Raw genomic sequence first — 56,138 nt, forward strand, 5'->3', positions numbered from 1 at the left:
CCTCATCGACCAACCTGCCGAACGACGCTGGTCCTGGTGGGGTCGGGTCATCTTCTACGTCACCGATGTTGACGCACTTTACGAACGCGCGCTCGCGGCGGGGTACCAGCCGGCGACTGTGCCCCGCGATGCCGAATGGGGTGAGCGCTTTTTCCACCTAGCTGACCCCGACGGGCACGAACTCAGCTTCGCTCGACCTTTGCTTCCGGCTTCCGTCCAATAGCGGATCGAAGCGGCCTGCATTCCAACCGTCGCTGCCAGAGGGTATTGTTCCGACAGACGGCCATCGCCCTGACGTCAGCTTCGGCTCGGCCTATGGCGCGGTCTCTCGAGCAAGATCAAAGGATGACAACGAACGGTCGCACCGTCACCGTATTCGGCGGAACCGGCTTTCTCGGCCGCCGCATCGTTCAGCATCTGCGCGATCACGAGTTTCCCGTCCGGATCGCGTCAAGGCATCCAGATCGCGGGCGCAGTCAGTTTGGCCCGCATGATTCCCAACTTCTGTTCGTCCGGGCCGATATTCAGGACGAACGGTCTGTCGCAAATGCGCTTGCCGGCGCACATATCATCCGACCCGCCGTCGCGTCCCCACGAACCAACTGCTGTTAGACGTCGAAGAACACCGTTTCGTTGTCGCCCTGCAGATGGACGTCGAAGGTGTAGACGTTGCCTGCACCGGCCTTGCGCTTCGCGATCAAGGTCGCGCGGCGATCGGCCGGCACCAGCGCGAGCGTTGAATCGCCCGCGTTGGCCGCTTCGTCGTCAAAGTAGATGCGGGTGTAGAGATGCAGCAGCAGGCCGCGCGCGAACACCGCGAGCACAATATGCGGCGCCTGCTGCTTGCCGTCGGCATCGGGCACCGAGCCCGGCTTGATGGTGTCGAACGAATAGCCACCGCTCTTGTCGGTGCCGACGCGGCCAAAACCCTTGAACGAGGAGTTAGGCAGCGCGCGCGCATCCTGCGGATCGGAGAAGCGGCCTTGCGCGTCGGCCTGCCAGATCTCCAGCATGCAGTCGGGGATCACGGCGCCGTCGCCGTCATAGACCTTGCCCTCGACGCGGATGCGCTCACCCGAGACGTCTGGTGTCAGCAGGTTGTTGGAGAAGGCATCGTTCCATTCGTATTCGCCGTTCGGCGCCAGGCCGTATTTGAAATAGGGGCCGACGGTCTGCGAGGGCGTGATTCCATCAGGACGCGGGTTCGACACTTACCTGGTCTCCATCGGCGTGGCATTGCGCCCGCGCAGCACGATATCGAAGCGATAGCACAGCGCCCATTCCGGCTGGGTGTTCTCGAGATCGAACGACGAGATCATCCGCGCCCGCGCCTTCTCGTCGGTCACCGAGTTGAAGATCGGATCGAACGGGAACAGCGGATCGCCGGGGAAGTACATCTGCGTCACCAGGCGCGAAACGAAGGAGTGGCCGAACACCGAGAAGTGGATATGCGCTGGCCGCCACGCATTGTGGTGATTGCCCCAGGGATAGGCACCGGGCTTGATGGTGATGAACTTGTAGTAGCCGGATGCATCTGACTGCGTGCGGCCTGCGCCCGTAAAATTTGGATCGAGCGGCGCCGGATGCTGGTCGACGACATGGATGTAGCGGCCGCAGGCATTGGCCTGCCACAGCTCGATGAGCGTGTCGGGCACGCTGCGGCCGTCCTCGTCGCGCACATGACCATGCACGATGATGCGTTCGCCGAGCGGCTCGCCCTTGGCCTGGATGGTGAGATCGTTGTCGTGCGCGCGCACGGTCTCATGACCATAGACCGGACCGGTCAATTCCGAGAGCGTATGCCGCGTCGGGATCAGCGGCTTGGCCGGCGCGCGCTTGATCGCGCTTCGATACGCCGGAGACAGACGCGCGGGATGAACGCGGTTCGAACCGACCGGATAGATCAACGCCATGGGCTTTCTCCAGACAGGTTCGGTGTCATCAAACGCGCCGCTCATACGGCCAACATCAGGCCGGTGCCTTAAAATCGTAGGAGATGCGCCCGGCCGGCAGATAAAACAGGGCGATCACCGCGCCGCCTCTGACCTCGGGATAATGCCGGCTACCGGGATCCGGCGCCGTCCATCCTGGTCCTTGCCAGCCCTGCAATCCCTTGAGCTGCGCCCCCTTGTCGAGCGGAACGACGAGGTTGAGCTCGCCATAAGGATGGCCGTGATATTGCCCGCGCAGCACGTCGTGAGCGTCCTCGTCCTTGAAGCGGCGCGGATCGGTACTGTTCATGTAGACTGCGGTAATGCTGAACTGGAACGTTTCGGGAACCGGCTCAAGGATGCGGCTGCGCCGATAGTTCGGGCCGTCTACCTCCTGGTTGGCCGCCCACCCCTCCGCGACTCCCATTTTGATGAGACGAGCGAGATCCTGGTAGAGCGGGCTGTCCTCTCCATAAGTCTCGTTGAGCCACCGCTCCATCGCCGCGCTCGGCGTCATGTCCTTGACCTCGCGCAGAAACGGAATGCTGCGTTCGATCAGCTGTTCCCGGCTTCCCATGACTTTCTCCTGTTCTATTCCTCGAAACCCTTGAAGGAGGCGAAGGCCTCCAAGTCTGCGCGCGGCATCAGCCGCGTCCTCGCCGGCTCCCTGGGGTGCCCCATGGAGATGCCGCAGGCCACCATCTGCTCCGTGGGGATCGACAGAAGTGGACGCAATATCCGGTGGTACCTGGCGAAGGTTTCCTGCGGACAGGATTGCAGCCCGCGCCCCACCGCGGCCAGCATCACATTCTGGATGAACATGCCGAGATCGAGCCAGCTTCCCATCGCCAGCCGACGATCGATGGTGACGATCAATCCAACCGGTGCGCCGAAGAACGCATAGTTCTTCGCGGTCTGCCGGCTCCGCGCCGCACCGTCGCTTTGCGCGATACCGAGCGAGCCATAGAACAATCGCCCGAACTCCTGGCGACGGCCGAGATAGGGCTCGGGGAAAGCGGTGGCGTAGTATTGATATTCGGAGACGTGCTCGCTCGGCTCGTTCTCATGCGCATGCAGAAGCGCAGCCGACACCTCGGTTTTGGCGGCGCCGGCGAGCACGTAGACGTGCCAGGGCTGGATGTTCGCGCCGCTCGGCGCGAACCGCGCCACGCGCAGGATCTGCTCGATGATCGATCGGGAGACCGGACTGCCGGAGAACTCGCGGCACGACAGCCGGCCGGCGATCACCTCGTCGATCGGATTGCGCGCGGCCCCGCACGCCATATCCCGGTCGATCACGACTTCTTCACGAGCGAGCATGCGCCGTCCTCCATCGGTCTGAAGGCCTCTTCACCCGGGATCGTGGCCAGCAGCTGGTAGTAGTCGAACTGGTATTTCGACTCCTCCGGCGACTTGACGCGAAACAAATACATGTCGCGGACCAGCCGGCCATCGGGACGGATCCTGCCGTTGCGGGTCATGAAATCGTTGACCGGCAATTCGCGCATCTTGGCCGCGACCGTCGGCCCATCAAGCGTGCCGGCGGCTTCAACCGCCTTGAGATAGTGCATGACCGCACCATAGGTGCCGGCATGGATCATGGTAGGCACCTTCTTCGTCTTCTCGATGAAGCGCTTCGACCACCCGCGCGTCTCGTCGTTGAGGTCCCAGTAGAAGGCGGAGCTCAGCATCAAGCCTTGCGCGCTCTGCAGCCCGAGGCTGTGAACGTCGGCGATGAAGACGATCAGGCCGGCAAGCTTTTGCCCGCGCGTCACGCCGAACTCACCGGCCTGCTTCACGGCGTTGATGAAGTCGCCGCCGGCGTCGGCGAGCGCGATCACGTCGGCCCTGGAGGCCTGCGCCTGCAGCAGGAAGGACGAGAAATCGGACGTGTTGATCGGGTGTTTCACGGCGCCGACCACCTTGCCGCCGGTGGCGTCGATTACCTTGCGGCTGTCGGCCTCGAGCTGCGCACCGAGCGAATAGTCGGCCGACAGGAAGAACCAGGACTTGGCGCCGAGACGCGAAATCGCCCGCGTCGTCCCTTGCGACAGCGCGTAGGTATCGTAGGTCCAATGGATACCGGTCGGCGAGCATTCGTCACCGGTCAGCCGGGACGTGGCGGCGCCGGTGGCAAGAAACAGCTTCTTCTTGTCACGTGTGATGCCTTGCACCGCCAGGGCGACCGCGGAATTGGGGACGTCGAGGATGACCTCGACATTCTCGTTCTCCAGCCATCGGCGTGCGATCGCCGAGCCGATGTCGGCCTTGTTCTGGTGATCTCCCGCCACGATCTCGATCATGCGCCCGAGCACCTTGCCGTTGAAATCGTCCACCGCCATCTGTGCCGCGACGGCCGAGCCCTGGCCGCCATTGTCCGCATAGAGCGACGACATGTCGGTCAGCACGCCGAGCCTGACCGGCCCGTTTTGAGCCATCGCCGACGTCGCCGTCGCGAGGGTCAGCGCCAGTCCGAACAACGCACCCGCGACACTCAGAGCCGATCTTACCCAGGCCTTCATCGTTGTTCTCCTCCCAACCCGGCGGCGGCAATGTTGGCCAGAACGCCACGGCACGGAAGTGAAAGTCTCGCAGGATGATCCTGAACCGCCTTCAGATCGCTAACGGCGGCGACGCGCTCTCGGGCAATCCGTTGCATCCGCCGGGTGTCTGGCCTTAACTGCGCGCGATCGCAAGAATCTGCCGAGGCGCGCGATCCGCTGCAGACGGGGCTCTCATCGTGTCCGTTTCCTTCAACACATTGGACCTGAATCTGCTCAAGGTGTTCGACGCCGTGATGGAAGAGCGCAGCGTACTGCGAGCCAGCCAAAAGGTCGCGCTGAGCCAGTCCGCCGTCAGCCACTCGCTGGCGCGGCTGCGCGAAATGCTGCACGACGAGCTGTTCGTGCGCACGGCGACCGGCATGCAGCCGACGGCGCGCGCATTGACGATGGCCCCGCAGGTTCGCCAGGCGCTGCGATCGCTGGAGGCCGCGGTCGAACTGCCAACCTTTGCCCCGGCGGTCTCGACCAAGCCATTCACGTTGGCCGCCAACGACTTTACGACGATGGTACTGGCGCCGCCACTCCTGAAGATCCTGAGCCGTGAAGCTCCGGCGATCGACCTCACCATCAAGCCGGTGACCCGGATCGATCTTGCCGAGCAAATCGACCTCGGCCGCATCGACGTCGCGATCGGCGTGTTCTCGTCTCCGCCGAGCCGCTTCCGGACGGCGCTGCTGTTCGAATATGACGACGTGCTGATCGTTGGCAAAAAGCGCAAGCTTGGCCGGCTCGACAAGGCAAAGCTCGCGACCTTGCCGCTGGTCGTCGTGTCCTTTGGCGGCGAGCAGGAGGGCGCGATCGGCGGCTTCATCTCCGAGCGCGGGCTCGCCAGGCGCTCGGAAATGTACGACCGCCCCGCGCTCGAACGGGCGCTGTCCGACAGCGACAAGCCGCCGCGGATCGCGGTCTCGCTGCCGCATTTCCTTGCCCTGCCGGCGCTGCTGGTCGATTCCGAGCTGGCGGCCATCGTTCCGCGGCCGCTGGCGCGTGCGCTCGAGCAGGCGCATGCGATCACGACCTGTGAACTGCCCTACACCACGACGCCCGTGGAGGTTCGGCTGCTCTGGCACGAACGTGTCGAGCACGAACCTTCGCACGAATGGCTTCACGAGGTGCTCCGGCGCGCCACCGAAGAACTCAGGCACGGCCGCTAACGGCCGGCGGCGGTCCAACTGCGATCATCGGCCCGCATCTGCTTGCGCGGCCATGGCCCCGGACATCGGCACCCAGCGTTCGCCGTCGAAACGCTGCGGCCGCAGCGATGTGATCAGACGATAGTCGTCCGGGCTGGTGTTGACGGTAATGCCGGGAATCAGACCCGGAAGCGTCAGGTTCTTCAGCGCGGTGGCGTGTTTCATGAGGTTCTGCCGGGAAAGATCATCGCCGCAGGCCTCGATGACCTTGGCCATGAGGATAGCGACGTTCCATCCGGTGAAGTTGAGCTGATCCTCAATGTCGCCCTCGGGATAGTACGTCCTCATGAAGGCCAGCCACTCCAGATAAGCGGGGTCATTGGCCCATTCCGGATCGCCGACCGACTTGGTCGGCGTCGCCGAGATCGCACCCTTGGCGTTTTCGAGCCCGGCCGGCTTGAGGATCGTCGCAACGAAGTTGCTGCCGATCGGCAGGAACTGCTGCGCATGCCAGCCGAGCTCGCCCACCTTGCGGATCGCCTGCGAGGTGAACTTGCCGGTCGATGCATTGAGAAAGACGTTGGCATTGGTGCTGGCAAGCGCGACCACCTGTGAATCGACCGTCGGCGACGTGACCTCGTATGGCGAGGCTGCGACAATCTCGGCCTTGGGATCGAGCCGGGCCAGTTCGGCCTTGAAGCTGCGCAGATATTCGCGGCCGTAGTCGTCGTTCTGGTACAACACGGCGACCCGCGAGGCGGGCGTGTGCTCGGCCACCAGCCGCGCATAGATCGCAGCCTCTGTGCTGAACAACGTCATCCCCGAAATGGTGTAGGGACTGGTCTTCGGGTCGGCGAAGCGCTCGCTGGCCGCAAACACGAACAGCTGGGGGATCTTCTTGGCGTTGAGATACTTCTGGACTGCGGCGTTCTGCGCGGTTCCCATGCTGCCGAAGATCGCGACCGCATCATCATTCTCGATCAGCCTGCGTGTCTGTTCCACGGCTTTTGTCGGGCTGTAGCCATCGTCGAGCGAGATCAGCTTGACCTTGTGGCCATTGATGCCGCCGCGCTCGTTGATCATCTGGAAATAGCGCGCCTGCACCTTGCCGACGGCGCTCAAGGCCGAAGCCGGCCCGCTATAGGGCATGGTCTGCCCAATGATCAGATCGGTCTGGGCCGCCTCTGCCGAGTCGCCGGCACCGAGCAAAGCTGCAAACAAAAATATCGCGCGAAGTCCGCGCATACGCCCCTCCCCTGTTTTCTTATCTGGAATATTCTTCCTAGGAAGATAAATGTCAACCCGCGACATGGGCGGCAAATGGCCGCTCCGCGGCGCGATACGCAGGACCTGGAGCAATGCCGGCAAGTTGCGGGGCGACACGTCAGTTCGACGGTGTTAGATTGCTGCGACGCATGATGCCGGCGCCATTGGCGCAGGAAGGGGATTGGAAGGAATGAAGAAGAGCAGCGTGTCGCGCCGCGCCGAACCTACGATCAGGCAGCCGCCTACGCTCGATAGCGCTCTTTATGACGACATCGAGGCCGCCTGGCTCGAGCAGCGCCCCGACCTCGACCTTGCCGCGGCGTGCACCTTGTTGCGGCTGGAGCGCGTCAATCAGCTTCATGAAATACGCCTGCAAGACATAGCGAAAGCCGTCGGCCTGCAAACCGGCGAGTTCTACGTCCTGCTGGCGCTCAGGCGCTCGGGGAAACCATACGAGTTGCGCCCAACCGACCTGTTTCGCGCCCTCCTCGTCACCTCGGGCGCCATGACCAAGCGCGTGGCGCGGCTCCAGGAAGGCGGCTTCGTCCTGCGCGTCTCGGCCAGCGATGACGGCCGTTCGGAACTGGTCCGCCTCACCGCCAAAGGTCTGGCGACCGCCGACCGCGGCATTGCCGAGGTGGCAAGGGTGGTCGAGGGTGTGACCGAGGCAAGCGGGCTGACCAAGGCGGAGTTCGCGATGCTCGACCGCTGCCTGCGCAAGCTGCTCGCCGTCAGAACCGTGAAAGTACCGAAGAAATCCGGCCGGCTCGCGGCGGCGGATTAGCGCTGCCGCCGGCAACATTACGCAACAGCCTGGTTACTCGTCTTCAGCAACGATTTGAGATCGCATGAACTGTCTTCGGCCTGGTCCGGCGTTGGCGAAATGCCGGCCGCGATCAGGCGTCGCGCCACCATCTGGTCGCCGGAATTGTTGATGCTGTCGACTGCGACGAGCTTGCCCTGCCGGTAGTTGAACACGGAGAACCGGCCGGCTTCGATTGCGCCGCGAATCACGATCCGGTCGCTGCGCACCGAGTGTCCGACGATCTGAAGCTTGAGATCGTGTTGATCGGACCAGAACCTCGGCACGCTGTCATAGGCCTCATGGCTTTCCGCGATCGCAAGTCCGACCGCCCGTCCCTGGTCTTGCGCGTGCTGAACCGACTCCAGCCTGATCCATCCCCCCACGAAGCGGCTGTAGTGATTGGCGCAGTCGCCGGCGGCGTAGATGGCCGGGCGTGCCGTCCGGCCGTGCTCATCCACCACAATGCCATTGGCGCAATCCAGCCCCGCGGCAACAGCGAACTCATCATTCGCGATGCCGCCAATGCCGACAACGACGAGGTCGGCGCCGAGACGGACGCCTCCATTCAGCTCGACCGCCGCGATCCGTCCACCATCGCCGATCATTGCCGAGACGGCCGTGCCGAACTTCACCGCAACGCCGGCTCGAAGGTGACGATCAAGCAGGAAGCACGACACCACCGGAGAGACCGCCCGCTCCAGCAACCGCGACGATGCCTCGATCACTGTCACTTTCTTGCCGAGCCTGGCTGCCGAGGACGCCACCTCGAGCCCGATGAAGCCGCCGCCGACGATCACGATCTCGCTGGCGTGGCCGAGCCGCGCCTTGAGGTCGACGGCATCGGCTATCGACCTAAGATAGCAGATTCCGTCGAGTTCGGCCCCGGGGACTGCGATCTTTCGCGCGCGCGAGCCGGTGGCGATGACGAGGCGCTCGAAGTCGAGCACCACGCCGTCGGCCAACGCGACCCGGCTGGCGCTACGATCGATCTCGACAACGCGGTGGCCGAGGCACAGCTCGATTCGCTTGCCCGCAAAAAGCGCCTCGTCATGCATGCGGAGCTCATGGGCGCCGATCTCGCCGAGCAGATAGTCCTTGGAAAGCGGCGGCCGTTGATATGGCAGTGTCCTTTCATCGGTGATCACGGTAACAGGTTCAGCATAGCCCGCATCGCGCGCGGTGAAGGCCGCCTGAATGCCGGCATAGGATGCGCCGATGACGACAAGGCCGCTCACGGATTGACGTCCGCGCTGCCGCGACATGCTGCTTCCGGTGCAGCGCCAGCACCGAGTTGCACATAGACGTCGCCGTCGCGGATCTCGACCTTGAACGCCTCGATATCCTTGTAGGCGCTTGACCGGCATTTACCGTCACGGACATCGAACATCGCGCCGTGCAGCGGGCATTCGATCACGTGGCGTTCGAGAAATCCCGTCGACAACAATGCAAACGCGTGCGAGCAGACGTCGTCCGTTGCAAAGATGTCGTCGTCGAACTTGTAGAGCGCGACACGGCGCTCGCCCACCTTGAAGCCCAACGGCTCACCTTCCGACAGTTTCGCGGCTGCGCAGAGATGGTGCCAGGTCATGAGATATCGTCTCCTGGGTCGATGCGGCGAAATCGGCGCGGACACTTAGCCCGCGCCCAAGGCGTCAAATCCGATCAGCGCGGAATCTGCCGCCAGTCCTCGGCTGTGGAGCCGAGCCGGCCGCCGACCGCACGGATATCCTTGTAGGACATGGCCTCGCTCTGACCGCTCTTCGGCGCCTTGCCGTTCATGAAGCCGTGCACTTCGTCGAGCAGCTGGCGACGCACCCTGACGATCGCCTGGTCCGCCGAGCAGAGATATTCCTGCGAACGGTCGACGATCGGGCCCATACTGACCATGACCACGAAATCCTCGATGACGATCTCATGGAAGCCGGTGCTGTTGCCGGCATCCATGATCTGGCGGTTCTGCCCCCAATTGTTGCTCTGATCGCCGGGCAGGCCGCCAGCCATCGGCCACTGGTTGGCGCGCTGCACCTTGCGCCACGAATCCACCGGCTTCTCGGGATTGTAGAAGATGTACCACTGGATCAGGTTCTCGTCGTCGATCGGCACCGCGATGATCGCGGTGCGATCCTGCTGCGGCCCGGAGAAGATTGGCGCGATCAAGCCATAGTAAGGCATCACGAACTCGGTGACGCGGGCGAGGCATGATCCGTCCGGTGCGGTTCGCAGCGCCGCGGCACGGAAGCCATAGGGCTTCTTATCGAATTCGTAGCCGACTTCGGTGTTGACGCGGGTGGCGCCGAAATCGGTCGAGGATGTCGCGGTCCAGCTCTGGTGCAGCAGCGAGACATGCGAGGAATCGATGGTGGCCTCGACGCCTTGCAGCCAGTTAGCCTTGAGCTCGATGCCGGCCGCGTAGACTTGCTCCGGCGGCAGATCCATCCATTCGAAATCGGGCGCGGGCGGCGCGGCGCCCTCCCCGAGCCAGACCCAGATCAGCCCAGCGCCTTCCCGCACGGGATAGGATTTTGCCCTGACGGTCCTGGCGAATTCTTTGGGGTTGTTCGGCTCGTTGGGAACGTCGAGCACCTCGCCATCGGCCTTGATCTTCCAGCCATGGAACAGGCAGGTCAGCGAGCAGTCGTCGATCCGCGCCAGTGCGAGCGAGGCGCCGCGGTGCGGACAGGCCTCGTCGAGGAAGCCGACGGTGCCGTCCTTTCCCCTGAACACCACGAAGTTGCGGCCGAACAGCTTGACGCGGACCGGCGCCTCCCCCTTGCGCACCCGCACCGAGAGCACGGCCGGCAGCCAATAATGCTGCCGCAGCATGCGTCCCATCGGTGCGTCACCCGTGACGCGGCACAGCAATTCGTTCTCTTCCCTGGTGACCATCGCGAACTCTCCCTGATTGACGCTTACGACGTCCTAGGCTTAATATCTTCCTAGGAAGATTATTGTCAAGTTATCTTCCAAAGAAGCCATATTGGAGGATCGCATGAGCAAGGGACGCCTCAAGGATCGGATAGCGCTGGTGACGGGAGGAAGCCGCGGGGTCGGAAAGGGAGTCGCCATCGGCCTCGCCGAGGCCGGCGCGACGGTGGTTGTCACGGCGCGGACGCGCAACAGCGGCGGGTCGGAATGGCCAGGCTCGCTCGATGAGACCATCGCCGCAATCAATGAGGTCGGCGGCCGAGGCATCGGCTTGCTGTGCGATCATTCTGACGATGGCTCGGTGAAGGAGGTCTTCGACGTTGTCCGGCGCGATCACGGGCGGCTCGACGTGCTTGTCAACAACGTGTTCGCGGCGCCGAACGTGATGCCGGTGAATGTCCCATTCTGGCAGGTCCAGGCCTCGCTGTGGGATACCATGCACCGGGTCGGCCTGCGCTCGCATTTCATCGCAAGCCAGTTCGCCGTGCCGCTGATGCTGCCACAACGGCGCGGTCTGATCGTCAACACGTCATCGGGCGGTGGCATCAGATACACCTTCAACGTTCCGTTCGGCGTGCAGAAGTCAGGCGTCGACCGGATGGCGCGTGACATGGCGCATGAGTTGCAGCCGTTCGGCATTGCCGCCGTCTCGATCTGGCCCGGCTACATCAAGAGCGAGAAGCTCGCGGCGCAGCCCGACCGCGTGCCGCTGGCGCTTGCCAAACTGATCGTCGAACGCGGCGAGACGCCGGTGTTCGCCGGGCGCGCGGTGGCTGCACTCGCCGGCGATCCTGACGTGATGACCAAGAGCGGTCAGATCCTGCTCGCCTCGGAGTTGGCGTCCGAATACGGCTTCACCGATATCGACGGCAAGGTCCCGCCGCCGCCGAGCCGCGATCCTGCGCCGCTCTCCGTGTTCAAGCCAAGCGCCATGACCTGAGCTCCGGCGAGGAGACACAAATGCGCATTCCAATCAGAATCTTCGGGCCCAATCGCCGAACGCGACTGGCACCTTCTGCCGCTCGCCGTCGGGACCGGCTTCGCCTGCGCGATTACGATCGCCAAGACCCTTTCGCTGGCGATGAGCGCGACGCCGCCATTTCCGGCACCGTTGTGTGCCGAGATGTCTTCATCCGCCACGGCGCTCAACAAGGTCGAGGTGATTGCGTCGCACGCCCTACCGAATGTCCCTGGCAAGCGGGTCACGGTGGTCCGTGTGAGTTATGGACCGGCGGCTTCACGCCGCCGCACCGGCATGGCGGCTCGGTGACAGCCTACATTACCAAGGGCGAGGTCAGCTCGCAGCTGAGCAGCGGCCCGCTGGAGACATTCGCGGTCGGGCAGTCGTTCTTTGAACCGCCGAGCACGACGCATCTCGTCTCCGCCAATGCAAGCAATACCGAGCCAGCCGAACTGATCGCCGTCTTCGTCGCCGACGAGGGAGCGGAATTGACAACGCTCCTCAACCAATAGCGGAATAATGACCGGATTAGGCGGCCTGCCCGGAAATCATGGGCCGCACCGGTTTCGTACCAGGAACGGCGTGAACGAGACACAACGAACGCGATCGAAATCGAACGAAACTGCAACAAAATCAAAGAAGACGGTCGATCTCCCGTCGCTCATAACGGTCTGGTTGCAGGTTCGAGCCCTGCCGGGCCCACCAATGAGATCGATAGCTTACTTCGTTCTCGTTGCCCGCAGCGCGACGACCGCACCAGAAACCGCACCAGATACGTGCTGTTTTCGTTCACACGAAAGTTCGCAACGGCGTCAGGCAAGCTCACCTGCTGATGAGTGGACGCGACAGTGCCATCCACGATCCTCGCCTTCGGCCGACGGAGAGGCACCGACAGAAGCAGTCTCTCCCGTTGGCGGTGAAGTCGGCTATCTCCGGCAAAGCGGAAGTCAGCCATAACGCCAATCAAGTCCGCTAAGGACCAGTAGCAGACATGCGGCGCGATGCGGTGACCAGATCAACATGGACGAGGTTGACGGCCCCCACACGCGCCGGCCGCAAACGCGGCCGGTCCTCAAGGACGCGCAATGAGCAACGGCTGCACGTTTGCGCCGCCTGCCATCAGGGGATTCGACGACTCGAAGCGCGCGGTCTCGGCGTCCATCCCATTGGCCACCGCCAGCAAGGACTTAGCCAGGCCTTCAATGGTTGCACCTCCGCCTCGCCCGATATTTTTCTCCGATCACACGAAAAATTGCGATGCCGGCTCAGCGAACGCCGGCAACGATCACGCGCGCTCCCGCATCGGCGAGACGCTTGCACTGCTCCTCAGGTGCGCCGACATCAGTCACCAGAGTCCAGCGCGGCGGCAGCGGCGCCCAGGCCATCTGTTCGGCGCGGCCGAGCTTGCTGGTGTCGGCGAGAACGATGACTTCCTTCGACTGCTGCATCATCAGCGACTTCAGTGCGACCTGTTCGAGATCCGCTTCGCACAGGCCACGGCCATTCACCACGCCGTCGGCGCTCATGACGGCGCGGTCCGCGGTCATGCGCCGCAGCGCCTCATTGGCGAGCGGCCCCATGGTGCTCATGCTGGTGGTGCGCAGCGCGCCGCCCAGCACCACAAGCTCTATGCTCGGAGCCTTGGCGAGGAAGGGCAGCAGCGCAAGATTGTTGGTGATGATGCGCAGCCGCCGCTGCTGCAGCAGCCGGCCGAAGGCTGCGACCGTCGAGCCGGCATCGAGAATCAGCGTGTCGCCATCCTCGATCAGATCGATCGCCGCGCGCGCGATCGCCTCCTTTTGTTTGCCCTGAACCGCGAGGCGCTGCTCGAGCGTCGTCTCGTTCGCGTGGGCGGTGAGAATGGCGCCGCCGTAGGTGCGGCGCACGGCATTGTTCTTGGAAAGATGCTGCAGGTCGCGCCGCACGGTGGAAGCGGAGACGTCGAAGCGCCGCGCGAGATCGTCGACATCGATCTCTCCCGCGTTCAGTGCTTCCAACAGACGAGCGTGACGCTCCTTGCTGCGCATCGACATCGAACCTCAGCCCCCCGGATTCATTGCCGCCAGCCGAGCTCGACCGTATCGGCTTCGCGGCACGGCCGATGGATACCACGATGCACCGGCCGTGCAATGTCAGCGCTTAGCGCGCATCTCGCTCCTCATCCTGAGGAGCCCGCGCACCCCGCTCAAGCCGCCTTCTTCGGCGCGAGATCAACCGCCTGCCGCAGCGCCTCGATCAGGCTGCGCTCGTCGGCGATGCCCTTGCCCGCGATGTCGAAGGCGGTCCCGTGATCGACCGAGGTGCGGATCACCGGCAGACCAACAGTGATGTTCACACCGGCTTCCAGCCCCAGCACCTTGATGGGTCCATGGCCCTGATCGTGATACATCGCGACCACCATGTCGTAGTCGCCGCGGCCGGCCAGGAAGAACAGCGTGTCGGCAGGCAGGGGGCCGCGCACGTCCCAGCCCTTACGCTGACAGGCTTCCACGGCCGGCTCGATCTTCGCGGCTTCCTCGCCGCGACCGAACAACCCGTTCTCGCCGGCATGCGGATTGATGGCGCAGACGCCGATCTTCGGATTGGCGACGCCGGCGCGCACCAGCACGTCATGTCCGCGTGCGATGACACGCTCGACGAGGCCGGGCTCGATCTTCTCGATCGCATCGAGCAGGCCGATATGCGTGGTCACGTGAATGACGCGGAGTTTCGGCGACACCAGCATCATCGATACTTCCGGCGTGCCGGTCAGATGCGCCAGGAGCTCGGTATGGCCGGGATATTTGTGGCCGGCCGCATGCAGCGCTTCCTTGGAAAGGGGTGCGGTGCAGATGCCTTGCGCGAGCCCTGCCTGCACCACCTGCACGGCTTTCTCGATGTATCGATATGCCGCCTCACCTGCCGTCGCCGACACCTTGCCGAACGGCAGATCGTCCGGCACCAGCTTCAGGTCAACGCACTGCACGGCCTTCGACTCAAAATTCGCCTGCTTCGCGTCGCTCAACGCATCGACCTCAAGCGGAACGCCGACGATCTGACCGGCCTTGCGCAGACGGTTGGAGTCGCCGATCACCAGCGCATTGCAGATCGTCCGCACCTGCGGCTGCGCCAGCGCCTTCATGATCACCTCGGGCCCGATACCGGCCGGATCTCCCATGGTGATCGCAATGGTCGGACGAGTCATATGAAACTTCCTCTGGTTCGGACGGCGCGAAGCCGCTCGCTGATGCGGATGAGGCTGTTCTCGTCACCGAACGCGCCCGCTTTGGTGGCGATCGGAACAGACAATCGGCCAAGAGTAAGGCCGAGCGACACGCCCGGCTCGATTTCGTCGGCAAGACGGATGCCGTTGACGCCGAAGCGCGACAGCATCGCCGCGGCGGTTTCGCCCCCGGTCGCAGCGAAGGCGCCGATCGCGGGTGCGACGGCCTCAAGAGCGTCGGCGAGCCCCTTGGCGAGTTGCGGGCCGAGCGACATGTCGGGGTGATCATCCATCATGATCTCGACCAGTGTATCGCCGCCGCCGGCAAGTCGTTTCATCACGTCCGCAGCGAGCGCCGCCCGGCCGGCACCATCGTTGAGCAGCGTCTCCGGCGCGACCGGGAAATGCGCCACGGTGCCGGTCACCTCCAGCTCGCGCGCGGCGGCGCGAGATGCGCCGGCGAGCGAGCCCACCACGATCAGGGTGCCGGATGTGCTCGTCGGAATGCGCAGCGGCTCGACGGCATGGCTGACTTCGAGGCCGGCCAGCGCGTGCGCGAGGCCGGCGCTGCCGATGAAGAAGGTTCCTGGCGATGCCTGCAGGCTCGCCTCCGCGATCAAACGCAGATCGTGTTCAGTCTCGGCGTCGCAGGCCGCGACCACGTCGCCCTCCCAAGCGAGCCTCGCGAACGTGGCTTTGAGATCGCCACCGCGCACGGCAGCGAGCTTGACCTTCTCACCGCGAATGCCCGCGGTCGCGAGAACGTCGACAAGATCGGCATTCGGGTAGGTGTGGTCGCGGTGCCAGACCTCGGCCTCCTCGAGGGGGCGGCCTCTGACCAGGATACGCCCGTCGATGGTGGTCCGGCCGGTGGCCGGAAAGGCCGGCGCAAACACGCCGAAGGCCGGCCCCGACCATGACTTGAGATGCGCAAGCACGGCGGCAGTCTCCGCTGCAGGTTGCCCTCGCAGCGTCGAGTCAATCTTCTTGAAAAGAATACGTCCGCCTTCGCAAAGGCGCGCCAGCACATCGGCATGGCGGGCTGCAGCGGCCTCGGCCGAAAGGCCTCGACTCGCGGCATCGTAGGCAAGGACGGGCAGCTGGTAGCCCGACGCGTCGGTCACCTCACCCCACGTCACCGCAGCCGCACGCCCCCTTCTGCCGAAGGCGATCGCACAGTCCGCGGCACCGGTGAGATCGTCAGCGACGATCAGCCAGCTTTGGCTTGACGCGTTTTCTTGACGCGAACCGGTATCCACTTCGCTCGAAAACGCTTTAGGGACCATCTTCAGCGACCTGCCTCAGTGACAACCGAACGCGCCGCGGGGGTCATCTTGCCGGCAGAAGCCACGATGTCCTCTTCTGCAGGCTCCTCGACGTCGCGACCAACAACGCGGGCTGCCCAGGCGGTGACGATCGGCACGAGGATTGCGGTAACCACGACGCAGGCCGCGACGAGGATAGTCGCAGGCCGCGCCGCGTCCGCATAGGCTGGATTCGCCGCGGCGACAATCGCCGGGACAGCCGCCGCATTACCGGCCGTCGAGGCCGCCGCAACACCCGCGACACCATTCCCGCCAGTGATGCGATCGGCGAGGAACAGCGGGATGCCGGTCACAACCACCACGGCCATTCCCATGCCGAGGCCGAGCAGGCCCGCCTGCCAGACCTTCGACAGATCGAGGCCGGCGCCGAGCGCGAAGGCGAAGAACGGGATCATCACAGGCACCGCGCGGCTCAGGAAGTCGCGCATCTCTCTGTCGAGATTGCCGATGATCATACCCACCACCAGAGGCAGGATAGCGCCCACGAGGGTCTGCCATGGAAATGCCGAGAGGCCGGCGACGCCCAAAGTGATCATGGTGAGGAAAGGACCGCTCTCCAGTGACATGACGGTATAGGCGCCGACGTCACGCGGACGTCCATATTGGCCCATCAACGCCATATAGAGACCGCCATTGGTGTCGTTCATGGCGGCGACGATCGCGAGCGTCGAGACACCCGCGAACATGCCAGCTGCGACCGGCGTCTCTCCCAAAATGCGGCCGAAGATCAGGCCGAGGACAACGGCCACGCCAACCTTCACGATCAGCAGGGTGCCGCCCTTCTTCACAATGTAGGGGGTCGCGCGGAAGTCGATGCTCGCGCCCATGCAAACGTAGAACACGGCGAGAATTGTCAGCGCGCCAGAGAACAGTGCGCCGGTGAAGGAGCCAAAAAACTTCGGGGTATCGGGAAAGAAGGTGGCAATAAGCGCCCCGACCAACAGAGGGACCACCATCATCCCGCCAGGCACGCTCTCGATCGCCCGCTTAATTGGAACCTGCATTTCTGTTGTCCTCCCGCACACCGCGCACTTCCGATCATTTTGCGCGTTTTGCTATAAAAATGAGCAAATACCTAGCCTATATGCTCATATCGCGCAGTATTCAAGTTTTATTGCGCATTTCGCGCAAAACTGACCCAGGAATTGGGTCATGAGAGGATGGGGCATGGTGCATTGTGCAGATGCTCGAAATGCTTACTTGGGGCAACACCCACCGAAGCCCCGACTGTCGCATGCTTCGGCCGCATGGGTGCCCGCCGGGCCCTCGCCTGCATGCGGGACACCGCCTCGGCCAGCGGAACGTCGGCCTGTAAGCCGTCGCGCTCGCGCAGGCTTACCCCGGACGTCCCTCATCTCACACCCGCCGACGATGGCCATCACCGCCATTTCACGCGCCACCGCGACGCGCCGCCAAAGGGTCGGCGCTGTCATAGGCAACGGGTCGGATCCCGGCATCCTCGAACGCCGCCAGCACCTGTGCGCCGTGTCCGGCCTGGTCTTTCGAGATCGGCGCAACCGTAACCTGGTCCGGCGACAGCCAGAACGGAAGCACGCCGCCATGTTGCTCGAACAGGATCGCAATCATGCGGCCGAGCGATCCGAAGATGGCGTGATGGATTATCAGCGGCCTGGCCCGGCTGCCGTCGGGGGAGAGGCGCGGTCGCATCATCCGAGAGCCGGACAACGCGCGCCGTAGCCCGTCGTATGGCTAGCCAGCGGTCTAGTTACAGGTTCGAGTCCTGCGAGGCCCACCAGCCGGCTATTTCTGCTTTGACTCAGCAGCGCTCTTTGACGCTCCCGCTCTTGCTTAGCCAATCGAACGGCGAGTACTTCCTGCGTCAATTCTGGCGCACCTATGGGTGTGCCTTCGGGAAATCGGTCTGAAGGCCAAGAAATAAGGCTATGGACCCACTTGGCGGGTGGACCGGGACGCGCTTGGTCAGCAACTAAAATGGACGTGTGGCGTTTTCCACATCGGGCGACTTTCTAGTTGCTAGGAGAGTCCGATGCTTCGGAAAATCCTAATCACACTAATCGCGGTTATGGCCGTGGCGTTCGCACCAACTGCTGCCTCTGCGCGCGGAGGCTTCGGCGGCGGCGGCTTTCATGGCGGATTTGGTGGCGGCGGCTGGCGCGGTGGCGGTTGGCGCGGAGGCGGGTTTGGAGCGGCCGCTGTTGGACTTGGGATAGGTCTCGGCTTGGCAGGTGCCTACGGCGCCTACGGTTACCCCTACGGATACGGTTACCCTTACGGATATGGTTACGACTACGGCTACCCATATGGCTACGGCTATCCGTACCGCGCCAGCTATGGCTACTGCGTCGCAACAGCCAGCCAGCAAGAATATACTTGCTATTAGCAGCGAGCCGGCGGCCTCGACTCGTTAAGATCGAACGGCTCGCGCGGGAGGCTGAAGCAGCCAACCGCACGAAAGCAGGCTGAGCGTCCTTCATTTGGATGAACACGGAGGCCTAAAGTTTTGAGGAGGGTGATATGGCCCCGCACTTCCGCCGAGTCGATAACGAGCTGGAGATATGGTTCGCTAGCGGCGACGACTATTCATTCGTCATCAGCAACGAGGCTGGAGCGGACCTGGATTGCATGGAGAGCCGGGCTTTGTTGCTTCATATCGCCCCAACTTTCTGAATATGCCCGCGGCTCATGTGTCCGGATCTCCCTTCAGTACGTTCGCTGAAGCCGAGCGGGCTTGCAATGCGTTCCTGGGTCGCCTCGTCATTAAGGGATGACTTACAGTTGTCCGCCCTCCACCGTTGCGCAGCGGCAGTGAGCACGCGATCAGCGGGCGAGGAACATGAACACGTCTTCCGGCGTTGCCATTGGCGCGAATAAACGGCGTAATGGAAGCACGTTCGAAGGGGCCAGCAGCAGAAGTTGCGGTCGACCGCGAGAGATCATGACGCATCACTCTGTGCGAAAATCGTCCAGATCAGCTACGGCTATTTCAGTCCATGCGACCGCTCGTAGATCAAGCTGAGACAAGCTTGGAAACCTGCGGCGAAACAGTACAATAAAATCTGAGCTGCTATTGGTGAGCTCTAAGTCTGGAGATTAGCAGCGGTTGCGCAGCTTACACCGATCACTCGTTCTTCAGCAGTTTCCAAGGTTCAACGGCGAGCCCCTCAGCGATTCGGGCAATGTTGTCGATCGAGACATTTCGTTCTGAACGCTCTACTCCGCTGAGATACGTCCGGTTCAGTCCGCTCTCATACGCAAGCGCTTCCTGGCTCAACCCACGCGCAGCCCGAAGGCGGCGCATGTTCTTCGCCAGCGTGTCGCGCAGGGGGCCTTTGTGCGTCCGTTTCGCAGAGACACATGGGCCAAACTGACGCCTTTAAGGCGACCGCTTTTAAGTTACAATCGGCGAAAGAAGTTGCTATTCTCATTGAAAATAATGGACGGCAGCGGCCAGGCATGGACTTTGAGACCGGTTCAGTAGAGGCGTTTTTGGATCTGGGATGCGGTGATGACACCCCGCTCGGCTCGCCGTCGTACAGCGCCGGCTACCGGCGCATCGAATCCGGCGAAGTGATCTGCACAGTTAGACTGCCCATTCCGATCGCCGAAGCGGCAATTCTCAGGCGGTCGAAGATCTCGATCATCCTGACCCCGGATGGACGTGTCGAAGTGTCGTCATGCGGTTCGGCAGCAAACGAACAGATTGATGATCTTGTCGCGCGAACGGTCACCCAGGCAAATCTTCGCATGGAGGAAGCAACCGCCTCGGACTTGGAATCCCTTCTGCATCGGTTTGAACGTTCAATCGGCCTCGTGAAGGAGGCAATCGCACGGCCACCAGCGGCCCCCTAAAGGCTTCTGCTTGGCCAGATGAATCCATTCGCCTATCGAGGCGAGGCGTGTGTTCTGGCGCGCTCTGTTGGGCAATGCGGACCTCAAAGCCCGGTATCTTGCGTGCCTGTTAGCGACTCGGAGCAGACCGTCGCTGCCCTGTGAGTTGCAGGCAGCAGGCCCACAAGCCGACGTCCAGCATCCAGTCTGCCCGTCCGAAACCAGCTCTATTGCCCATCCATCGTTCGCTGGGCCACGGGTCCTGCCGACCCGCGCGACCCGTGGTTCAGAACAGAGAGGTGCAACATGTCTTGGAAGTCAAATACGCTTCTCGAGGCCCGTAGCGAATTCGTGCAACTGGCGCTTGCCCCGAATGCCAACATTCAGAGCCTCTGTCGGAACTTCAATATCAGCCGGCAGACGGGCTATCGAACGCTGGAACGATATCGGATAGCCGGCGCGAGAGGGCTGGAGAGCCAGTCACGCCGGCCGCACCACACGCCCCATCGCTGTCCGCGCCCTATCGAAGCGGCCGTTCTAACCGTGCGCGCCGACCACCCAACCTGGGGCGGGCGAAAAATAGCGTTCCATCTTCGATCAATGGGCTGCGCCGGAGTGCCCGCGGCATCAACCATCACAGCGATCTTGGCCCGCCATAACCAATTGGGAGGCTCTCCCGACCCAGGCGGGTTTTTGGGTCTGCTCGGGCAGTTGCACAACTCCCTAAGTGAACAAGATCTGCCGGCTTCTCTTGAAGGTCATCCCGACCTCAAGATCCTACTCGAGAAGCTCGAAAACGGCCGCCCCGTTGAGCGGCGCCGCGCACTCTCAGTGGTCGCGTCACACAGTGGGCTTCGGACAAGCGTGGCTTGCCGCGTTCTCAAGCTGAGCCGCTCAAGCTACGCACGTTCGGTTCGCCTGTTCCAGGAGAGTGGAGCCGAACGGCTGTTCGCCCCTCGCATTAGCCCCCATCGCAAGTTCGACACCGTGCAAGTCAAACAGGCTTTGTTCAGCATCCTGCACCAGCCGCCAGCCAATTTCGGCATCAACCGTACAACCTGGAAAATGGCCGATCTCGTGCGTGCGATGCATGAGGCAGGGCAGCCAGCCTGCGAAGATGTAATCCGCGCGATCGTGAAAGGCGCCGGTTACCGCTGGCGCAAGGCGCGGATCGTGCTGACCTCCAATGATCCTGAATTCTCGCACAAGCTTGAACGTATTAGTTCCATTCTCGCCGATCTGAAAGCCGAGGAAGCCTTCTTCTCGATCGACGAATTCGGTCCTTTTGCGGTCAAGGCACAACCGGGACGGATGCTGGTCAGTCCCGGCGAACAACATTTTGTAGCGCAATGGCAGCAGTCGAAGGGCTCGATCATCGTCACGGCCGCCATTGAATTGTCGTCCAACCAGGTCACCCATTTCTACAGCCTGAGGAAGAACACTGACGAAATGATCCGCATGCTCGAGACACTCGTCGCCGCGTACCGCGATCGCACGAAGCTTTATCTCTCATGGGATGCCGCCTCCTGGCACGTCTCGAAGAAGCTGTTCGAACGGATCGATACCCATAACGCCAGTATTGGTAGCAACGGCCCGCAAATTGACACGGCGCCACTCCCGGCCCGTGCGCAGTTCCTGAATGTGATCGAATCTATCTTCAGCGGTATGGCTCGCGCCATCATTCACAACAGCAACTACGGATCGGTTGGCGAAGCGAAAGCCGCTATCGACCGGTACTTCTTTGAACGCAACGCTCACTTCAAGAACAACCCACGGCGCGCGGGCGGCAAGCTTTGGGGTAAGGAGCGGCTGCCGGCTGAGTTCTCTTCAAACAACTGCAAAGACCCTCGGTTCGGATAAACGCTCACGGTGCTCGCTTAGCCAAGGCGCTGCGAGATTTGCGAAAGTCCCGGCTGCGGTAGAACCAAGGGCAGCCGTTTCTGCGTGAAGACATGACCCGCAATTGGCTTTTTCATCGCCGATAGTCTCTTGTCCCGGCGGCGGCCCTCAGTCTCGTCGAATCCTACAGCGATGTGAACTAACCTGGACAGTCGAAACGGTGACTCTTCTTCGGCCGACCTCAAACGTGGCGAGAATGCCCAATGGGAGCATCCAAATCCGCTCCTGTCAAAGGTGGGCTCGTCCCAGGTCCAACCACTTCCGAATTATGTGCCAAAAGCGTGTCCAGCGCGAGAACTGGTTACGCGCCGTTGGCGCTTCTTTTGAAGTCCATCCCAGGCAGCACCGCAGGATACTGACGCAGGACCCTGACGGCTCACTTGAGGCTTGTTCAAAACGGCCTAGCAGAGTGGCCGAGATGCGCTGTGCTTCCCGAGACCACGGGCATGATTTCATGCTCGAGTCGAGGCCTCCGAGCACAGCATGAACACTCTTCGACACGATCGCGTTGCTCACTTCAATGCGCGTCACGGTGATTGGAAGCAACGAGGACCCCGATGCAGACGTTTCTTGTCAGCAAGACAAGGCGTTTGGCGGTCTTCTAGCTACGTTACAGTACGCTTTAGCTACAGCGCGTCTACCGCTGGTGACAAACCTTGGATGTGCAGACAATCATTTAGCCACTTCGTGGCGACAGTGCTTTTATCTTGCACTCCGCTCACGCTTCTTCTCTCTGCCGTGACAGGGTCCTGGCATCGACGCCACGCAGCGTCGCCGACCGCGAGAGTCCCGGTGCGCCGTGCAGGTTTCCGCGCTCAGCGATGGCATAATTTTCGCTGCAGCAAGGGTGCGCGCGGCTCTTGGAAGCTGACGAAATACCACGCCCGAAGAACAAAAATCCGAGCTCAACACGGCACGAATTTCCGATCGATCAGCCCCAAACACCGCCCCAGTATCCGTCGGATCGATCCCATTTTGACTCGCTGCGAAGCCCCTTCTCCGAGCACAAAACGCGCTTGCGCTTCCTCCCAAAGCGGCGCAAGACGCGCAAAAAAGGCTCCGCCTCCGAGGAGGCGGGGCCGACGATTGCGGCCGGTCAGTCGCCGCTGCGGCGCGACCAGATCAGGCTGAAACCTTCGTCGCCTTCGACCTTCACCAGCGAGGCGTAGATCGGTGCGGGAAAGCTCGGATCGTCGAGCTTGACCGAGAGATATTCGCGCTCGCTGTCGCGGACGGTCTTCTTCCAGGCGGCGCCGAACTCGGTGGCTCCTGCGAAGATGCGGTAGTCGGGAGCCTTGTCGTTGTCCTTCTCGGCTGCGACGAGCTTGGCCTTGATGTTGAGCGTCAGCGTCTTGATCGAGCCGGTGTAGCCGTTGTCGGAAGCGGTGAAGGTGCCGATGGTCGCCATGATAATTCTCCGTCTGTTTTACTCGAGCCGCGTCCATCGCAGCCTCGATGGCGATCCCTTGCCCGGGGAGCGATCGGCCCGCAGCCTTTAAGGCCCGCAGCGCCAGCGGAGGACGGCGATAAGCCTGCTTTTTTGTGCTTACCGCAAGGAATGCCGCCGCTTGGCGGCAGGGGAAAAAAGCAGGCGCAGCCGTTGCGGGAAGGCGATCGAGGCCCTTGCCGTCCCTCGGGCTTGATCAGCCCAATCGTGACTGCATTGGACGCGAGCCCATGACCGGAACTGACGGAGATTTCGTGGCGACCGACCTCCGCGCAGCATCGGAAGTCGGCTGGATCGATGGAAGACAAACCGCTGTCCGCGCGTCAATCGCAGGGAGGACGCAGCCGGATCAACGCAAGCGAACCCAACCTCATTTGCGCGTAAGGCACCGATCATACCGCCAGAATTGTCCACCCAAATGCGTTGTCGACAGGCGCCGTCAAGACACGATCCGAGCTTCCCGGCCCCGATCTGCGCTTCGCTGGTCAGGATCGAAGGCGTCGCGATGCAGCCCCCTGGCTGCGGCAATCGGCGTAGATCTGGACGGATCATACCCCCGACCGGAGGAAGGGCTTGCGTCGAAAGTCGCCGCTTTGCATCGATCGAACCGGCCGCGCGCCAGCAGGTGCGCGGCCGCAATTTTGGACCCCGCCGGGGCCGCCTGCGCGGCCCCGGCGCTGGTTTCACTCCGCAGCTTCCGCTCGGGGGTCGCTGCCCTGCGCCTCGCTTTGCACGTCAGTCTGCTCCTGCGGCACGGCCGTCCGCAGCAGCGGCGGCAGCCAGTCCGTCGCCGCCAACAGCTGCTCGGCTGCCTGCGCCATGTCGGCCTTCTTCATGTCCGACAAGCGTTCGGCCGCCTCCTCTCCGACGCCTTCGCGGACGGCTTCCAGAATGCCGGCCTTGGTGATGCGGCCGAGATAACTGCGCACTGTCGGGCGCCAGTAGGCGGTCATGTCGAGGGCCACGGCCTCGGCCAAACGGCGGGCCGCCGCCAGGGCGCGCGGCCTCCTGTCAAAGGGCAATTTGACCGCATTGACCGTGAGCGCCACGCAATGCGCGAACAAAGCCATGTGGCTGTCGCGGTCGAGTTCGGTCACGAATTCCCACAGTCTGGCGACGTCCTTGGGCATCTGTCTTGCCCAATTGGCATGTCGATCCGACCACGCCTTGCCGGCCGGGGTGTCCTCGATCCCGTCCGCGTGCGCGGCCAAATCGCACTTGACCGGCTGGATGCCGACCACATGCGCCGCCGCGCCGAGATAGAAGACTTGGGCGGCGAGCGCATGGGTGACCGCCACGATGGCGACATCAGGCTGCTCACTCAAATTGAGACGCAGCCCTAGGGTTCGGTGCGCGGTCAGGTCGCGAACGAGCGCGTCGGACAGCGGCTGGTTCTCGTCCTCCTCGTCGCTCGCGCCCGCGTCGTCTTCGCGATCCGGCGCGGCTTCCGCGCCTTCCCGGTTCTTCTCGTCCCGCGCCTCGGCATCGCCTTCCGGCCCGGCATCGGCTCGCGGTTTCTCGTCTTGGGGGCGGATAAAGCCCCGCTCGACCCGGACCGTGCCATCGTGATTCAGGGCCACGAACGCGCCACCGCGCGCGACGTCGGCGGGATCGTAGGCCTGTCGCTTTGCTTCCAGCCGATCGATCTCGGCCTCAAGCAGGCCGAACCGCGCGTCCACGTCGTCGGACAGTTCCTCGGCCGACTGATGCTGCTCCGTCAGCCGGTCGAACTCGCTCTGAACGGACTGGAGCGCGGCCTGATCTTCGGCCGAAAGCTCGACCGGATGCGGGTAGACGCGGCGCATGCCGTGGGCATGCGGGAAGTCGAGATGGGCTTCCGTCCACTTCCATCCCTCGGCCGCTCGCAGCGCATCCGCCTCGCGGCCGAGCCTTGCGGTCACCAAGAGATCGAGCAGCGCGACGTCTTCCAGATAGCCGCCGCGATCCTCGGTGAAGAGGTCACGCAGGACCGTGCCGCCGACTTCCGTGTAGGCCTCAAGCCCGACAAAGCGCGCGCGGCGATCCGAGGCGGCGACATGGGTTTCGGTGAGCAGACGGCGGATGGTGCTAGCATCCGGGTCGAAGGGCAGCCGCTCGTAGACGGCTTCCTGCCGGGCATGATCATAGGTGATGGCAAAGGCCATCAGCTGCTCAAGGGTCAAATCGCCATCGCGATAGAGCTGCATCAATTTGGGCGACACCGCACCCAGCCGCAGGCGCTGCCGCACCACATGCGCGGTTACGCCGAAGCGCGCCGCGATCTCCTCCGCACCGAAACCGCGTTCCTCTGCCTGCTTCCTGAACGCCTCGAACTGGTCGGCCGGATGCATGTTCTCCCGGGTGACGTTCTCGTCCAGGCTGATTTCGTGCGGATCGTTCGCGGTATCGACAATGCAGCGGATCGGCTCTGACTTCTTGATCTCCTTGCGCTGCACCCGCAGCAACTGGGCGAGCCGCCTGCCCTCGCCGATGGTCACGAGATAGAACCCGGTGGCTCCTCCCTCTCCGTCGAACTCGGGCTCGACCACCAAATTCTGCAGGATGCCCTTCGCGGCAATACTCGCCGCATAGGCCTCGATCGCCGCCTCGCCGTGCGGCGTCTTGCGGGCATTCTTAGGGGACTTCTTGAGCTTGCTAAGCGGAATGCGAACCTCTGTTCCGTTCGGTATTCCAATTGATTTGGCCGACATGATCATTCTTCCTTTTGCTTCCATGGGTGCAAGGCGCACTCCGCGCCTGCGCCCCTGCCCGTCGGCGAGACCGGGGGTAGCAAGTGCCAGGGCGACCCGAGCGGAGGGGTTTCGCCCGCCCGACGAGGGCCGCTTCGCGAGAAGCGGGTCTGCACAAGCGCGTGCTAATTCGTCCAGAGTCGGCAAATGGGCGAAGCGCGGAAGACCGGGGAGACCGCTCGGGTCGGCGCCGGCGTCAGCCGGCGCTTTACCCTGGCGCGCGCGAGGGGCAGCGCCCCTGAGGTCTCAAGCGTGAGCACGCTGGGCAACTCGGAAGAAGTGAAATCAAGGCAAGAGTGACAAAATCAAAGAGGCAGCCGACGACAGGGCAGTGATAGCGACGCGGGCATGCAATGACCGCGGGCACCGAGGCGACTGCAGTCGCGAGACCGGTTAATAAGGCACCCGAACGCGGGACAGCGATAGCGACGCCGGCATGCAATGACGGCGGGCCCGCGGACGAGAGCCTCCGGCGAGCGACACAATATATATTGTGCGAGGGATCGAAGCTAAACGGCCGAGACGCCATGCGGCTCGGTTGACAAGAGCCCGATGCGGCAATTGCCGCACACACCTGGATAAACCCGACGATGCTCACAAACGAAGAAATGAAAGCTCGGCTCGCGGGAGACGCTCGGTAGACGCTTTTCGTGCGTCTATAGGTCGCTGAAGTCCTCGTCTTAGTCCTAGCTCATCATCCCCGCGTGTCAGCGTTCCTGACCTACCGACTGCCGTCGCGCCTCTCGATACGGCGTCGGGGGCTCGTTGTCAGCTACCGCGCGATCTGAAGGCGGTTCAGGATCGATCTGCGAGAGTTTCACTTCCATCCCACGGCGTTTTGGTCATGATTGCCTATCGGGTTCGGCACGACAGGCGGTCAATGGTACGAGCGTGCGTGGCGCCGCTCTCGTTGATCCCCTCGGAACGGGCTTCAGAGCACTATCGGCGCCGGTAGCCAGGCAGCAGAAAGCCACCTTAGTCATGCACACGAAAGCGGTTCCAACGCAGACTCCCGTCGGGCGGAACTTTTTTCTGCCCGCGGGCTCAACTGTCAAATTGTCTACAACGGACCTCAACAACCTGATGCAGGCGCTTGATATCGATGTCATCGCGCTGACTGAGGTTCTCGTGCCGCACGGCCATCGGGTCGAAATGGGGATGATTGACGTACCCGGCATTCACTACAATTTGAGTGGTGTGGGACGCATATCGATCAATGGCGGACCAGAGATGCCGTTGAGCCCTCACTTGCTTATCATCGTCCCGCCAAACACTCCGTTCACGATCGAGGTTGACGGTGGAAGTGGCGGCCCACCGAAGCTCATGTCGAGAGACTGCTGGACACGCCAAGACGGTATCCTCCGCGTCGCCGTGCCGAACGAGCAACCCGAAATCGTCCAGATATGCGGATTTTTTAACGCATCCTTCGGTCAGTCCGTGAGGTTGTTCGGAGAACTCCGCGAACCGGTGATCGAGCAGTTCGAGCCTGCTGACCAGATCGATCTGAAGCTTCGCGAGGCCATGGAGGAGCTGCTACAGCAAGAGGTTGGCGCGGGAGCGATGACGGCGTCCTTGTTCAAGCAAATCATCGTCTCGCTGGTGCGACGATCCCTCAAGTCATCCCGGCGGTGGATTGAGCGATTTTCGATACTTACCGACAGGCAGGTCACTCGCGCTTTTGCAGATATGGTGGCGCGGCCAGGAGCCGCTCATACGGTTCAAAGCCTGGCGCATAGCGCGGGGTTGAGCCGTTCGGCGTTCATGGCGCGATTCTCGGACATTTTCGGACGATCCCCGATGGCCATCTTGCGCGACCTGAGAATGCGCCAGGCAGCGATCGATTTGACGACAACGACGATGTCGATCGACGTGGTTGCCCAAAATGCCGGGTACGAGAGCCGTTCAAGTTTCGTGCGCGCTTTTCGAAAGGCGTATGAACGAGATCCGAGCGACTATCGGCAGATAGCCAAAGAGGGCAACGCCCGGAAGGCAATCTGAGAACAAGGTGCCGGCGACGAAATTGACCCATGCTCCCCGCAACGGCGCATGGAGATGTCGCCGGCAACCTCCGCGAGACGGTCAATCAGTCGGTCGATCGTGCCGCGTCGAGCATGGCGCGCAGGAACTTTGCCGCGCAGGTCGCAAAAAGCATCCCGGATATCTCCTCCTGCGCGAGCTCCGGCAAGCGTGTCACGGAGAGTGCAGCCGCCGTCTCTACCGGCTGGCACCACAACTCCCCAGGTCGGCTTCAGATCCTCGACCAGCATCGCTGTGGCGTGAGGCGCGAGCGCCTGGGTCGGGGCGTTGGTATTGCCGCTGGTGATGTTCGGCATGATCGAGGCGTCGATCACCCGAAGGCCATCGACTCCGCGGACCCTGAGCCTTGCGTCGACCACCGCTAACCTGTCCTGTCCAGCTAGGCAGCCGCCAACTGCATTGCACCTTGCAACCTAGTCTCTTCTTCAACTGTCTGACACGAGATAGCGATGAGCGATCCTCCACCTGCCTCGATCCGTCGAGACGCTGCAGGTGGAGGACCGTCGCCGACTTCAAGCTGCTGTGCGCCTGCCCAATCCCGAAGGCGTCGCGACCGGCTCTTCGGGCGCGTTCAGCACCGACGTCGTGAGCAGGACGGCGGCTGCGAGGACCCAGTAGTACCAGGCGTCGAGCCCCGCGAACTTGAAGACAAACGGTGCGATGACAAACACCACCCCGACGACGCGATCGACCCAAAGGTGTAGCCAGTAAGGAATGATGCGGACGAGCCCGGTGGGATGGTCGGTCAGGGCGGCCAACAACAGCGCGGCTACACCGACGACAACCGAAAGCCACATTGCGACTGGTCCACTCTCACCGAGCCGCAGCACGAACGGCGCCGCGATCAAGGCGATCGCGACAGGATAATCGATCAGATAGGCGTGGATGGACTTGGTGATGAATCGGAACGACATCGGTGACTCCTGGGTGTTTGGCTGCTCGAGCGGGTTCTTTCAACAAGGAGAGTGCATCCACCCAAGAGGACCATTGCGGCCGTCCCAGGTGGTACGCACTGCTACAACCGTCACGGGTCAGCCGGTTGGACGAGTAGTACGGTAAGTCCGCACACCAACCATTGGAAATGCCCGGTCGTTATCGTTTCCATTCCCTCGTTCGGCGCCTTGGAAGCGGGTATGGCGACGGTAGTCCAAGCGCCTCGTTTCGGTGTTGGCTATCGAGGTCAGGAAGACTTTGGATCGCCCGGCTTTAACCAGCATCGGCGAGGTGGGCGGACGATTCCTTGCTGGTGCTAGCACGATCCAGCCGACGCGCAGGCCGCCAGATTGGCCTGCTTCCTCGCATTCCAATTCCTTCTCGTATTCTCAGCGCCCAGAGATCATGCCCCTGCGAGTTATTCGCTGTGGTGCAAGCCTGCGTTTGACGCACCGTCATTTTTGCGCCGTGTCGATGGCATCGATTCCATAGCCACAGGTGATTGGACCACCGAAATTCGCGGTCGTATTTTTTCTCGTCTGCAAAGGACTGCAGAAGATGACGACTGCGCACGAGAGGACAGATCATGAAGGCAATTGTCGTAACGGACCAGGCTGCGGGAAAGGCCGGGATGAAGCTGGTCGAGCGGCCCGCGCCGCAGGCAGCGATCAACGACGTCGTCGTTCAGATCCATGCGTCGGGATTCGTCCCGACTGAGCTGGAGTGGCCCTCGACCTGGACCGATCGCCTCGACCATGATCGAACACCGTCGATCCTCGGCCACGAACTGGCCGGAGTGGTCACCGGCGTCGGCTACGGCACGACGGGGTTGTCGGTGGGACAGCGAGTGTTCGGCCTCGCCGACTGGTATCGCGACGGCACCCTGGCGGAGTATGTAGCCATGGAAGCGCGCAACCTTGCGCCGCTGCCCGGCGACGTCGACTTCACGGTGGGCGCGAGTCTGCCAATCTCGGGCCTGACGGCTTGGCAGGGACTTTTCGAGCACGGTCGCTTTCAGGCAGGACAGAGCGTCCTCGCACACGGCGCGGCCGGCGCAGTCGGATCGATGGTGACGCAACTGGCACGATTGGCCGGCGCCCACGTCATCGGCACCGGACGCGCCGCCGATCGTCAGAAGGCACTCGACTTCGGTGCGCAGGAATACGTCGACCTCGAGAACGACGTCCTCGAAGATATCGGCAGAGTCGACCTGGTGTTCGATGTGATCGGCGGTGATATCGGCAAGCGTTCCGCGCGCCTGGTTCGAGCTGGAGGAACACTGGTGTCCATCGTCGGGCCGAGCGAGGCGCGACCGGACGATGGCCTTTCGGTCGACTTCGTTGTTGAGTCCGATCGCGCCCAACTGAGTGAGATCGTCCAGCGGGTGCGGGACGGACGACTCCGGGCGAACATCGGCAACATCGCTGGCCTCGACGATGCCGTTGCCGCTTTCAATTCGACCAACCGGGTCAGCGGCAAGACGATTATCCACGTTCGTCCCTGAGCGACGCGCGCCTCGGATGCCGCAGCAACCAGCGTCCTATCAGGCGCGCGGGTGTGCTGGAGCAGCCTGAGACTACTCATGTTCCGCAACGTGAGATGTCCAACGACCTTCGTCCCTGCAGCATCTCCGGCGCAGAGAGCGAAAGCGCTCGAGTATTTCAATCTGTCCCCTCACGCATAGGAATCACCATGACAAACAGAATCAGCACAACCAACGCCGTCATCGAATGTATCCTGAGCCGCAGCGCTGCCAAGTATTACGACCCTGCATCCACCCTGAGCGACGACGAGATCCGCGAACTGGTGCGCATTGGCACCGCCGCGCCGACATCGTTCCACTTGCAGAACTGGCGCTTCATTGCCGTGCGCTCGCCTGAAGCCAAGACCCGGTTGCGTCCGATCGCCTGGAACCAGCCCGCGATCACCGAAGCCGCCGTCACTTTCATCGTCTGCGGCCAGTTGGCCGACTCCAGCGTAGTACCAGAGCGTCTGGCACCGCTGGTGGAGGCCGGCATCATGCCGGCAAAGATGGTGCCGGAATGGGAAATCCCTGCTCGCGATCTGTACATGGAGTATCCGCAGCGCCAGCGCGACGAGGCGGTTCGCACCGGCACCTTCGGCGCAGCCGCGATGATCTATGCGGCCCGCTCGCTCGGCCTGGGTTCGACGCCGATGATCGGTTTCGATGCCGAAGCGGTACACCGCGAGTTCGGACTGGCCGAGGATGAAGTACCGGTCATGTTGTTGTCCGTAGGAGCCATGCGCCCGGGAAACTGGCCGCAGAAGCCGCGCCGTCCGGTGTCTGAAGTGTTGAATCTCATTTGATCAGTAGCGAAACCAGCAACTTGCGGAGACTATGATGCCTAGAACTGCAGCCTTGAAGCCGGAACAGGTGCCCGCCGAATCGAAACCGACCCTCGATGCGTTCACCAAGAACATCGGGTTCACCCCAAATATGATGGCGACCTTCGCGGCAAGCCCGATCGCGTTCAACTCATGGGCTACCCTGCTCGGCTCCTTGAGCAAGGCGCTCGACGTGAAGACGCGTGACAGCATCGGCCTCGCCGTCTCCGAGGTGAATGGCTGCGATTACTGTCTGACGGTTCACAGCTATACGGCCGATCACATGGCCAGGCTGCCCGCCAATGAAATCATTCTCGCGCGGATGGGCCATGCCAGCGACCCGAAGCGGGACGCCGCCATCCAGTTTGCGCGCAAGGTCATCGAGACACGCGGCAAGGTCAGCGACGCCGATCTGAAAGCCGTCCGCGAGGCCGGCTACACGGATGCGAACGTCATGGAGATCGTCGCACTGGTGGCAATGTACTCGCTGACGAATTTTTTCAATAACGTGTTCGATCCCGAGAAGGACTTTCCTGCCGTTACCCCGGCTGGATCGATCTGAACTCTATCCGGTCGCATCGACAATCTCTGAGGGTTCTCGGAGCGCTTCTGTGATGTGAGCGTAACGCCAGAGCTCGGATGCCCCCAAGGAAACAGCCTGGGGACGCATCCGGGCGGTGCGCAGCCTGATCGGCTTTTTCGAATCGCGCGAGCACGTCGGCTTCGACGGCTTTCTTCACGTGCAAACGTGGCCCGACCGTTGCCTCGCTCGTCCGGCGCTGCAACGTGGACTTGAAGTGACGGGACTGAGCGAGAGAAAAATATGAAGAGTATCCTACATATTGATTGCAGCCCGCGCGCGGAATCCCACAGCCGGCAGCTTTCGGCAGCGATCGTCGAGAAGCTCCTTGAAGTCGCGCCCGGCGCGAGCATCTGCCGACGGGATTTCGGCCCCGCTCCACTGCCGCATGCCGCTCCTGATTACGCCACGACCCTATCGTCGGCGGCAACTTTGGCCGCGCCCCTGAAGGGGTCGCTGGATCTTTCTGAAATGCTCATCCAGGAGATCGAGGCGGCGGATGCGATCGTCATTGGAACGCCCATGCACAACCTCACCGTTCCCTCGGTCCTCAAGGCGTGGATCGACCAGATCTTGCGCGCCGGCCGCACCTTTAAATCGACGCCGGCTGGGAAAGTGGGAAAGCTCCATGATCGCCCGGTGTTCATCGCCATCGCTTCCGGTGGCGTCTTCGCCGGCGACCGGGCCAACCAGCCCGATTTCCTCACGCCGTATCTTGCAACCGTGCTGGGCTCCATTGGCCTGAAAACCCTGCAATTTTTCTCCGTGCAGGCCACCGCGTTTCTTGAGGGAGATAGCGCCACATCAGCGCGGGCAAAGGCGCTCGCGGCGATCGACCTGACGGTCATGAGGAACGTTGCATGTCCCGCGACTGTCGAAGGTGAGCGATGAAGACAGTCTGATCGGCCGCACCGGGCTGATCGGCGCGAAGACTGTCGCCATTGTTCGCCAAGGCAGCCACGACATCATCGCGGCATCGCGCTAAGCTGGCGTCAACACCGTCACCGGAGAAAGGCTCAAAGAAGCCGTGCCTGGCGCGCCGGCGGTGGTCGACGCCGCCAGTGCGCCGTCATTCGACGACAAGGCGCAGAAGCTCTCGGACGAAGCACGCTCAGGGGTCCACTGAAGACCATCACGGCGCGAGCGCGGCGCGGATGTCTCAATCGCGTGATTGTGGAGGAGGACGCTTCAGCCTTAGAAGGTCCGTCACCTCGTGCCGATCGGCCGCGGATGAGACAGTAGCATTCAACCATTTTCCGTCAGGATATGTTCGGGCTTCATCGTAGATCTTGACCAACCGCGAGCTCCACCCGTAACGCCGCGCCTCAAACTTCTCTCGCTCTGCTGCCCCCAAGACCACTTCGACCGAAAACTGTTTGTATTCCGGCAGGAAAGTGCAGAATGCCTTCGACTTCTTGTAACGCAGGGACCAGCCGCGCTTCTTGCCACGATAGAGCCAATCCGGCACGAAAACAGCGGGGTAATATGCCTCGATCCAGTTGCGCAGCTCGGCCCAATGGGCGAACGCCTTCGGCCCGATCCAGTCGCGGACAAATCCGTCATTGGGCGGCGCTGATTTATCGGTGATCCTGTCGCCGATCCGAGGTGATTGTTCCATGCCGGTTTCCTTTATATCGCAACTCTATGTCGTAAGAATCGGAAGACTTGAGCCGCATGATCGGCCGTTCAGCAGCAAACGAGTCCGAACAGGCGGCATGGTCCGTCCCAAGCGGTCGCCGCGTCAGTGCTTGCGCATGAACGCGAGACATTCGGCAAGGCGATATTGACGATCGCGCTTGCGAGGGAGCCTGGACCAGGTCCAACCGAGACACAGAGCATTGCGCAGCGACGCTTCGACGCCGTTAAACTCATCATAGCTTTTCAATCTTCCAGCTTGCCGCACCAGCTCGCGGAATTCGACATTACCTCCGCGAAACTGCGGCACATACGGTCGCCTAATGACGCAGGACGGGATATCCATTCGCATAAATCCAGTCCGAGGCCTGGGCAGGCAGATGGCAACCCTGGCAATCGGAACGGTAGTCTGTCGAGGCGGTTTGGAGCGGCTTGTCCGCGTCGAACCACGACCATCCCCACCCGTCGCCCCACAACGGGTTGCCGAGATGCGTCCCCTTGCTGTCTCTCACCATGACGAACCAGCCCTTGAGCTTGTCGGCGTGGCTTACCGTGCCGGTGGTCATTTCGTTCGTCGATGCCGAGAAGACCTCTTTCACCAGAACGGCGCCGTCCGGGAAGTGCCCCATCTTCCGGTAGGCGTCGACCGCTCCCGGGGATGCGTAGACGGCGTGGATCTCCTTCGAGCCCTGGCCGCCGTCGGCGGCAATCGCCCAGCTGCCGAGCGATTGGTAGAGGGTTCGGTAGTCCGCCGGCACGCGCAGGTGCCCGGCGGCATCCGCAAGGTTGGCGGTTGGGCCAGCCGTAGCAGCTAGCCCGATCTGCGCGAGCGTCGCCACGGTGCCGGCAACCAGCAAGACGGCGACAGCCAGACCGACGGTCCTCGGCAATTTCATGGAGGTCTCCTTTTAAGCTCGCGCGCGGCACGCTGAATCAGCGGCCACGGCTTCGATCACTGTTTCCATCGCTGTGGAGCCAAACGCGTGTGCTCGGCCGGCCTGGTCACCCCAAAGATCGGACACCGCCGACGAAATTAGAAATTCCCTTTGGACATGCATTCGATAGGCGTGAGATATCGTCGTCCAAAGGGGCTGTGGGCCGGCCTTCGGTCCGCCCACCGACACGTCGAGGAGCGCACCGTACTCGACGTGTCGGGCGGCGCAGGAGGACACGAACGGCACTTGGCGATTACCCCGTTCATGTCGCCTCGCAACGCAGCCACGCGCGAGCCTCGATCCGTACCCTGGGCCGCACAACTCTTGTCGCACCTCCGGTTGGACAAGGACGACGCGACCGTCTTCGACCTCGTCGTGGACGACTGCGAACGCGCTTATGCCGAGGGGCATTTCAAGCCGGCTCATCACCCGATTGTCCCGGATGCAGCTTTCCACCCTCCGCCTTCCACGAGGACGTGGAGGCGGCCTGGCGCAGCGAAGCCAGGATTTGCGCCGGGTCCTCCCGTATCGTGAAGTCGGGCTCGACGAACGCGCTCCGAATACGGCCTTCTGCATCGATCACGTAGGTCGCCGGAATGGGCAACATCCAGACCGTTGACCCGTGCCGGGCCCCGAAGTCGAAGCCCAGCCCGGAGTAGTGTGCTTTGGTCTCGTCGGGCACCTGGAACAGCACGCCATACGACATGGCAACGTCGTAATCGACGTCAGAGAGCACCTTTAGGTCCAAGCCCAGGCTCCACTTGAGCTGCCGCGGGAAGTCCCTCGTCTCGGGTGTCACGACCGCAAGCGTCGCCCCGATGCTCTCGAACTCGTCCCTCGCGGCCTGGAGGGCGCAAAGCTCAGCGGTGCAGAAAGGACACCAGCCGCCTCGGAAGAAACTCAGGACGAGGGGTCCGTTGCGGCGCAGCTGTTCGGAGGAGTGCAGACGGCCATCGGCATCCGGCAGGAGGAAGTCTGGCGCGCGGTCTCCCGCCTTCAACGCGTGCGATGCCATGTCCGTTTCGCGGAGCCAGCCCACGAGGTGGTTGTATGCCTCCCAGTCCGCGGCGCTGAACGTTGTCAATAGCTCGATGCGAATCCGGTCGAGTGTCTTGTCAGTCCGGTCTTTCATTGGTGGGGATTCGTTGGACTGCGGAGCGATTGGCTGGAAGCGGGCGGTCGCCGGCATGCGTATCATGGTCATGCGGACGCCCTTGCCACCGTCACGACGGTTTCGTGCGGCACGCCCCGGCCAGGGACGTCGAACGACCAGTCGCGAAGCCGCGCGACCTTGACGAAAGCGTCCAGCGCCGGCGAGTAGCGGCGCCCCTGCACGGCCAGTAGCCGCACCTCCCGCAAGACCGGGTCGCCTTCGAGCGGAATGGTCTTGAGCGTCGGAAGGCACGGCATGTGCTCAGGCGCAAGCATCACGCCGAAGCCAGCGGCAGCCATGTGCTGGAGGTGCAAGTCGTGACCGCTGCAGTGGCCGAGGCGGGGCGGTTCCTCCGGAAAGTATGATCGCTGGATCTTCGGGGCGACGTCGCATTCGGCGCGTTCCAGCAACACGGTCTCACGGAGGTCGTCGATACCGATCGATGGACGGTTTGCGAGCCGGTGTGTCGGCGCGAGAACCGCGACGTAGCGCTCCTCGAACAGCGACCAGCCGTCGATGCGGTCTGGCACTTCCTGCATGTCCCCGACCATTGCGGCGTTGATCTCCCCCTCGAGCAGGAGGTCGACGAGCTTCTCCGCCACCCCCTCGCGCAGCTCGACGTGAAGTCCAGGAACAAACTTTGCGATCTCCGCGATCGGATCGAGAATGAGCGACGCCGAGATAGAGGGGGCGAGACCGATCTTCAGTGGCGCGACGTCCTTGCGTTGGAACTCCTGGGCCCTGCGGCGCACCGCCTCTGCCGAGGCCAGTGTGCGCTCCAGCATCGGAAGGACTTCCTTTCCAAGGTCGGTGAGCTGCGTCAGCTGGCGTTCGCGGTAGATCAACTGGCCGCCGAGCTCCTGCTCGAGCTTCTGTACCGCCTTGGTCAAGGCGGGCTGTGTGACATTGCACTGCTCGGCTGCGCGGGTGAAGTTGAGCGTGGACACCACAGCGAGGAAGTAGCGAACTTGATGAAGCTCCATGGGTCGTTTTCCGATTGTCCATACTGACGAGACGACGTGACGGACACGCCGCCGTCATGGACCTAGATGCAACCTGCATGCACACGTGGAAACGGCTCGGCCTATTGATTTGGACGCGCGGACACGCCTTCTGGAATCTCTGAGGGCCGGGCTGGTGCGCGGCACGGCTGGCGAGAACCGGGATCAGGTCTAGCGGGTTACCGAAGCGCGCGTAGTCGACGGAGGGGAACGAATGGCGGACACAGCGATTCGTCTGTCAGGAGCGACTTCAATGCTGATGACGAGGGAACGAAGGCCGGCGATAAGGACGTTGCGCGGCTGGGCGATCCATGTGCTTCAGGAAGCGAGTGCCATCCGCGAATGCGAGGAGCACGGCTGGATGCAGGATCGCGCCGTCGACCTCGCGGCGATCAAGCATCCGCGAACGACCTTTGTGCATGATCTCGCCAGCCGGCTGCGCTGCCGAAAATGCACGACTGCGAGCCGGCGTCTCTCCGCGACTCTGTTACAACTGGCTGGGCAGCCGCGCCATCCTCGGACCGAACACTGACCGATGTGCAATCTCTACTCGATCACGACCAACCAGGCCGCCATCAGCGCGCTGTTTCGCGTCGTCAACCGATATGTTGGCAATCTGGCGCCGATGCCGGGGGTTTTCCCTGACTACAAGGCTCCGATAGTGCGCAACGGGACCGAGGGCCGCGAGCTCACGGCGGCGCGGTGGGGAATGCCGTCATCGCAGCAGGCCCTGATGGAAGCAACCAGGAAGCGCGCGGCAAAGCTCGAGGCAAAAGGCAAGGCGGTCGATTTCAAGGAATTGCTGCGGATGGAGCCGGACGGCGGCACGACCAATATCCGCAACGTGAAGAGCAAGCATTGGACCAGATGGCTCGGCCCCGAAAGCCGCTGCGTGGTGCCGTTCAACTCCTTCAGCGAGTTCAACAAGGCCGAGGGTGGCGATATCTGGTTCGCGCTCGACGAGAGCCGTCCCCTTGCCTGCTTCGCCCGCATCTGGACCAGTTGGACGTCTGTTCGCAAGGTCAAGGAAGGCGAGACGACCAACGACCTCTACGCGTTCCTGACGACGGAGCCCAATGCGGAGGTCGGCGCCATTCACCCGAAGGCAATGCCGGTGATCCTGACATCGCCGGACGAGGTGGAGGCCTGGATGACGACCTCCAGACGAGGCACTGAAGTTGCAGCGGCCACTTACCGATGGAGCTCTCCAAATCGTCGCCCGCGGCGTCAAGGAAGATACAGCTGGGCTCGGGACGTGACCATCGAGATCGATGACGAACAGGCAATTGCGCCGGTCCGGCAGCGCAAGAACATCCACATCGACATGGACGCTATGCGTCCCGTCGAGCAGCGGGACAATCCAGGCCTCCGCGGCAAGCCGGTCGCCGTTGGAGGGTCCCGCGAACGCGGCGTCGTAACGGCGGCCAGCTATGAAGCCAGAAAGTTCGGAGTTCGTTCGGCCACGCCGTCCGTCACGGCAAAACGACAATGCCCCGATCTGATCTTCGTCAAGCCGCGCTTCGCGGTCTACAAGGCCATCTCGCAGCAGATCCGTGAAATCTTCGCGGAGCACACACCGATCGTCGAGCCCCTGTCACTCGACGAGGCGTACCTCGACGTGTTTCACGAGTGCATCATACGCTCGAGGCCGGCGCAGCCTTCATCGCAGGCTCCGATTCCGCGTCGGCCTTGAAGCCCTTCGCAGACAAATCACGACCGAGAGTTTCGGGAAGCAGAAGAGAAGCCAGAATGAAAGTAGCTGCGGCAGGAAGGGCCACGGCGACCATGCCGTTTAGCAGGCTTCCGCCGAAATGAGCAGCCGCAAGAGGTACGATCACTGGCGCAATGCTGCCAAGGCCGCGACCGCCCATATAGAATGTAGACACCGCCGTCGCGCGCAGGTTGACCGGATAGAGCTCCGAGATCCAGACGCCCGTCACGCCGAGCGCAACGTTGCCAATACCGAAACCGATATAGAGCCAGAACATCGGCCACTCGGTCTTCGAGCCGGCGTAGAGCTGACTTCCCCATACTGCCATGCCAACCAGGGATCCGACCCAAAACAATGCCGGCACGAGAGCACCGAACCGGCGGCCAGCCCTGTCGTTGAAAAAGCCGTTGGCGAGATAGCAGATGCCGCTGACCACGGAAAGAAGCACGGCCGTGGTGCGAACGACGTCGCCCGGCGTGTGCATGTCACGCAGCAACAGCGTCGGAATGAAGGAGACGACGCTGTAGTAGCAAAGCATGTAGCTCATCAGCCACACGCAGGCGGTGACGGTCTGCCGCGCCAGACCGTTGCGGAACATATCTGCAAGGGGAAGAGTGCGGGCAGCCTCCGCAACCTGACCGGCCTTGCGTTGAGCCTCGTACTCCAGCCAGATTTTCGATTCAGGCATGAAGAAGCGGATGAAAATGATCAGCAGGATCGGCACTCCGCCGCTCAGCAGGCCGATGCGCCAGCTCCACTCGTCGCTGAACGTCGCGATAAGCCAGATTCCGACGATCGACGCCGTGGACGATGCAATCACGGCGCAGCCCTGAAGCGCAGCCGCGCCCAGGCCTCGGCTGCCTTTCTTCCAGGCCTCGTTGAAAAGCACCATGCCGACGCCGTACTCGCCGCCAAGACCGATGCCGGTGATGAACCGCAGCACCGCGAGTGACCCGTAATTCCATGCGAATGCGGAAATAATCGCCGCGACCGAGAACAGCGCAATCGTGAGCTGAAGCGAGGTCTTTCGGCCAAGGCGATCACCGATGACGCCGAACAGGGCTCCGCCGATCGCCGATCCGAATAGTGTCAGGGCCTGCAAAGAGCCGATCTCGGTCAACGATAGCGACATTGAGCGCTGGATCGCGGGCAGGAGAAACGGAAAGATCAGGACATCGTAGAAGTCGAGAATGTATCCCAGCATCGCCGAGATCATGATCGAATAGCGTTGCCTGGCCGTGTAATCTTCCACGCCTGAGAGGGTTTTAGACATGCAATGCGTTTCCCGTTGAAAGAGCTAACAGTGGATGATCGTCGCCAAAACGCTTTCCGCGTCATTGGAAGCCGCAACTGCGGCTCCGGGCCCCGGTTCGATGGCGAGGCCTAGCGGCCGGGCGCCCTTAACTCCGGGTAGGCAAACTCGCCCTTGTCGAGGATATGGATATCGTCGAGCCACAGACTGCAGCCGCGAAGCGGGATATCGAGATGACACGGCGTGTCGTTCGTGCCGCCAAGCTCGGTGTTCGGTCCCGTCGAGAACAGAACGTTTCCATAAAAGGAAAGCGCGTTCATGATGTGCTCCGACGCGAGCTGCTGAGATGCAGCTATATGGTGCCAATCGGCGCGTTCATTCGATCCCCACCCGATATGCGAGATTGCCCAACCTCGCGGATCGCCGAAACTGTCGATATAGTTCCTGATGAGCGTCGCGTCGGTGCCCTCGCCCTTGAGATCGACGATGTAACCGTCCTTGATGGTCAGCGTGACCGGAGACTGGATGTAGCGCTTGAATGCACAGAGAATGTCGCCCGGCATCAGAACGACAGTTCCGTTGACGTCCCCATCCGTGGCTTGCGTGAAAGCGAATCCTGACGGGAAATGATCCCAGCGGCCCGGTTCATCGGTGTATCCATACTCGGAAATGACCGGATACTGCTTTAGGCCGTAGGTCACATCTGTTCCGCCCGGCGACGTGATGCGCATGGTTCTGGCTGACTGCAGCAGCGTTCGCGAGAGCTCGGTTCGCCGGCGGAGATCCTCGGTCGGGAACATCTTTTTGAGAATGTGGAACGGCTCCATTACGCGCAGAATGCGTGTGCCTGCCTCCTGAATTTCGAGTTGCTCGCGCGAGAACAGCAGACCCAGAAGATCAATCACCATATCCACGTGCTTGAGCGTGTCGATCGCCGGCCGGTTGCCGCTCAGCGCGTGTCTGCCCTGCTGGCCCGCAACCTTGCTCTGGCCGTACTTTGGAACATTGAGGTGGAAGGTTGTCGCGCCAAGGCTCCGCGCGGCCAGCATGAACGTCTGGGCATACTCCGACTGATCCTCGCCGCCGCTCAGGACAGCTACGACCTCGCCTTCCCTCACCTTGCAAAGTGCAAGTTCAGCCTTGAAGAGTTCGAGCATTTCAACATCGATGCGTTGCCGGGTCATCTTGAGTCATCTCCTTTGCCAGGCATGTATTCGCAGCGCTCCGACCGGGCTATCGAGCGGTCAGGCGAGGACGTCACTGACGATCGAAAGGAAACCTTCCGTGTCGTCGATGTGCATTTGGTGACCTGCGCTCTCCAGTCGCTTGATCTCGATGGACGGCAACAATCTTTGAATCTCTCTTTCATCTTCGGGACGGATGACGTCCCCTTTGCCCGCAACGAGCAGCCAAGTGCGGACGCTGAGGTTGGCGAGATCATTGTGAATGTCATCGTGATGAAAGCCCTTGTGACTTTCGATCAGGGCGCGCTCGTCGCAGGTGTGCATCCACTCGGCCCTGGCGCGAATGTGCCTTTCGGGCCAGCGCGGCGCGGACGGGCTTCGCAGCGCCGCGTCCGCCTCTCCAAGGCTTGCGCTATGAAGCAGCTTGAGAAGAGGCCCGATCGGACTTGGGTAGGCGCGACGTCCGGGGCCGGAGACCGGTGGATCGACCAGGATCAACTGCCTTATGGACGATGGCCGCCAGCGCGCGGCACGAATTCCGATCCGGGCGCCCATGGAGTGGCCGAGCAGGGTATACGCGCATATTTTCAGCGCCTCGGCGAACGAGACCAGATCCGAGGCGCAGGCATCCAGCGAATAATTGAGATGCGGTCCCCTTTCGGAAAGGCCACGTCCCCGGACATCGAGCACATAGACGTCGTGTCCGATGCACAAACGTTCCGCGATGAACGCCCACTGTGCCGCGGTCGTCGAGATGCCCGGAACGATGACGATGGCGGGCCCGGCTCCGCCGAACCGCAGGTAATGTTGGCGGATGCCGTTCGCACGCACATGAGCGCCGTAAAGCAGACCGGATACCGGGGCGACACTCATGTCGGTCGATCCTTGGTACGATCAACCGCAAGCGCGCGGAGCCGCTCGATGGCTGCCCGGGCCGGCATCACATCTGCATACTTGCTGGCAATATCGAACAGGTTGACAGCGTGCGAGGTCGGCGAACGATCGTAGACGGCATCGCTCGGCACGATCGATTTGAAGTTTAGCGCGCACGCATCGACGACCGACGCCCGGACGCAGCCGCTGGTCGTGCAACCGGTCACCACCAGCGAATCGATCCCGGCCCCGACGAGATACGTCGTCAGCGGGGTGCCGAAGAATGCGCTTGCCTGCGTCTTTGGCAGCAGAAGCTCCCCCGGCTCCGGCGCCACCTCACGAACAAAGTCGTAACCCTTGGGCGGAATTTGCATGATGCCCGGAATTTTGGCCGCGAATGCCCCCTGGTCATGGCTGACCTTGCAGGCGACATGCGGAAATATCACCGGCCATCCTCTCCCGCGAAACAACCGTATCAGTTCCGAAATCTGCGTTATGGCCTGCCAACCAGCCTCGCCGCAGCTGGTGGGGTACTGCTTGATCGCTTCGCGGATCGGCATCGGCCGGTCACCGACCGAGCGGTATTGCACGTCAATCACCAGCAGCGCGGGCCGCCTGCCGAATCCAGCCGCGCCACCCAGCCCTGCGATCGCATAGGTCTCGCGCTCTTCGAGCGGTATTACGTCGTCCCAGGGCTGCTCTTTGCCGATCATCGTTGTGCACCGGTGCTCGTGGAGGAGAGACGTCAATGAAGCGGAACGGCGGTCGCGTCGTACTGGTAGATCCAGTCGTAACGAGCGGCTGTGGCTTCCGGCGCCCACTGGGTCCTGATGTAGTCTCCCGCCGTTTCGGCCTTGCACAGCGCCGAGTTGTGGAAGATCGGCAGCATCCCGGCCGCGGACTTCACGACCCTGGTTGTGCGATCCAGGCGCAGGCTCTGGTATGTCTGGAAAGCTCTCGCGAGATCGTCGGGCTGCTGCTCGAAGCAGCGGGCGAGAACGGAGGCGTCCTCCAACGCCATGTTCACTCCCTGACCGAGATATGGCAGCATGGAGTGGCACGCATCTCCAAGAAGCGTGACCCGTCCTTGCGACCAACCGGCCAACGTGGGCCGCACGAACAGGCCCCACTTGTGAAGGCTTTCGACGTTGCTGACGAGCGCGATGATGTCGGGATGCCAGCCCAGGAAGTCCTTCAGGCACTCCTCGACAGATCCTTTCTCCGACCAGGATTCCAGGAGCCAGTCGTTGCGATCGACCTGACCCGAGAACGTCATCAATTCCGTGTTCTGCCAGCGGACCGGATATGCCGTGACATGCGCGGTCGGCCCGATCCATGTCGACACCACGAGCTCGCGCTGATGCGGCTCGAGCCGGTCGACCGGCACAAGACCACGCCAGGCGATTGCGTTGGTGTACTGGCTTTCGATTTGGCCGATAAGCCCGGTTCGGACCTTCGAATGCGAACCGTCGGCGCCGATCAGCGCCCGACCTTCGATCTCACGGCCATCTGCGAACTGCGCCCGAACTCCCTCGTCGCTCTGGCTGAACCCGACAACATGGGCGTTCAGATGGACGGCGTCCGCCTTCAATCGCCGCACACCGTCGACAAGGATATTCAATAGGTGCGCACGCAGCAGAAGGTAGGGTTGGTTACGGGCTGCGTCGGTGCGCTGGTCATACAGGGACCACGTTTCGCCGGTGTTCCAGAGCCGGATGGAACGTCGCTCGGCCGCAATGCAATTCTGTTCGACTTGCTCGGCGAGGCCGAGATCGCGAAGTACACGCACGCCGTTCATGGAGATCCAAAGGCCGGCGCCGACTTCACGCAGCTCGGACGCCTGCTCGAAAACGTCGCAATCGATGCCGCGTCGAAGCAGCGATAACGCCATCGCCAAACCACCGATGCCCGCGCCTGCGATAAGGACGCTCGTTCTTTTGACCTGATCAATGCTCATGATTTCTCCAGAAAGTAGCTGCGCCGCCTCGCGCGGTTTCAAGCGGCATCCTGCCGGCCCGCAAGGCTCTTCACGGCTTCGAAAATCTTGGTGTAACCGGTGCAGCGGCAAAGATTGCCCTCGAGATAGTGCCGGATCTCCGCGTCTGTCGGATGTGGCGTGGTCTTCAAGAGCGCCGTGACCGCCATGATGAACCCAGGCGTGCAAAAGCCGCACTGCAGGCCGCCATGAAGCACGAACGCCTGCTGGATCGGGGAAAGTCCGTCCGGCGGCGTGACACCCTCGATTGTGGTGACCTCGCGCCGCTCCACATCGACCGCGAGCGTCGTGCAGCTCGAGATCGGCTCGCCGTCGAGAAGGACCGTGCAAGCGCCGCACACTTCCATGTCGCAGGAACGTTTCGTTCCCTTCAGGCCCAAACGATCTCTGATTAGGTCGATCAAGAGCATATGGGGCGGGACGTCGACGGCGATCGTCTTGCCGTTCAACGAGAAGGAGATCGCCATCATTTCAGCCAGCTCCCGCCGGCGATGACCGCCTCATCGGCGTTACGCAGAAGAAGCACGCCTGCAAGATGACGCTTGTAATCGGATCCGCCATGCCGATCGGCGTTGACTTCGAGCTGATCCAACGCATCGGGAAGAGCAGTCTCAATCGCCCGACGGGCCTCTGCTACCGCTACGTTTCGGAGGGCACTTTCGACGGCCGGCAAAGGCTGTGGCCGCGAACCAAGCGCACCGGCCCGCACACGGGCACTCTTGATCGTGTTCCCGTCGGCGTTCAGCGACCAGGCCATCGCGACGTTCACGGAAGGCCTCTCACCATGCTTGAACCGACGATAGGTTACGGGTCCCGCTGGCCGCGGGAACACAATTAGTCTCAGCAGCTCGTCAGGTTCGCGCACCGTTTCCATTTCGCTCTGGATGAAATCATCCGCGTGAATTTCACGCGTGCCGCTGGATCCCTCGAGCACCAGCCGTGCGTTGAGGGCAGCGAGCATCGCCGGCGGATCGGCGTGAGGCTCCCCGAAGCAGAGATTGCCGCCGATTGTTCCGACGTTGCGAACCCTGATGTTTGCCACCTCGGCGCAGAGCGATGCGAGCGCCGGCACGTGCTCGCGGATGATCGGATCGCCGCTGATCTTCTTGTGCGTGCAGCGCGCGCCGATCTCGATCTCGTTCACGTCGTTGACGGCGATGCAATCGAGCCCAGGGATACCCTTGATGTCGATGAGGCGGTCTGCCCGGATGACGCGCATTTTCAGCGCGAGCAGCAACTCGGTCCCGCCGGCATAGAACATGCTGTCACCGGAATCGCCGACGGCACGCACGGCGTCGGCAATCGTCGAAGGTCGCTCGAATTGGAAGGGTGACGGCAGCATGATCAGGCCACGCCCAGCATCTCTTTGAGCCGCTTCTCGAACTCTTCGAAGTTCTGATCGACCCGCCGCTTGATGATGCCGAACCCCATGGTCGCAAGCCGGCCCTGCACGTCGACTTTCGCGTCCACGGCAAATGTGGAACCGGTCCCGTCCTGTGTGACGGTCACGTCGAGAACAACCGCCAGCCGCGTTCCTGTGATCTTGTCGCGGCCCGTAGCGCGGGTGCGCACGTGAGACGGCTCGGTGATCGATTCAACGATGATGTCAGCCGGCACTTCGAGCTTGAAAGGACCGATCTTCTGCTTGACGGTTGCTTTGTAGGCTGCAAGCCGCTGGATTTCCTCAACGCTTTCGCACCCGGGAATGCAGCTTGATATGCGTGGAACGTCGAGCAGCGTGCTCCAAAGCTGCGCCGGGGTCGCCGGCACCGCCATTGACATGTTGAATTCCATATTCAGTTCCTCGTCTGTAGCGCGCGCCACACTCTTTCGGGTGTCATTGGCAGATCGGTGATTCGGATGCCGTAGGCGGCGAACAGCGCATTGGCGATCGCCGGTGCGACTGGAAGGATCGCTCCCTCGCCCATTCCTTTGGCGCCGCCAGGCCCCGGCCCGTCGCCGTTTTCGACAAGTATCGTGTCGAACGAGGGCGGTACGTCGGAGATCCGCGGGATCGAATAATCGATCGGCGTCGCGTTGACGGGTTGCCCGTCCTCGAACTCGAGCGCCTCGTAGAGCGCGTGACCGAGCCCCATGACAGCAGCGCCCTCATCCTGACCTTCCGCAGCGAGGCGATTGATCACGCGACCGACGTCGGCGGCACTGGCGTACCGAGGCACGCGGATCTCGCCGGTTTCCTCATCGACCACGATCTCTGCGAGACCCGCGGATGTCTCCCAGAACAGAGGTGACTCCGCCAGGGAGCCGTTCTTCGAACGCGGCGTGATAGCGCCGCGGCCGACGACTTCTCCCGAATCGACACCCAGGCTGCGGTGAAATATCTGATGGAAAGTGAGAACGTCCGAACCAGTCGAAACGCCCCCCTCGACGAGTGACAAGCTGACGCGGGGAAGATCCCAGACCTCGGCAACCATGTCGAGAATCTGATCGGTTGCGTCGAGAGCTGCGCTCTCGACAGAGAGGCCCACGACGACGGTCGAGCGGCTCGCGCCGGTACCCCAGTCGTATGGGGCGACCGCTGTATCGGAGCGCAGGACGGTGACCGCAGACACCTTCTGCTTCAAGGTCTGCGCCGCGATTTGGGCCATCGCCGCGTGCGCACCCTGACCAACCTCGACGCTCGAGACCGAAACGAGGATCGACCCGTCGATCTTGAGACGCACGATCGCGTTGCTGATCGGCGTATTCGCCGGATCGGTTGCGGCAAGCGCCAATCCACGCGTCTTGCGGTTGGAAGGTTTCGCTTCCGGCGCGAACGACCGCGTGACCCGGCCGATCAACTCGCTCATGTCCATGTCGAGCGCGCGCAGATCGGGGCGGATGCGCTCACCACGGGAGGCCAGATTCAGCATGCGGAACTCGGTCGGGTCCAAGCCGATTGCCGCAGCCACATTGTCCATGTGCGATTCCTTGGCCCAAACCGCCTGCGGGCCACCGATTGAGCGGAATGCCGCGCCAGGGACGGTGTTCGTGTAAACCGCACATGCTTCGAGGCGCATGTTCGGCACCGCGTATGGTCCCATGATGCGGTTTGCCGATTTCGTGGCGACTGCTGAGCCCGTGTCCGAATACGCTCCGCCGTCGAGCAGGAGCCTTGCGCTCTTCGCGAGGATCCGTCCGTCGGCATCGACCGCGGTTCGAATCGTGATGTCTGCGCCGAGCCTTCGGCAGGTGAGCATCGAATCGGCCATGGATTGAGCGACCCGAACCGGGCGCCGCACCTTCCAGGACGCGGCGGCGACCAGCGGTTCGATCTTGACGGATGCCTTGCCGCCGAATCCCCCGCCAACGAACGGGACGATCACGCGGACCTTGGCCAGCGCCAGGCCAAACAGCCTGGACAGAACCTTCTGAACCGCGGTCGGCGTCTGCGCACCTGCCCAGACCGTCAGGGAGTCTCCCTGGAAGTCGGCGATGACCGTATGCGGCTCCATCGCGAAATGCGAGATCGCCGGAAAAGTGAAGTAGTCTTCGTGGACGTATGCCGCAACTGCCTCCGCTGCGTCGACATCTCCGACGTTGTTCCTGTATGTGTGGAATATGTTGCTGTTCGAGGTCGGCCTGGCGCCGCCCTTGAAGTAGAAGTCTTCCAGGTTTTCGTGATGCTCATGGATGAGCGGCGCATCCGCCATCATCGCTTCGCGGATGGTCGTTGCATGAGGGAGTTCGTCGTACGCGATGTCGACAAGCTCCGCGGCGGCTTCGGCGATCTCGATGGTCTCAGCGATCACCACGGCGACCGGCTCGCCCACATACCGGACTCGCTCGATTGCCACGATCGGCCGGTCCTTGAGCACAACACCCCAGCAACCGAACGAGGCGACATCCGCTCCGATGAGTACGTCGACGACGCCGGGTACGGACCTGGCCACGCTCGCGTCAATCGACGAGATGCGCGCGTGAGTAGCCGGCGAGCGAACCACAAAGCCGTGCAGCATCCCCGGGATCACGAGGTCGGTAACGTATTCAGCCCGCCCCGTAACCTTCTCGATGAGGTCGGGTCGTACGGCACTTATGCTGTCAGTCACCGACATGTTCGGGTCCGGGGTGCGAGGTCGCCCCGGTGGTCAGAAAGCCTGCGCGGCTCCTCCCAGGGGGCAATCCTCAACCCCTACCCCAATTATCACTCGTATGCAAGCACTACACTCGTATACAAGTGATAATTGCTCCGGCGCACCGGACGGATCAGGCTCCCAGTCACGCAGCATGGATTCTTGGGGTCAACGAATGTACACAAATGATCAACTGGGACTTCCGAGGCCGAGCCATCCAGCTTTGTTCAAGCCGACCCACCGCCAAGTGCCGCAAGAGGACGAAAATCGTGCAACCGAAAACCAAGACGGCTCCGACGGAGAAGCCGAAAGAGGCCGCACATTACAGGTTGGACGATGCACCAGGATTCCTGTTGCGCGTCGCGCTCCGTACCCACACATCGATCTTTGTCGCGAAAATGATCGACGAACTGACCCCACCCCAATTCTCGACGTTGGCAAAACTGAGGGAAGTCGGATCATGTTCTCAAAATCACCTGGGACGACTGATCCACTATGATTCAGCAACGATCACTGGCGTCATCAATCGCCTCAAATCGCGCGGGCTGATCAAGAGCTCCAAGGATCCTTTGGACCCACGACGACGGCAGATCGAATTAACGGACAAAGGGAGGCGGACTGCGGACGCTGCGATCGAGACCATTGGTGAGATTTCCGGCGAGACATTCGCCCCTTTGACGAGGGAAGAATTTCGGACTCTGACCGAGATCCTCAAGAAAATCATACGACGCTGAGCCCACGGCGCTGAGCCGGCCGACAAGCGGCTCCCCCTAATCGCTTCGACCGATGCCAAGCGAAAAAATGGCCCGGCGCGAGCCGGGCCAAGGCCAGGGAGGGAACGAAGGAAGTGGATCCTTCGAAAACGTCGAACGCGGATCTCGATCGAAGACAGCCCAACGAACGATCTCAGCGACAGAACTATCCGGTATGCCGCCCGGCATTTTGTGCTGAAGAAGGCGGAACTGCGCTAGTTTCCGGCATCTTCGCGTGACAAGGTCGGGATAAGCCGCATCGGCGGGCGCCATGCTGCATGGACCGGAGGCCAGTCGGTCCCTAGCCGATGACGACACGATCACAACAATTGATGGAGCCCATCACTGGCCATCTACCGAATGCCGGCTTTCGTCGCACGATCGATCGACGCCGTTTCCTGAGCGGCTATCCCGCGCGTCTGCGCAGGGCGCGGACAATCTTTGTCCTGAAGCGCGCGAGATCAAACAGCAATCTGGGTGCTCTCCTGATCCCAATCGCCTTACCCACGATCGCGAGGCGCAGAACGCGGACCAATCTAGCCAGGCCCAATTCCATGAAGGCCTGCCGGACATGTGGTTGGTCGGCGATCGAAAGCATATTGTTCGCTACGACGATGGACGATCTGAGCTCGGGTTTCTTCTGCAGAACAAAGTCTCGGCATGCCGCCGCGAACTCCTGCTCCTGAGCGCTCAAGGATATGCTGAAGACAGTTCGATTATGCTCCGCCATATTCAATCGCCCCCGAACGATCGCCCGGCGCGGCCTTCCGTCTTTCGAGCTCACAGCCTGTGCGGCCTGGCTTTCGCCTTCCAATCGGCAACACGTCCGTGCCGGCTTTCTGCGAAATTGTTCCTTGGTAGCATTGGGGGTCGCGGCATTTTCTGGCGAAAACCCTTGCGGACAACCGTGAAAGCGCGATCGGTGGAGTCGATTGACGCAGCAACCCGGCATTTTCTACCATCGGGGCGGTACCCGGTCAGTCGCCCTGAGACGCGTCTTGTCGCAGCAGCTTCCTGCGTTGAGCCTTCCGGCTGCTTTCCCCATCGCGGAGCCCGGCGATGAGCAGCCGTGACCGTCACCAAGATCCTCCGGGAAGGGACGAGGCTAACCCGCAGGATCAGATTCTTGCATCCTCGCATTACTTTTCGGTGACGAGCATTTCCCGGAGCGCTATCGTCACCCGGAATCCAGGCGCGCCCCTTATCTCCGCCTCCTGAGTTGCGGGAGCCGTAGCCAATAACGAGCGAATTCGATGAGCATGTTATCCACGTCCGAAATGGATCCTGGCTTTGCTAGAATGAATTTGCCCGAGCTTCGGATCAACTACGATCCGATTGATCCGGATCAGTTCGATCGGCCGATCACCTCATTCTGCATCGAAACCGGCGAAGACAACGACGAGCTTCCGCTCCACTCACACAAGAAAGGGCAACTCGTTGTCGCTTCACATGGATCGGTGATGTGTCGTGCCCCCGGCGGACTATGGATCGTTCCGCCACAGGGTGCCGTGTGGATACCGGCCGGCGTCATGCACAGCAATTGCGTCTCGGACAATGGCAAGGTCTACGTCGTCTTCATCGATCCGCAGGCGAGTACGCTTCCGAGCACGTGCTGCACATTCACGATATCATCGCTCGTCCGTGAACTGATCCATCGGCTCTCCGTCTTTCCTCCCCTGTATCCGGTCGACGGGCCGACCAGCCGGCTCGGACGCGTGCTGCTCGACGAATTGGTGCAGATGTCCACCGAACAGATGTACTTGCCCATCTCCACCGACAGCCGACTTCAGCATCTCGCGGCATCGCTGCTCAATGACCCCGGCGATCGCAGCACGATCGACGAACTAGCGACCAGATATGCGATGAGTGTCCGGACCTTCGCCCGCCTGGTGCTGAAGGAAACCGGGATGACGTTCGGACGCTGGCGACAGCGCCTTCACATCCTCGTCGCGCTGCAGAGGCTGTCTGCGGGATCTTCCGTTCAGGCCGTCTCGCTCGATCTGGGCTATGAGACCCCCAGCGCCTTCATAACCATGTTCAAGAAGGCAATGGGCAAGAGCCCGCGCCGCTTTCTTGCCGAGCGATCCAGTTTCGTAGGCCGTGAGCCCTTGGCTTGAAGACCTTCGCCCGGGAGCCCTGGCCCCAACATCGCCCGCTGGGGCCGCAGCTCGCGGCGTCTCCTATCGCGAGTTGAATGGGACGAGAGGGTATTGGAGCGCAGCTTCGGCGACCGACTGCGGCGCCACCACGCGAGGCTTCCCGTTCTGCCCTTGAAGGATGGTCACGTCGCTTCCCATATTCTGGCCATTGGCGTCGAACTTGATCTTGCCGCTGGACATCAGGATAGGCGTCATGTCCGTTCCTTTAAGCGCGGCGTGGATCGCAGCGGACTCGGAAGAACCGGCGCGGCTTACGGCGTCCGCAACAATCTGAACAGCTTCGAAGGCACACCCTGAATTCCCGTCGACCCAGTCATTTGGATAATCGGACGCAAATCGCTTCAAGATCGCCGCGGCGTCGGGCGCCTTCGGATTGTACCACAGGGTCGAGAGTATCGCGCCGTCACCGTACTTGCCCAACGCGTCATAGTACGCCTTGTCCTGCGCGCCATTCGAGTTGGGTGAGAAGATCATTTTGGGATTCCACCCCTGCTTGGTGCATTCCCGAATGATCATGATGGCATCGTTGACACGCGTGACGGAGACCAACGCGTCCGCGCCTGACGCTTTGGCTTTTGCAACCTCGACCGAGAGATCCTTGGCTCTTTCATCGTATGGAATATACTCGGCAATCCTGAGAGGCACTTCGACCTCCTTCCAGGCCTGATCGATGCTCGCCGCGGTCGACTGTCCCATCGTATTGTTGAGGTGCATGACGACGGCGCTTGTTGGAGCGTCCTTGATCGAGGACAGGATGGACTTCAGCTCCATGAGGGACTTCCTGACGATTGTCAGGGACGTCGGGTAATACCTGAACACCTCGGTGAATCCTTGAGAGGTCACCTGGGTCGCGCTCGCGATGTGAACGACCATAGGCACTTTTGCGGCTTCTGCGGCCTGAAGCGCGGAGATGGTTGCTCCGGAATCCCACGCGCCGATAAGTACCGTGCACCCCTGCCTGATCAGGTTCTCGGCGGCAATCCGTCCGTTTTCCGGCCGGCTTTGCGTGTCCGCATGGATGATTTGCAGCTCTATACCGAACTTCTCCTTTGCGAACTTCGCACCCACATCGATGCCGCGTACGCAAGCCTGCCCCGGAAACGCCAGGACGCCACTGCTCGGATTGATTGCGCCGACGCGGACCTTGGCCGGGGTGGTCGCTCTTGACCGCCACGATGCGAACCCGACGGCGGCGCCAATTCCGCTACCGATCAAGGACCGGCGGGTCAAACCGCTTTCGCTGTGCTTTCTCATGTAGTTCCCCCTTTGGTTGGCTGCAAGAATAATGATGCGGTCTGATAGCGCTCACAGAACAGTCAGGCGCTATCGCGCCAGGGACGTGTACTCGCGCCCCGGCGCTTCACGAGATCCGCCGCCCGCGTGATTTGGCTCAGGGTCTGATTTCTGCCTTGACGAGGTTTTCTTCGCTCTCGTCATAAAGCGTATCGATTAGTGATCGATACCTCTCCATGATCTGCTTCCGACGCTTCTTCCGAGTCGGCGTCATCGTGCCGTTCTCGGGAGAAAGCTCTTCCGGCAATATCCGGAACGCCTTGATCTGCTCGGCCCTGGCGAGCCTGCCATTCGCCTTGCCGATCTCTGCTTCGATCATCCGCACCACGATTTCGGAGTTCGCCAGTTCCGAGTACCGATCGATCCGAAGACCGTGCGATCTGGCCCAATCCATCGTCGCGGTCGCGTTCACCTCGATCAGCGCGGTGAGGTACTTCTTTCCTTCACCAAGCACAGCCGCCTCAGAGATAAACGGGCTGCGCCTGAGCTCGTTTTCGATCTGCGTCGGGCTGATGGATTTTCCATTGGAAGTGTTGATGATCTCCTTTTTTCGATCGACCAGCCTGAAGAGGCCGGTCGAATCGACATCCACGATGTCCCCGGTGTAGAGCCAGCCATCGCGCAGAGCGGATTTGGTCTCTTCCGGCTTATTCCAGTAACCGACAAAGAGTCCGGGTCCCCTGACAATCATTTCCCCGTCTTCGAGAACAGCGGTCTCCCAAGCCGGATCCCGCAGAGGTACGCCCACGGTGCCGGCTTCCGGCCATTCCGCCATCTGCACTAAGTTGGCGCCAACCAGCTCTGTCTGTCCGTAACATTCCTTCAGCTGCAATCCCCATAGCTGCCACAGCGACATCAGCTCGGGAGGCATCGCCGCGGACGAGGTGTATGTAACCGTGAGTTCCTCGAACCCGACCTCACAAAGCAGCGGACGGAAAACCTGTTGCTGGCACACGGCAAAGAGGCCGGAGATGAACGGTTCCGGCACGCCTCCGGCCTGACGATCATCAAGGGCCTTGCGGGCGATGGTCATCGCGAACTGATAGTCCTGCTTCTGCTTCTCGGACCCGGAGTGAACCTTGCTGAGGATCTGGGTAGCATACCGCTGGAAGAACCGCGGCGGAGCCATGAAGTAGGTCGGCCTCACTTCCTTGACCGTTTGAGCGAACTCTGCGCTGTTCTCGCCGAAATACGGCACCAGGCGGATGAGCAGAGGCAGTGTCGTTGCCTGTGCGCGTGCCACCGTGTGTGACATCGGCAGGTGCACGACGACACGGTGGACATCGGAGCGCAACTTCGACGTGAACAGGGTTACGCTGTGCGCGCCGGCGAGCAGCGACAGGTGGGTCAGCATCGCTCCCTTCGGAAATCCCGTCGTTCCGGACGTGTACCCGATGCTGGTCAGGTCGCTCGCCTTTGCTTTCGCGACCTGCTCCTGCAGCAAGATGTCGGCGTCAACCGATGTTTCGCTCCAGAAATCACGAAGAGAGACGACGTTCGCCGGCCCGCCTGCCTTTTTCCAAGCGGGATCGAGCACAATGATTTTTTTCAGCTGGTCAGCATGGCCCGATGCAAGGACGGTACCGAGTTGAAGTTCACTCCCGACGAACATGAACGACGTTCCGGAGTCGCCGAGATAATAGCCGACCTCCTCCGCCGATGAGGTGAAGTAGACGCCGACCATGATGCCGCCGGCACAAATGATCGCCATGTCCGCAAGAAGCCATTCCTGGGACACATCCCCCATGATCGCCGCGCGATCGCCGCGTTCGAATCCAGCCTTTTGCAGAGTAGCCGCCAACTTGGCCACCAGGTCCGAATACTGCTTCCAGGTCGTGGCGATCCACTCACCGCAACGTTTTTGCCTGAACGCGATCTCGTCAGAAAGCTCCACCCTCCGCTGGCTCAGGAGCTGCGGAATGGTCACGTCGGCGAGTTGGGCGCCTGACGCAAAACCCTCGGCGCTCACCTCAACGCTCCGCGAAGCGCTTGCGCTTTTCAGCGAAGGCGGCCACTGCATCGCGCCGGTCGGGCGCGGCGAAGGTGATCGTCTCGAGGGCGGTCGAGGTGTCCAGGAGCAGATGCGCGTACTGCTTGATGATCTTGTTCACGCAATACTTGGTCCAGATGATTGATTCTCTTGGGCCGCTCGCGAGCATCTCTGCGTACTCGATTGCAGCATCCTTGACGTCCCTGTTCGAAATAACCTCGTTGATCATGCCGATGGACGCGGCCTTTTCGGCGGAGATGAAGTCACCGGTCATGAGGTAGTGCTTCGCACGGACGGGCCCCATCAACAGTGGCCACATCACCGCGCCGCCATCGCCCGCGACCACGCCTGCGGTAACATGCGTGTCGGCAAACCTCGCGGCCGGGCTCGCGAATATGACGTCGCAGAACAAGGCGAGGGTTGCCCCGAGACCGACCGCGACGCCGTTGACCGCGGCGATGATCGGCGCCTCGACTTCCAGCATGTTCCGGATCAGATGGCGTCCGCCCCGGGTCGGCGACGGGATCGGACTTTTGTCGAGCGTTTTCTGATCGCCGCCTGAACAGAACCCCCGTCCCGCCCCCGTCAGAACGATCGCGCGCACTGCCTTGTCCTCGTCCAGCTCGACGAAGACCCGCTCGAGCTCGCTGTGCATATCCCAATTGATCGCATTGAGGATCTCCGGCCGGTTCATCGTGACGATGGCGGCACCGCTCGGCCGCTTCTCGACGATCAGATATTTGTAGTTCTGCTTCGACATGGCTATCTTCCGTTGGTTCCGGTTGGCTTACTTTTGCGGTCGCATGGCGCGGATCTGTCCGAGAATATCTTCCGTAGGCCGGACGACATTGTTTCTGTCGTTGAAGTGGGGGATCACATAGCGGCCACACATGTCGATCGCTTCCATGATTTTCTCGTGATTGACGGAGTCGAGATGAAGAAGCACCTCGTCGACGCCCATCGCCTGGAACTTCTCGATCTGACGAATGACGGTGTCCGGGCTTCCACAGACTGTTGTCGCGGAGTGGTTGAGCAAGTAGTCCCAGTCCTTTCCCGCGCGCTCCATGGCTGGCACGCTCTCGCTCATATACGCATAGTCGTCGGCGAGCTTCGCCAGACGGGGATAGGCGTCCGTTGAAATCCTCGCATAGTGCATGAGGGGCTCGGCGTAATCGTCCTTCGCTTTCTGATCGGTTGGCCCGATGCCGAAGAAAAGCGGAATGCCGATGCGCGGCCGATCGAGCGGACCTTGCTCGTCACGCTTCCAGCCGCGACGGTATGTGTTTAGAAGCTTTTCCTGGACCTCCCATCCCTGGTAGATGCAGTTGCTCATGACGGCGAGGCCTTCGGATCCGGCCCAGCTGTGGCTCCGCTCGCTGGTTGCAGCGATGCCGATCACCGGATGCGGCTTCTGCATCGGCTTGGGCACCAGCATCCGCGGCGGGATCTGATAGTACTTGCCCTCGAAAGTGAAGATATCTGCGCGCATCGATTTCTTCAGGAGCGCGATACCTTCTTCCATCTGAGCGAGAGTTTCGCTCGGGTCAACGTTGAAGGCGCGCATGGCAATCGTCGTGTTGGCCCGGCCGGCGTAGAATTCCATGCGGCCATGCGAAAGGATGTCGGTTACTGCCAATCGCTCTGCCGATCGCAAGGCATGATTGATCTTCTGGGGCATCAGCGTCACCGCTGACCTCAGCTTCACGCGCGAAGTAACAGCTGCCAGGTACCCGTAGACGACCTCCGGCGCGGAGCTCGAGATGCCGCCGAGTGCAACGTGTTGCTCGGAAAGCGCGACGCAGTCGAATCCGACCTTTTCCGCCAGACGCACCTCGTCCACGAGTTCATGGAGTCGGCGGGCATAGCTCTGCCCGACCTGGGTTTCTTGCTCCGACCAAAACCCGAACGTAAGTGCCATCTTCTGGATCCTCATGGAGTGTCAAGATGGCGAAGCATTTCATGGACGCGGCAACATTTTTGTTCGAATGCGCCCCGCAGTTACATGACTTTCCAAATTTTGTGCTGTGAGCAGTCGACGCCTGCCGCTTTCGCAGCCAACGCCGCTGAACGTGGCGCGACAATCATTCTCGGCGTTCATCCGCGGAGGAGCACGAGAGATTCAGGCAGCGTTACGGCTTCCAAACGAGACAGCCAGAAGATCTGCTATCGCCTCGAGACATCGCTCGCCGATCCGGGCCGTTGAGCCAAACGGGTTGCCGATGATGCCGTTGGCGGTGA

56 protein-coding genes and 2 pseudogenes (2 of these 58 cut by a window edge) are annotated in these 56,138 nt (G+C 61.9%); 20 read left to right on the top strand and 38 right to left on the bottom strand.

Annotation, left to right across the window (positions count from 1 at the left end):
* Nucleotides 1–223, top strand: partial view of a VOC family protein gene (locus tag XH92_RS33030; protein ID WP_194455875.1) — the 3' portion only. The gene continues 146 nt to the left of window position 1, outside the view; 223 of the gene's 369 nt are visible here — the last part of the coding sequence; the start codon falls outside the window, past its left edge; it ends in the stop codon at nt 221–223.
* Nucleotides 224–345: 122 nt separating this feature from the next.
* A complete protein-coding gene (locus XH92_RS33035; protein ID WP_194455876.1) occupies nt 346–612 on the top strand; it encodes an SDR family oxidoreductase in 267 nt (88 codons plus the stop codon).
* Here the strand turns inward: XH92_RS33035 and pcaG are convergent.
* From pcaG to XH92_RS33060, 5 genes are read right to left on the bottom strand one after another with little or no spacing between them, the layout of a single operon-like run.
* The gene (pcaG, locus tag XH92_RS33040) at nt 609–1,211 is read right to left on the bottom strand and encodes a protocatechuate 3,4-dioxygenase subunit alpha (RefSeq protein WP_194455877.1); all 603 of its coding nucleotides are present in this window, start codon (nt 1,209–1,211) and stop codon (nt 609–611) included. The genes XH92_RS33035 and pcaG overlap by 4 nt on opposite strands.
* On the bottom strand, nt 1,212–1,913 hold the full coding sequence (gene pcaH / locus XH92_RS33045; RefSeq protein WP_194455878.1) for a protocatechuate 3,4-dioxygenase subunit beta: 702 nt from the start codon (nt 1,911–1,913) through the stop codon (nt 1,212–1,214).
* Between the two features lie 55 nt (nt 1,914–1,968).
* Nucleotides 1,969–2,508, bottom strand: a complete 540-nt coding sequence (locus XH92_RS33050; protein WP_194455879.1) for a DUF4863 family protein — start codon at nt 2,506–2,508, stop codon at nt 1,969–1,971.
* 14 nt (nt 2,509–2,522) lie between these two features.
* Nucleotides 2,523–3,251, bottom strand: a complete 729-nt coding sequence (locus XH92_RS33055; protein WP_246787802.1) for a nitroreductase — start codon at nt 3,249–3,251, stop codon at nt 2,523–2,525.
* Nucleotides 3,227–4,453, bottom strand: coding sequence for an ABC transporter substrate-binding protein (locus XH92_RS33060; RefSeq protein ID WP_194455880.1), 1,227 nt, complete (start codon nt 4,451–4,453; stop codon nt 3,227–3,229). Before XH92_RS33060 ends, XH92_RS33055 begins: the two co-directional genes overlap by 25 nt.
* A gap of 218 nt (nt 4,454–4,671) precedes the next feature.
* Between XH92_RS33060 and XH92_RS33065 the strand changes: the two genes are divergently transcribed.
* Nucleotides 4,672–5,649 (top strand): LysR family transcriptional regulator, encoded by a 978-nt coding sequence (locus tag XH92_RS33065; RefSeq protein WP_194455881.1) that lies wholly within the window; start codon nt 4,672–4,674, stop codon nt 5,647–5,649.
* A 24-nt stretch (nt 5,650–5,673) separates the two neighbouring features.
* On the opposite strand, the gene XH92_RS33070 is transcribed toward XH92_RS33065, so the two are convergent.
* Nucleotides 5,674–6,873 (bottom strand): ABC transporter substrate-binding protein, encoded by a 1,200-nt coding sequence (locus XH92_RS33070; RefSeq protein ID WP_194455882.1) that lies wholly within the window; start codon nt 6,871–6,873, stop codon nt 5,674–5,676.
* Nucleotides 6,874–7,084: 211 nt separating this feature from the next.
* Here XH92_RS33070 and XH92_RS33075 point away from each other — a divergent pair, with 211 nt between their 5' ends.
* A complete protein-coding gene (locus XH92_RS33075; protein ID WP_194455883.1) occupies nt 7,085–7,678 on the top strand; it encodes a MarR family winged helix-turn-helix transcriptional regulator in 594 nt (197 codons plus the stop codon).
* A 17-nt stretch (nt 7,679–7,695) separates the two neighbouring features.
* Here the strand turns inward: XH92_RS33075 and XH92_RS33080 are convergent, their stop codons facing one another.
* The 3 genes from XH92_RS33080 to XH92_RS33090 all read right to left on the bottom strand — a co-directional run bounded on the left by XH92_RS33080 (nt 7,696) and on the right by XH92_RS33090 (nt 10,585).
* Nucleotides 7,696–8,934, bottom strand: a complete 1,239-nt coding sequence (locus XH92_RS33080; protein ID WP_194455884.1) for an NAD(P)/FAD-dependent oxidoreductase — start codon at nt 8,932–8,934, stop codon at nt 7,696–7,698.
* Nucleotides 8,931–9,287 (bottom strand): non-heme iron oxygenase ferredoxin subunit, encoded by a 357-nt coding sequence (locus XH92_RS33085; RefSeq protein WP_194455885.1) that lies wholly within the window; start codon nt 9,285–9,287, stop codon nt 8,931–8,933. Before XH92_RS33085 ends, XH92_RS33080 begins: the two co-directional genes overlap by 4 nt.
* Before the next feature lie 74 nt (nt 9,288–9,361).
* Nucleotides 9,362–10,585 (bottom strand): Rieske 2Fe-2S domain-containing protein, encoded by a 1,224-nt coding sequence (locus tag XH92_RS33090; RefSeq protein ID WP_194455886.1) that lies wholly within the window; start codon nt 10,583–10,585, stop codon nt 9,362–9,364.
* A 103-nt stretch (nt 10,586–10,688) separates the two neighbouring features.
* Between XH92_RS33090 and XH92_RS33095 the strand changes: the two genes are divergently transcribed.
* Both XH92_RS33095 and XH92_RS33100 read left to right on the top strand, forming a co-directional pair.
* The gene (locus XH92_RS33095) at nt 10,689–11,564 is read left to right on the top strand and encodes an SDR family NAD(P)-dependent oxidoreductase (protein ID WP_194455887.1); all 876 of its coding nucleotides are present in this window, start codon (nt 10,689–10,691) and stop codon (nt 11,562–11,564) included.
* 75 nt (nt 11,565–11,639) lie between these two features.
* Nucleotides 11,640–12,097: pseudogene (locus XH92_RS33100) on the top strand (cupin domain-containing protein).
* Between the two features lie 753 nt (nt 12,098–12,850).
* Here XH92_RS33100 and XH92_RS33105 read toward each other — a convergent pair.
* From XH92_RS33105 to XH92_RS33125, 5 genes are all read right to left on the bottom strand, one after another.
* The gene (locus XH92_RS33105) at nt 12,851–13,618 is read right to left on the bottom strand and encodes a DeoR/GlpR family DNA-binding transcription regulator (RefSeq protein ID WP_194455888.1); all 768 of its coding nucleotides are present in this window, start codon (nt 13,616–13,618) and stop codon (nt 12,851–12,853) included.
* A gap of 152 nt (nt 13,619–13,770) precedes the next feature.
* Nucleotides 13,771–14,769, bottom strand: coding sequence for a 4-hydroxythreonine-4-phosphate dehydrogenase PdxA (gene pdxA / locus XH92_RS33110; RefSeq protein ID WP_194455889.1), 999 nt, complete (start codon nt 14,767–14,769; stop codon nt 13,771–13,773).
* Nucleotides 14,766–16,073, bottom strand: coding sequence for a four-carbon acid sugar kinase family protein (locus tag XH92_RS33115; RefSeq protein WP_194455890.1), 1,308 nt, complete (start codon nt 16,071–16,073; stop codon nt 14,766–14,768). Before XH92_RS33115 ends, pdxA begins: the two co-directional genes overlap by 4 nt.
* Nucleotides 16,074–16,075: 2 nt before the next feature.
* Nucleotides 16,076–17,116 (bottom strand): 2-keto-3-deoxygluconate permease, encoded by a 1,041-nt coding sequence (locus tag XH92_RS33120; protein ID WP_194455891.1) that lies wholly within the window; start codon nt 17,114–17,116, stop codon nt 16,076–16,078.
* Nucleotides 17,117–17,501: 385 nt separating this feature from the next.
* Nucleotides 17,502–17,783, bottom strand: a complete 282-nt coding sequence (locus tag XH92_RS33125) for a hypothetical protein (RefSeq protein ID WP_194455892.1) — start codon at nt 17,781–17,783, stop codon at nt 17,502–17,504.
* Nucleotides 17,784–18,120: 337 nt separating this feature from the next.
* Between XH92_RS33125 and XH92_RS33130 the strand changes: the two genes are divergently transcribed.
* Entirely contained in the window at nt 18,121–18,474 is a 354-nt protein-coding gene (locus tag XH92_RS33130; RefSeq protein WP_194455893.1) for a hypothetical protein, read from the top strand.
* 738 nt (nt 18,475–19,212) lie between these two features.
* Here the strand turns inward: XH92_RS33130 and XH92_RS33135 are convergent.
* Nucleotides 19,213–19,392: a helix-turn-helix domain-containing protein gene (locus XH92_RS33135; RefSeq protein WP_194455894.1), complete on the bottom strand. Its 180-nt coding sequence runs from the start codon at nt 19,390–19,392 to the stop codon at nt 19,213–19,215.
* A 56-nt stretch (nt 19,393–19,448) separates the two neighbouring features.
* Between XH92_RS33135 and XH92_RS33140 the strand changes: the two genes are divergently transcribed.
* Together XH92_RS33140 and XH92_RS33145 are read left to right on the top strand one after the other, a co-directional pair.
* Nucleotides 19,449–19,943, top strand: coding sequence for a hypothetical protein (locus tag XH92_RS33140; RefSeq protein WP_194455895.1), 495 nt, complete (start codon nt 19,449–19,451; stop codon nt 19,941–19,943).
* A gap of 285 nt (nt 19,944–20,228) precedes the next feature.
* The gene (locus XH92_RS33145; RefSeq protein WP_194455896.1) at nt 20,229–21,782 is read left to right on the top strand and encodes an IS630 family transposase; all 1,554 of its coding nucleotides are present in this window, start codon (nt 20,229–20,231) and stop codon (nt 21,780–21,782) included.
* Between the two features lie 1,135 nt (nt 21,783–22,917).
* Here the strand turns inward: XH92_RS33145 and XH92_RS33150 are convergent.
* Nucleotides 22,918–23,229 carry a DUF736 domain-containing protein gene (locus XH92_RS33150; RefSeq protein WP_194455897.1) on the bottom strand — a complete coding sequence of 104 codons (312 nt, stop codon included), beginning with the start codon at nt 23,227–23,229 and terminating at the stop codon, nt 22,918–22,920.
* Nucleotides 23,230–23,951: 722 nt separating this feature from the next.
* Nucleotides 23,952–25,964, bottom strand: coding sequence for a ParB/RepB/Spo0J family partition protein (locus XH92_RS33155; RefSeq protein WP_210345490.1), 2,013 nt, complete (start codon nt 25,962–25,964; stop codon nt 23,952–23,954).
* A gap of 1,014 nt (nt 25,965–26,978) precedes the next feature.
* On the opposite strand from XH92_RS33155, the gene XH92_RS33160 reads away from it, so the two are divergent.
* Complete coding sequence (locus XH92_RS33160) at nt 26,979–27,995, top strand: AraC family transcriptional regulator (RefSeq protein ID WP_194455899.1); 1,017 nt, start codon at nt 26,979–26,981, stop codon at nt 27,993–27,995.
* On the opposite strand, the gene XH92_RS43965 is transcribed toward XH92_RS33160, so the two are convergent.
* Entirely contained in the window at nt 27,950–28,393 is a 444-nt protein-coding gene (locus XH92_RS43965) for a GMC oxidoreductase (RefSeq protein ID WP_210345491.1), read from the bottom strand. The genes XH92_RS33160 and XH92_RS43965 overlap by 46 nt on opposite strands.
* Nucleotides 28,394–28,546: 153 nt before the next feature.
* Nucleotides 28,547–28,948: a hypothetical protein gene (locus tag XH92_RS33170; RefSeq protein WP_194455900.1), complete on the bottom strand. Its 402-nt coding sequence runs from the start codon at nt 28,946–28,948 to the stop codon at nt 28,547–28,549.
* 605 nt (nt 28,949–29,553) lie between these two features.
* Here XH92_RS33170 and XH92_RS33175 point away from each other — a divergent pair.
* The 5 genes from XH92_RS33175 to XH92_RS33195 all read left to right on the top strand — a co-directional run bounded on the left by XH92_RS33175 (nt 29,554) and on the right by XH92_RS33195 (nt 32,784).
* On the top strand, nt 29,554–30,471 hold the full coding sequence (locus tag XH92_RS33175) for an NADP-dependent oxidoreductase (RefSeq protein WP_194455901.1): 918 nt from the start codon (nt 29,554–29,556) through the stop codon (nt 30,469–30,471).
* Nucleotides 30,472–30,659: 188 nt separating this feature from the next.
* Nucleotides 30,660–31,295, top strand: coding sequence for a nitroreductase family protein (locus XH92_RS33180; protein ID WP_194455902.1), 636 nt, complete (start codon nt 30,660–30,662; stop codon nt 31,293–31,295).
* 34 nt (nt 31,296–31,329) lie between these two features.
* Nucleotides 31,330–31,875 (top strand): carboxymuconolactone decarboxylase family protein, encoded by a 546-nt coding sequence (locus XH92_RS33185; protein ID WP_194455903.1) that lies wholly within the window; start codon nt 31,330–31,332, stop codon nt 31,873–31,875.
* A gap of 115 nt (nt 31,876–31,990) precedes the next feature.
* Nucleotides 31,991–32,140, top strand: coding sequence for a hypothetical protein (locus tag XH92_RS33190; RefSeq protein WP_210345492.1), 150 nt, complete (start codon nt 31,991–31,993; stop codon nt 32,138–32,140).
* Complete coding sequence (locus tag XH92_RS33195; RefSeq protein ID WP_194455904.1) at nt 32,137–32,784, top strand: FMN-dependent NADH-azoreductase; 648 nt, start codon at nt 32,137–32,139, stop codon at nt 32,782–32,784. The genes XH92_RS33190 and XH92_RS33195 overlap by 4 nt, the downstream gene beginning before the upstream one ends.
* A 268-nt stretch (nt 32,785–33,052) precedes the next feature.
* On the opposite strand, the gene XH92_RS33200 is transcribed toward XH92_RS33195, so the two are convergent.
* The 5 genes from XH92_RS33200 to XH92_RS33220 all read right to left on the bottom strand — a co-directional run bounded on the left by XH92_RS33200 (nt 33,053) and on the right by XH92_RS33220 (nt 36,599).
* Nucleotides 33,053–33,511 carry a DUF3788 domain-containing protein gene (locus tag XH92_RS33200; protein ID WP_194455905.1) on the bottom strand — a complete coding sequence of 153 codons (459 nt, stop codon included), beginning with the start codon at nt 33,509–33,511 and terminating at the stop codon, nt 33,053–33,055.
* A gap of 123 nt (nt 33,512–33,634) precedes the next feature.
* The gene (locus tag XH92_RS33205; protein WP_194455906.1) at nt 33,635–33,838 is read right to left on the bottom strand and encodes a hypothetical protein; all 204 of its coding nucleotides are present in this window, start codon (nt 33,836–33,838) and stop codon (nt 33,635–33,637) included.
* Nucleotides 33,839–33,848: 10 nt separating this feature from the next.
* A complete protein-coding gene (locus XH92_RS33210) occupies nt 33,849–34,424 on the bottom strand; it encodes a cytochrome P460 family protein (RefSeq protein WP_194455907.1) in 576 nt (191 codons plus the stop codon).
* Nucleotides 34,425–34,875: 451 nt separating this feature from the next.
* On the bottom strand, nt 34,876–35,667 hold the full coding sequence (locus XH92_RS33215) for a peroxiredoxin-like family protein (RefSeq protein ID WP_246787805.1): 792 nt from the start codon (nt 35,665–35,667) through the stop codon (nt 34,876–34,878).
* Nucleotides 35,664–36,599 (bottom strand): LysR family transcriptional regulator, encoded by a 936-nt coding sequence (locus XH92_RS33220; protein WP_194455908.1) that lies wholly within the window; start codon nt 36,597–36,599, stop codon nt 35,664–35,666. The genes XH92_RS33215 and XH92_RS33220 overlap by 4 nt, the downstream gene beginning before the upstream one ends.
* A gap of 271 nt (nt 36,600–36,870) precedes the next feature.
* Between XH92_RS33220 and XH92_RS33225 the strand changes: the two genes are divergently transcribed.
* The 3 genes and pseudogenes from XH92_RS33225 to XH92_RS33235 all read left to right on the top strand — a co-directional run bounded on the left by XH92_RS33225 (nt 36,871) and on the right by XH92_RS33235 (nt 38,310).
* Nucleotides 36,871–37,149 carry a hypothetical protein gene (locus tag XH92_RS33225; protein ID WP_246788605.1) on the top strand — a complete coding sequence of 93 codons (279 nt, stop codon included), beginning with the start codon at nt 36,871–36,873 and terminating at the stop codon, nt 37,147–37,149.
* Between the two features lie 3 nt (nt 37,150–37,152).
* Nucleotides 37,153–37,876: pseudogene (locus XH92_RS33230) on the top strand (SOS response-associated peptidase).
* A gap of 74 nt (nt 37,877–37,950) precedes the next feature.
* The gene (locus tag XH92_RS33235) at nt 37,951–38,310 is read left to right on the top strand and encodes a hypothetical protein (protein WP_246788606.1); all 360 of its coding nucleotides are present in this window, start codon (nt 37,951–37,953) and stop codon (nt 38,308–38,310) included.
* On the opposite strand, the gene XH92_RS33240 is transcribed toward XH92_RS33235, so the two are convergent.
* From XH92_RS33240 to XH92_RS33280, 9 genes are all read right to left on the bottom strand, one after another.
* Nucleotides 38,252–39,601: an MFS transporter gene (locus XH92_RS33240; protein WP_194455910.1), complete on the bottom strand. Its 1,350-nt coding sequence runs from the start codon at nt 39,599–39,601 to the stop codon at nt 38,252–38,254. The two genes, XH92_RS33235 and XH92_RS33240, sit on opposite strands and share 59 nt — an antisense overlap.
* 110 nt (nt 39,602–39,711) lie before the next feature.
* On the bottom strand, nt 39,712–40,764 hold the full coding sequence (locus tag XH92_RS33245; protein WP_194455911.1) for a leucyl aminopeptidase: 1,053 nt from the start codon (nt 40,762–40,764) through the stop codon (nt 39,712–39,714).
* 60 nt (nt 40,765–40,824) lie between these two features.
* The gene (locus XH92_RS33250; RefSeq protein ID WP_194455912.1) at nt 40,825–41,637 is read right to left on the bottom strand and encodes an alpha/beta fold hydrolase; all 813 of its coding nucleotides are present in this window, start codon (nt 41,635–41,637) and stop codon (nt 40,825–40,827) included.
* Nucleotides 41,634–42,350, bottom strand: a complete 717-nt coding sequence (locus tag XH92_RS33255) for an isochorismatase family protein (RefSeq protein ID WP_194455913.1) — start codon at nt 42,348–42,350, stop codon at nt 41,634–41,636. The genes XH92_RS33250 and XH92_RS33255 overlap by 4 nt, the downstream gene beginning before the upstream one ends.
* A 32-nt stretch (nt 42,351–42,382) precedes the next feature.
* The gene (locus XH92_RS33260) at nt 42,383–43,594 is read right to left on the bottom strand and encodes an FAD-dependent monooxygenase (RefSeq protein ID WP_194455914.1); all 1,212 of its coding nucleotides are present in this window, start codon (nt 43,592–43,594) and stop codon (nt 42,383–42,385) included.
* A gap of 38 nt (nt 43,595–43,632) precedes the next feature.
* Complete coding sequence (locus XH92_RS33265; RefSeq protein WP_194461532.1) at nt 43,633–44,100, bottom strand: (2Fe-2S)-binding protein; 468 nt, start codon at nt 44,098–44,100, stop codon at nt 43,633–43,635.
* Nucleotides 44,100–44,975 (bottom strand): xanthine dehydrogenase family protein subunit M, encoded by an 876-nt coding sequence (locus XH92_RS33270; protein WP_194455915.1) that lies wholly within the window; start codon nt 44,973–44,975, stop codon nt 44,100–44,102. Before XH92_RS33270 ends, XH92_RS33265 begins: the two co-directional genes overlap by 1 nt.
* Before the next feature lie 2 nt (nt 44,976–44,977).
* Nucleotides 44,978–45,427, bottom strand: coding sequence for a CoxG family protein (locus tag XH92_RS33275; RefSeq protein ID WP_194455916.1), 450 nt, complete (start codon nt 45,425–45,427; stop codon nt 44,978–44,980).
* Nucleotides 45,428–45,429: 2 nt separating this feature from the next.
* A complete protein-coding gene (locus XH92_RS33280; protein WP_194455917.1) occupies nt 45,430–47,688 on the bottom strand; it encodes a xanthine dehydrogenase family protein molybdopterin-binding subunit in 2,259 nt (752 codons plus the stop codon).
* Nucleotides 47,689–47,891: 203 nt separating this feature from the next.
* Here XH92_RS33280 and XH92_RS33285 point away from each other — a divergent pair, with 203 nt between their 5' ends.
* The gene (locus XH92_RS33285) at nt 47,892–48,440 is read left to right on the top strand and encodes a MarR family winged helix-turn-helix transcriptional regulator (RefSeq protein WP_246787807.1); all 549 of its coding nucleotides are present in this window, start codon (nt 47,892–47,894) and stop codon (nt 48,438–48,440) included.
* Between the two features lie 1,271 nt (nt 48,441–49,711).
* A complete protein-coding gene (locus XH92_RS33290; protein ID WP_246668436.1) occupies nt 49,712–50,575 on the top strand; it encodes a helix-turn-helix domain-containing protein in 864 nt (287 codons plus the stop codon).
* Nucleotides 50,576–50,638: 63 nt separating this feature from the next.
* Here XH92_RS33290 and XH92_RS33295 read toward each other — a convergent pair whose 3' ends face one another.
* The 5 genes from XH92_RS33295 to XH92_RS33315 all read right to left on the bottom strand — a co-directional run.
* Complete coding sequence (locus XH92_RS33295) at nt 50,639–51,871, bottom strand: ABC transporter substrate-binding protein (RefSeq protein WP_194455918.1); 1,233 nt, start codon at nt 51,869–51,871, stop codon at nt 50,639–50,641.
* Nucleotides 51,872–52,007: 136 nt separating this feature from the next.
* Complete coding sequence (locus XH92_RS33300; protein ID WP_194455919.1) at nt 52,008–53,879, bottom strand: long-chain fatty acid--CoA ligase; 1,872 nt, start codon at nt 53,877–53,879, stop codon at nt 52,008–52,010.
* A gap of 1 nt (nt 53,880) precedes the next feature.
* The gene (locus XH92_RS33305) at nt 53,881–54,594 is read right to left on the bottom strand and encodes an enoyl-CoA hydratase/isomerase family protein (protein WP_229185233.1); all 714 of its coding nucleotides are present in this window, start codon (nt 54,592–54,594) and stop codon (nt 53,881–53,883) included.
* A 93-nt stretch (nt 54,595–54,687) separates the two neighbouring features.
* Complete coding sequence (locus XH92_RS33310; protein ID WP_194455921.1) at nt 54,688–55,818, bottom strand: LLM class flavin-dependent oxidoreductase; 1,131 nt, start codon at nt 55,816–55,818, stop codon at nt 54,688–54,690.
* 201 nt (nt 55,819–56,019) lie between these two features.
* On the bottom strand, nt 56,020–56,138 hold the 3' portion of the coding sequence (locus XH92_RS33315) for a creatininase family protein (protein WP_194455922.1). 661 nt of this gene lie beyond the right edge of the window; 119 of the gene's 780 nt are visible here — the last part of the coding sequence; its start codon lies off the right edge, out of view; the stop codon is at nt 56,020–56,022.

Origin of the sequence: Bradyrhizobium sp. CCBAU 53421, assembly GCF_015291625.1 — a bacterium.
In the GTDB taxonomy this organism is placed as follows: Bacteria; Pseudomonadota; Alphaproteobacteria; order Rhizobiales; family Xanthobacteraceae; genus Bradyrhizobium.

Bases quoted from the DNA above. Each gene is read 5' to 3' on its own strand.
- XH92_RS33035 (WP_194455876.1), top strand. From the start codon at position 346: ATGACAACGAACGGTCGCACCGTCACCGTATTCGGCGGAACCGGCTTT.
- pcaH (WP_194455878.1), bottom strand. From the start codon at position 1,913: ATGGCGTTGATCTATCCGGTCGGTTCGAACCGCGTTCATCCCGCGCGT.
- XH92_RS33050 (WP_194455879.1), bottom strand. From the start codon at position 2,508: ATGGGAAGCCGGGAACAGCTGATCGAACGCAGCATTCCGTTTCTGCGC.
- XH92_RS33055 (WP_246787802.1), bottom strand. From the start codon at position 3,251: ATGCTCGCTCGTGAAGAAGTCGTGATCGACCGGGATATGGCGTGCGGG.
- XH92_RS33060 (WP_194455880.1), bottom strand. From the start codon at position 4,453: ATGAAGGCCTGGGTAAGATCGGCTCTGAGTGTCGCGGGTGCGTTGTTC.
- XH92_RS33070 (WP_194455882.1), bottom strand. From the start codon at position 6,873: ATGCGCGGACTTCGCGCGATATTTTTGTTTGCAGCTTTGCTCGGTGCC.
- XH92_RS33075 (WP_194455883.1), top strand. From the start codon at position 7,085: ATGAAGAAGAGCAGCGTGTCGCGCCGCGCCGAACCTACGATCAGGCAG.
- XH92_RS33085 (WP_194455885.1), bottom strand. From the start codon at position 9,287: ATGACCTGGCACCATCTCTGCGCAGCCGCGAAACTGTCGGAAGGTGAG.
- XH92_RS33090 (WP_194455886.1), bottom strand. From the start codon at position 10,585: ATGGTCACCAGGGAAGAGAACGAATTGCTGTGCCGCGTCACGGGTGAC.
- XH92_RS33095 (WP_194455887.1), top strand. From the start codon at position 10,689: ATGAGCAAGGGACGCCTCAAGGATCGGATAGCGCTGGTGACGGGAGGA.
- XH92_RS33105 (WP_194455888.1), bottom strand. From the start codon at position 13,618: ATGTCGATGCGCAGCAAGGAGCGTCACGCTCGTCTGTTGGAAGCACTG.
- pdxA (WP_194455889.1), bottom strand. From the start codon at position 14,769: ATGACTCGTCCGACCATTGCGATCACCATGGGAGATCCGGCCGGTATC.
- XH92_RS33115 (WP_194455890.1), bottom strand. From the start codon at position 16,073: ATGGTCCCTAAAGCGTTTTCGAGCGAAGTGGATACCGGTTCGCGTCAA.
- XH92_RS33120 (WP_194455891.1), bottom strand. From the start codon at position 17,116: ATGCAGGTTCCAATTAAGCGGGCGATCGAGAGCGTGCCTGGCGGGATG.
- XH92_RS33125 (WP_194455892.1), bottom strand. From the start codon at position 17,783: ATGATGCGACCGCGCCTCTCCCCCGACGGCAGCCGGGCCAGGCCGCTG.
- XH92_RS33130 (WP_194455893.1), top strand. From the start codon at position 18,121: ATGCTTCGGAAAATCCTAATCACACTAATCGCGGTTATGGCCGTGGCG.
- XH92_RS33135 (WP_194455894.1), bottom strand. From the start codon at position 19,392: ATGCGCCGCCTTCGGGCTGCGCGTGGGTTGAGCCAGGAAGCGCTTGCG.
- XH92_RS33140 (WP_194455895.1), top strand. From the start codon at position 19,449: ATGGGCCAAACTGACGCCTTTAAGGCGACCGCTTTTAAGTTACAATCG.
- XH92_RS33145 (WP_194455896.1), top strand. From the start codon at position 20,229: ATGTCTTGGAAGTCAAATACGCTTCTCGAGGCCCGTAGCGAATTCGTG.
- XH92_RS33150 (WP_194455897.1), bottom strand. From the start codon at position 23,229: ATGGCGACCATCGGCACCTTCACCGCTTCCGACAACGGCTACACCGGC.
- XH92_RS33155 (WP_210345490.1), bottom strand. From the start codon at position 25,964: ATGATCATGTCGGCCAAATCAATTGGAATACCGAACGGAACAGAGGTT.
- XH92_RS33160 (WP_194455899.1), top strand. From the start codon at position 26,979: ATGCACACGAAAGCGGTTCCAACGCAGACTCCCGTCGGGCGGAACTTT.
- XH92_RS33170 (WP_194455900.1), bottom strand. From the start codon at position 28,948: ATGTCGTTCCGATTCATCACCAAGTCCATCCACGCCTATCTGATCGAT.
- XH92_RS33175 (WP_194455901.1), top strand. From the start codon at position 29,554: ATGAAGGCAATTGTCGTAACGGACCAGGCTGCGGGAAAGGCCGGGATG.
- XH92_RS33180 (WP_194455902.1), top strand. From the start codon at position 30,660: ATGACAAACAGAATCAGCACAACCAACGCCGTCATCGAATGTATCCTG.
- XH92_RS33185 (WP_194455903.1), top strand. From the start codon at position 31,330: ATGCCTAGAACTGCAGCCTTGAAGCCGGAACAGGTGCCCGCCGAATCG.
- XH92_RS33195 (WP_194455904.1), top strand. From the start codon at position 32,137: ATGAAGAGTATCCTACATATTGATTGCAGCCCGCGCGCGGAATCCCAC.
- XH92_RS33200 (WP_194455905.1), bottom strand. From the start codon at position 33,511: ATGGAACAATCACCTCGGATCGGCGACAGGATCACCGATAAATCAGCG.
- XH92_RS33210 (WP_194455907.1), bottom strand. From the start codon at position 34,424: ATGAAATTGCCGAGGACCGTCGGTCTGGCTGTCGCCGTCTTGCTGGTT.
- XH92_RS33215 (WP_246787805.1), bottom strand. From the start codon at position 35,667: ATGACCATGATACGCATGCCGGCGACCGCCCGCTTCCAGCCAATCGCT.
- XH92_RS33220 (WP_194455908.1), bottom strand. From the start codon at position 36,599: ATGGAGCTTCATCAAGTTCGCTACTTCCTCGCTGTGGTGTCCACGCTC.
- XH92_RS33225 (WP_246788605.1), top strand. From the start codon at position 36,871: ATGCTGATGACGAGGGAACGAAGGCCGGCGATAAGGACGTTGCGCGGC.
- XH92_RS33235 (WP_246788606.1), top strand. From the start codon at position 37,951: ATGCGTCCCGTCGAGCAGCGGGACAATCCAGGCCTCCGCGGCAAGCCG.
- XH92_RS33240 (WP_194455910.1), bottom strand. From the start codon at position 39,601: ATGTCTAAAACCCTCTCAGGCGTGGAAGATTACACGGCCAGGCAACGC.
- XH92_RS33245 (WP_194455911.1), bottom strand. From the start codon at position 40,764: ATGACCCGGCAACGCATCGATGTTGAAATGCTCGAACTCTTCAAGGCT.
- XH92_RS33250 (WP_194455912.1), bottom strand. From the start codon at position 41,637: ATGAGTGTCGCCCCGGTATCCGGTCTGCTTTACGGCGCTCATGTGCGT.
- XH92_RS33255 (WP_194455913.1), bottom strand. From the start codon at position 42,350: ATGATCGGCAAAGAGCAGCCCTGGGACGACGTAATACCGCTCGAAGAG.
- XH92_RS33260 (WP_194455914.1), bottom strand. From the start codon at position 43,594: ATGAGCATTGATCAGGTCAAAAGAACGAGCGTCCTTATCGCAGGCGCG.
- XH92_RS33265 (WP_194461532.1), bottom strand. From the start codon at position 44,100: ATGGCGATCTCCTTCTCGTTGAACGGCAAGACGATCGCCGTCGACGTC.
- XH92_RS33270 (WP_194455915.1), bottom strand. From the start codon at position 44,975: ATGCTGCCGTCACCCTTCCAATTCGAGCGACCTTCGACGATTGCCGAC.
- XH92_RS33275 (WP_194455916.1), bottom strand. From the start codon at position 45,427: ATGGAATTCAACATGTCAATGGCGGTGCCGGCGACCCCGGCGCAGCTT.
- XH92_RS33280 (WP_194455917.1), bottom strand. From the start codon at position 47,688: ATGTCGGTGACTGACAGCATAAGTGCCGTACGACCCGACCTCATCGAG.
- XH92_RS33285 (WP_246787807.1), top strand. From the start codon at position 47,892: ATGATCAACTGGGACTTCCGAGGCCGAGCCATCCAGCTTTGTTCAAGC.
- XH92_RS33290 (WP_246668436.1), top strand. From the start codon at position 49,712: ATGAGCATGTTATCCACGTCCGAAATGGATCCTGGCTTTGCTAGAATG.
- XH92_RS33295 (WP_194455918.1), bottom strand. From the start codon at position 51,871: ATGAGAAAGCACAGCGAAAGCGGTTTGACCCGCCGGTCCTTGATCGGT.
- XH92_RS33305 (WP_229185233.1), bottom strand. From the start codon at position 54,594: ATGAACCGGCCGGAGATCCTCAATGCGATCAATTGGGATATGCACAGC.
- XH92_RS33310 (WP_194455921.1), bottom strand. From the start codon at position 55,818: ATGGCACTTACGTTCGGGTTTTGGTCGGAGCAAGAAACCCAGGTCGGG.